The sequence below is a fragment of the Sinorhizobium terangae genome (assembly GCF_009601505.1).
GTDB classification, from domain to species: domain Bacteria; phylum Pseudomonadota; class Alphaproteobacteria; order Rhizobiales; family Rhizobiaceae; genus Sinorhizobium; species Sinorhizobium terangae.
Map to the genome: position 1 here is coordinate 1 of NZ_WITC01000128.1, position 55,815 is coordinate 55,815.

At 61.2% G+C, this 55,815-nt stretch carries 57 protein-coding genes and 5 pseudogenes (1 of these 62 only partly in view); 33 read left to right on the forward strand and 29 right to left on the reverse strand.

Annotation, left to right across the window (positions count from 1 at the left end; all coding sequences use genetic code 11):
* Positions 1–130: 130 nt before the first annotated feature.
* Entirely contained in the window at positions 131–1,018 is an 888-nt protein-coding gene (locus GHK62_RS30990; protein WP_153437046.1) for a tyrosine-type recombinase/integrase, read from the forward strand.
* Between the two features lie 13 nt (positions 1,019–1,031).
* Positions 1,032–2,218, forward strand: a pseudogene (locus GHK62_RS30995) (IS91 family transposase).
* 559 nt (positions 2,219–2,777) lie between these two features.
* Here the strand turns inward: GHK62_RS30995 and GHK62_RS31000 are convergent.
* A complete protein-coding gene (locus GHK62_RS31000; protein WP_153442823.1) occupies positions 2,778–3,374 on the reverse strand; it encodes a TetR/AcrR family transcriptional regulator in 597 nt (198 codons plus the stop codon).
* 184 nt (positions 3,375–3,558) lie between these two features.
* On the opposite strand from GHK62_RS31000, the gene GHK62_RS31005 reads away from it, so the two are divergent.
* On the forward strand, positions 3,559–4,692 hold the full coding sequence (locus GHK62_RS31005) for an alpha-hydroxy acid oxidase (protein WP_153442855.1): 1,134 nt from the start codon (positions 3,559–3,561) through the stop codon (positions 4,690–4,692).
* A 264-nt stretch (positions 4,693–4,956) separates the two neighbouring features.
* On the opposite strand, the gene GHK62_RS31010 is transcribed toward GHK62_RS31005, so the two are convergent.
* Both GHK62_RS31010 and GHK62_RS31015 read right to left on the reverse strand, forming a co-directional pair.
* A complete protein-coding gene (locus tag GHK62_RS31010; protein ID WP_283064939.1) occupies positions 4,957–5,421 on the reverse strand; it encodes a BA14K family protein in 465 nt (154 codons plus the stop codon).
* A gap of 400 nt (positions 5,422–5,821) precedes the next feature.
* On the reverse strand, positions 5,822–6,346 hold the full coding sequence (locus tag GHK62_RS31015) for a BA14K family protein (protein ID WP_153442821.1): 525 nt from the start codon (positions 6,344–6,346) through the stop codon (positions 5,822–5,824).
* A 120-nt stretch (positions 6,347–6,466) separates the two neighbouring features.
* Here GHK62_RS31015 and GHK62_RS35320 point away from each other — a divergent pair.
* Positions 6,467–6,704: pseudogene (locus GHK62_RS35320) on the forward strand (hypothetical protein); the annotation flags it as partial.
* A 221-nt stretch (positions 6,705–6,925) separates the two neighbouring features.
* On the forward strand, positions 6,926–7,282 hold the full coding sequence (locus tag GHK62_RS31020) for a hypothetical protein (RefSeq protein WP_380784563.1): 357 nt from the start codon (positions 6,926–6,928) through the stop codon (positions 7,280–7,282).
* A 168-nt stretch (positions 7,283–7,450) separates the two neighbouring features.
* Here GHK62_RS31020 and GHK62_RS31030 read toward each other — a convergent pair whose 3' ends face one another.
* The gene (locus GHK62_RS31030) at positions 7,451–8,071 is read right to left on the reverse strand and encodes a hypothetical protein (protein ID WP_153442817.1); all 621 of its coding nucleotides are present in this window, start codon (positions 8,069–8,071) and stop codon (positions 7,451–7,453) included.
* Between the two features lie 247 nt (positions 8,072–8,318).
* A complete protein-coding gene (locus GHK62_RS31035) occupies positions 8,319–8,834 on the reverse strand; it encodes a helix-turn-helix domain-containing protein (RefSeq protein ID WP_153442815.1) in 516 nt (171 codons plus the stop codon).
* Positions 8,835–9,618: 784 nt separating this feature from the next.
* Here GHK62_RS31035 and GHK62_RS31040 point away from each other — a divergent pair.
* The 4 genes from GHK62_RS31040 to GHK62_RS31055 all read left to right on the forward strand — a co-directional run bounded on the left by GHK62_RS31040 (position 9,619) and on the right by GHK62_RS31055 (position 12,049).
* On the forward strand, positions 9,619–10,302 hold the full coding sequence (locus GHK62_RS31040) for a LexA family transcriptional regulator (RefSeq protein WP_153442813.1): 684 nt from the start codon (positions 9,619–9,621) through the stop codon (positions 10,300–10,302).
* 357 nt (positions 10,303–10,659) lie between these two features.
* A complete protein-coding gene (locus GHK62_RS31045; protein WP_153442811.1) occupies positions 10,660–10,974 on the forward strand; it encodes a hypothetical protein in 315 nt (104 codons plus the stop codon).
* A gap of 6 nt (positions 10,975–10,980) precedes the next feature.
* Entirely contained in the window at positions 10,981–11,316 is a 336-nt protein-coding gene (locus GHK62_RS31050) for a hypothetical protein (RefSeq protein WP_153442851.1), read from the forward strand.
* Positions 11,317–11,590: 274 nt separating this feature from the next.
* Positions 11,591–12,049: a pyridoxamine 5'-phosphate oxidase family protein gene (locus GHK62_RS31055; RefSeq protein WP_153442809.1), complete on the forward strand. Its 459-nt coding sequence runs from the start codon at positions 11,591–11,593 to the stop codon at positions 12,047–12,049.
* 39 nt (positions 12,050–12,088) lie between these two features.
* On the opposite strand, the gene greA is transcribed toward GHK62_RS31055, so the two are convergent.
* Positions 12,089–12,574: a transcription elongation factor GreA gene (gene greA / locus GHK62_RS31060; RefSeq protein WP_184109006.1), complete on the reverse strand. Its 486-nt coding sequence runs from the start codon at positions 12,572–12,574 to the stop codon at positions 12,089–12,091.
* Between the two features lie 428 nt (positions 12,575–13,002).
* Here greA and ampC point away from each other — a divergent pair, with 428 nt between their 5' ends.
* From ampC to GHK62_RS31075, 3 genes and pseudogenes are all read left to right on the forward strand, one after another.
* Positions 13,003–14,151, forward strand: coding sequence for a class C beta-lactamase (gene ampC, locus GHK62_RS31065; protein ID WP_153442805.1), 1,149 nt, complete (start codon positions 13,003–13,005; stop codon positions 14,149–14,151).
* A 15-nt stretch (positions 14,152–14,166) separates the two neighbouring features.
* Positions 14,167–14,524: pseudogene (locus GHK62_RS31070) on the forward strand (RcgA family putative transporter); the annotation flags it as partial.
* A pseudogene (locus tag GHK62_RS31075) lies at positions 14,525–15,401 on the forward strand (RcgR family putative quorum lactone hydrolase); the annotation flags it as partial.
* Between the two features lie 259 nt (positions 15,402–15,660).
* On the opposite strand, the gene GHK62_RS31080 reads toward GHK62_RS31075, so the two are convergent.
* The 4 genes and pseudogenes from GHK62_RS31080 to GHK62_RS31095 all read right to left on the reverse strand — a co-directional run bounded on the left by GHK62_RS31080 (position 15,661) and on the right by GHK62_RS31095 (position 20,393).
* On the reverse strand, positions 15,661–16,341 hold the full coding sequence (locus GHK62_RS31080) for a hydrolase (RefSeq protein WP_153442803.1): 681 nt from the start codon (positions 16,339–16,341) through the stop codon (positions 15,661–15,663).
* A 300-nt stretch (positions 16,342–16,641) separates the two neighbouring features.
* Positions 16,642–17,690: pseudogene (locus GHK62_RS31085) on the reverse strand (LysR family transcriptional regulator).
* A gap of 430 nt (positions 17,691–18,120) precedes the next feature.
* Positions 18,121–19,236, reverse strand: coding sequence for an acyltransferase family protein (locus GHK62_RS31090; protein ID WP_153442802.1), 1,116 nt, complete (start codon positions 19,234–19,236; stop codon positions 18,121–18,123).
* A gap of 578 nt (positions 19,237–19,814) precedes the next feature.
* Positions 19,815–20,393, reverse strand: a complete 579-nt coding sequence (locus tag GHK62_RS31095; protein ID WP_153442800.1) for a hypothetical protein — start codon at positions 20,391–20,393, stop codon at positions 19,815–19,817.
* A 240-nt stretch (positions 20,394–20,633) separates the two neighbouring features.
* Here GHK62_RS31095 and GHK62_RS31100 point away from each other — a divergent pair, with 240 nt between their 5' ends.
* On the forward strand, positions 20,634–21,932 hold the full coding sequence (locus GHK62_RS31100; RefSeq protein WP_153442797.1) for a DUF445 domain-containing protein: 1,299 nt from the start codon (positions 20,634–20,636) through the stop codon (positions 21,930–21,932).
* A 317-nt stretch (positions 21,933–22,249) separates the two neighbouring features.
* On the forward strand, positions 22,250–22,756 hold the full coding sequence (locus GHK62_RS31105) for a hypothetical protein (RefSeq protein ID WP_153442794.1): 507 nt from the start codon (positions 22,250–22,252) through the stop codon (positions 22,754–22,756).
* Between the two features lie 273 nt (positions 22,757–23,029).
* Here GHK62_RS31105 and GHK62_RS31110 read toward each other — a convergent pair whose 3' ends face one another.
* Together GHK62_RS31110 and GHK62_RS31115 are read right to left on the reverse strand one after the other, a co-directional pair.
* Positions 23,030–26,218, reverse strand: a complete 3,189-nt coding sequence (locus GHK62_RS31110) for a cation-translocating P-type ATPase (RefSeq protein WP_153442791.1) — start codon at positions 26,216–26,218, stop codon at positions 23,030–23,032.
* 163 nt (positions 26,219–26,381) lie between these two features.
* On the reverse strand, positions 26,382–26,660 hold the full coding sequence (locus GHK62_RS31115) for a DUF5132 domain-containing protein (RefSeq protein WP_153442789.1): 279 nt from the start codon (positions 26,658–26,660) through the stop codon (positions 26,382–26,384).
* A gap of 545 nt (positions 26,661–27,205) precedes the next feature.
* On the opposite strand from GHK62_RS31115, the gene GHK62_RS31120 reads away from it, so the two are divergent.
* The 11 genes from GHK62_RS31120 to arsH all read left to right on the forward strand — a co-directional run bounded on the left by GHK62_RS31120 (position 27,206) and on the right by arsH (position 35,170).
* Positions 27,206–27,445 carry a DUF982 domain-containing protein gene (locus GHK62_RS31120; RefSeq protein ID WP_153442787.1) on the forward strand — a complete coding sequence of 80 codons (240 nt, stop codon included), beginning with the start codon at positions 27,206–27,208 and terminating at the stop codon, positions 27,443–27,445.
* A 114-nt stretch (positions 27,446–27,559) separates the two neighbouring features.
* Positions 27,560–28,234, forward strand: a complete 675-nt coding sequence (locus GHK62_RS31125; RefSeq protein ID WP_153442785.1) for a L,D-transpeptidase — start codon at positions 27,560–27,562, stop codon at positions 28,232–28,234.
* 11 nt (positions 28,235–28,245) lie between these two features.
* Complete coding sequence (locus GHK62_RS31130) at positions 28,246–28,803, forward strand: OmpA family protein (protein ID WP_167528411.1); 558 nt, start codon at positions 28,246–28,248, stop codon at positions 28,801–28,803.
* 137 nt (positions 28,804–28,940) lie between these two features.
* On the forward strand, positions 28,941–29,756 hold the full coding sequence (locus GHK62_RS31135) for a chromate resistance protein ChrB domain-containing protein (RefSeq protein WP_153442781.1): 816 nt from the start codon (positions 28,941–28,943) through the stop codon (positions 29,754–29,756).
* On the forward strand, positions 29,756–31,168 hold the full coding sequence (gene chrA / locus GHK62_RS31140; RefSeq protein ID WP_153442779.1) for a chromate efflux transporter: 1,413 nt from the start codon (positions 29,756–29,758) through the stop codon (positions 31,166–31,168). The genes GHK62_RS31135 and chrA overlap by 1 nt, the downstream gene beginning before the upstream one ends.
* A gap of 15 nt (positions 31,169–31,183) precedes the next feature.
* Positions 31,184–32,380 carry an MFS transporter gene (locus tag GHK62_RS31145; protein ID WP_184109008.1) on the forward strand — a complete coding sequence of 399 codons (1,197 nt, stop codon included), beginning with the start codon at positions 31,184–31,186 and terminating at the stop codon, positions 32,378–32,380.
* A gap of 71 nt (positions 32,381–32,451) precedes the next feature.
* On the forward strand, positions 32,452–32,811 hold the full coding sequence (locus tag GHK62_RS31150; RefSeq protein ID WP_153442777.1) for an ArsR/SmtB family transcription factor: 360 nt from the start codon (positions 32,452–32,454) through the stop codon (positions 32,809–32,811).
* A gap of 19 nt (positions 32,812–32,830) precedes the next feature.
* Positions 32,831–33,340, forward strand: coding sequence for an arsenate reductase ArsC (locus GHK62_RS31155; protein WP_153442775.1), 510 nt, complete (start codon positions 32,831–32,833; stop codon positions 33,338–33,340).
* A gap of 3 nt (positions 33,341–33,343) precedes the next feature.
* A complete protein-coding gene (locus tag GHK62_RS31160) occupies positions 33,344–34,042 on the forward strand; it encodes an aquaporin (RefSeq protein WP_153442773.1) in 699 nt (232 codons plus the stop codon).
* On the forward strand, positions 34,039–34,470 hold the full coding sequence (gene arsC, locus GHK62_RS31165; protein WP_167528410.1) for an arsenate reductase (glutaredoxin): 432 nt from the start codon (positions 34,039–34,041) through the stop codon (positions 34,468–34,470). Before GHK62_RS31160 ends, arsC begins: the two co-directional genes overlap by 4 nt.
* The gene (gene arsH, locus GHK62_RS31170; RefSeq protein ID WP_167528409.1) at positions 34,445–35,170 is read left to right on the forward strand and encodes an arsenical resistance protein ArsH; all 726 of its coding nucleotides are present in this window, start codon (positions 34,445–34,447) and stop codon (positions 35,168–35,170) included. Before arsC ends, arsH begins: the two co-directional genes overlap by 26 nt.
* A gap of 74 nt (positions 35,171–35,244) precedes the next feature.
* Here the strand turns inward: arsH and GHK62_RS31175 are convergent, their stop codons facing one another.
* Positions 35,245–36,036: a DUF899 domain-containing protein gene (locus tag GHK62_RS31175; protein ID WP_167528408.1), complete on the reverse strand. Its 792-nt coding sequence runs from the start codon at positions 36,034–36,036 to the stop codon at positions 35,245–35,247.
* 477 nt (positions 36,037–36,513) lie between these two features.
* On the opposite strand from GHK62_RS31175, the gene GHK62_RS31180 reads away from it, so the two are divergent.
* The gene (locus GHK62_RS31180; RefSeq protein ID WP_153442769.1) at positions 36,514–36,732 is read left to right on the forward strand and encodes a hypothetical protein; all 219 of its coding nucleotides are present in this window, start codon (positions 36,514–36,516) and stop codon (positions 36,730–36,732) included.
* Positions 36,733–36,925: 193 nt separating this feature from the next.
* Here the strand turns inward: GHK62_RS31180 and GHK62_RS31185 are convergent, their stop codons facing one another.
* Together GHK62_RS31185 and GHK62_RS31190 are read right to left on the reverse strand one after the other, a co-directional pair.
* Positions 36,926–37,150, reverse strand: a complete 225-nt coding sequence (locus GHK62_RS31185; protein WP_153442767.1) for a hypothetical protein — start codon at positions 37,148–37,150, stop codon at positions 36,926–36,928.
* Positions 37,151–37,684: 534 nt separating this feature from the next.
* Complete coding sequence (locus tag GHK62_RS31190; RefSeq protein WP_153442765.1) at positions 37,685–38,092, reverse strand: DUF1236 domain-containing protein; 408 nt, start codon at positions 38,090–38,092, stop codon at positions 37,685–37,687.
* A gap of 385 nt (positions 38,093–38,477) precedes the next feature.
* Between GHK62_RS31190 and GHK62_RS31195 the strand changes: the two genes are divergently transcribed.
* Positions 38,478–38,729: a hypothetical protein gene (locus tag GHK62_RS31195; RefSeq protein WP_153442763.1), complete on the forward strand. Its 252-nt coding sequence runs from the start codon at positions 38,478–38,480 to the stop codon at positions 38,727–38,729.
* Positions 38,730–38,983: 254 nt separating this feature from the next.
* Here GHK62_RS31195 and GHK62_RS31200 read toward each other — a convergent pair whose 3' ends face one another.
* The 9 genes from GHK62_RS31200 to GHK62_RS31240 all read right to left on the reverse strand — a co-directional run bounded on the left by GHK62_RS31200 (position 38,984) and on the right by GHK62_RS31240 (position 45,194).
* Positions 38,984–39,220, reverse strand: a complete 237-nt coding sequence (locus tag GHK62_RS31200) for a hypothetical protein (RefSeq protein WP_153442761.1) — start codon at positions 39,218–39,220, stop codon at positions 38,984–38,986.
* A 135-nt stretch (positions 39,221–39,355) separates the two neighbouring features.
* Positions 39,356–40,435, reverse strand: coding sequence for a mechanosensitive ion channel family protein (locus GHK62_RS31205; protein ID WP_153442759.1), 1,080 nt, complete (start codon positions 40,433–40,435; stop codon positions 39,356–39,358).
* Between the two features lie 253 nt (positions 40,436–40,688).
* A complete protein-coding gene (locus GHK62_RS31210; protein ID WP_153442757.1) occupies positions 40,689–41,348 on the reverse strand; it encodes a glutathione S-transferase family protein in 660 nt (219 codons plus the stop codon).
* A complete protein-coding gene (locus GHK62_RS31215) occupies positions 41,345–41,824 on the reverse strand; it encodes an SRPBCC family protein (RefSeq protein ID WP_153442755.1) in 480 nt (159 codons plus the stop codon). Before GHK62_RS31215 ends, GHK62_RS31210 begins: the two co-directional genes overlap by 4 nt.
* Complete coding sequence (locus GHK62_RS31220; RefSeq protein WP_153442753.1) at positions 41,824–42,198, reverse strand: ArsR/SmtB family transcription factor; 375 nt, start codon at positions 42,196–42,198, stop codon at positions 41,824–41,826. The genes GHK62_RS31215 and GHK62_RS31220 overlap by 1 nt, the downstream gene beginning before the upstream one ends.
* 64 nt (positions 42,199–42,262) lie before the next feature.
* A complete protein-coding gene (locus GHK62_RS31225; RefSeq protein ID WP_153442751.1) occupies positions 42,263–42,943 on the reverse strand; it encodes a cupin domain-containing protein in 681 nt (226 codons plus the stop codon).
* A gap of 12 nt (positions 42,944–42,955) precedes the next feature.
* A complete protein-coding gene (locus GHK62_RS31230) occupies positions 42,956–43,276 on the reverse strand; it encodes an MDR/zinc-dependent alcohol dehydrogenase-like family protein (protein WP_153442749.1) in 321 nt (106 codons plus the stop codon).
* A 36-nt stretch (positions 43,277–43,312) separates the two neighbouring features.
* Positions 43,313–44,218: a helix-turn-helix domain-containing protein gene (locus GHK62_RS31235; RefSeq protein ID WP_153442747.1), complete on the reverse strand. Its 906-nt coding sequence runs from the start codon at positions 44,216–44,218 to the stop codon at positions 43,313–43,315.
* Between the two features lie 187 nt (positions 44,219–44,405).
* Entirely contained in the window at positions 44,406–45,194 is a 789-nt protein-coding gene (locus tag GHK62_RS31240) for an NIPSNAP family protein (RefSeq protein ID WP_234887117.1), read from the reverse strand.
* Between the two features lie 35 nt (positions 45,195–45,229).
* On the opposite strand from GHK62_RS31240, the gene GHK62_RS31245 reads away from it, so the two are divergent.
* Positions 45,230–45,850, forward strand: a complete 621-nt coding sequence (locus GHK62_RS31245) for a TetR/AcrR family transcriptional regulator (protein ID WP_153442745.1) — start codon at positions 45,230–45,232, stop codon at positions 45,848–45,850.
* A 290-nt stretch (positions 45,851–46,140) separates the two neighbouring features.
* Positions 46,141–46,806 (forward strand): AAA family ATPase, encoded by a 666-nt coding sequence (locus GHK62_RS31250; RefSeq protein WP_234887116.1) that lies wholly within the window; start codon positions 46,141–46,143, stop codon positions 46,804–46,806.
* 146 nt (positions 46,807–46,952) lie between these two features.
* On the opposite strand, the gene arsK is transcribed toward GHK62_RS31250, so the two are convergent.
* Entirely contained in the window at positions 46,953–48,137 is a 1,185-nt protein-coding gene (gene arsK / locus GHK62_RS31255; protein ID WP_153442834.1) for an arsenite efflux MFS transporter ArsK, read from the reverse strand.
* A 1-nt stretch (position 48,138) separates the two neighbouring features.
* On the reverse strand, positions 48,139–48,507 hold the full coding sequence (locus tag GHK62_RS31260; protein WP_153442743.1) for an ArsR/SmtB family transcription factor: 369 nt from the start codon (positions 48,505–48,507) through the stop codon (positions 48,139–48,141).
* 42 nt (positions 48,508–48,549) lie between these two features.
* Between GHK62_RS31260 and GHK62_RS31265 the strand changes: the two genes are divergently transcribed.
* Both GHK62_RS31265 and GHK62_RS31270 read left to right on the forward strand, forming a co-directional pair.
* Positions 48,550–49,074 (forward strand): DUF6428 family protein, encoded by a 525-nt coding sequence (locus GHK62_RS31265; protein WP_153442741.1) that lies wholly within the window; start codon positions 48,550–48,552, stop codon positions 49,072–49,074.
* Between the two features lie 81 nt (positions 49,075–49,155).
* Positions 49,156–50,121, forward strand: a complete 966-nt coding sequence (locus tag GHK62_RS31270; protein WP_153442739.1) for a C45 family autoproteolytic acyltransferase/hydrolase — start codon at positions 49,156–49,158, stop codon at positions 50,119–50,121.
* A 219-nt stretch (positions 50,122–50,340) separates the two neighbouring features.
* Here the strand turns inward: GHK62_RS31270 and GHK62_RS31275 are convergent, their stop codons facing one another.
* Complete coding sequence (locus tag GHK62_RS31275; protein WP_153442738.1) at positions 50,341–51,537, reverse strand: hypothetical protein; 1,197 nt, start codon at positions 51,535–51,537, stop codon at positions 50,341–50,343.
* A 728-nt stretch (positions 51,538–52,265) separates the two neighbouring features.
* A complete protein-coding gene (locus GHK62_RS31280; RefSeq protein WP_153442736.1) occupies positions 52,266–52,481 on the reverse strand; it encodes a hypothetical protein in 216 nt (71 codons plus the stop codon).
* Between the two features lie 261 nt (positions 52,482–52,742).
* On the opposite strand from GHK62_RS31280, the gene GHK62_RS31285 reads away from it, so the two are divergent.
* Entirely contained in the window at positions 52,743–53,849 is a 1,107-nt protein-coding gene (locus GHK62_RS31285; RefSeq protein WP_153442734.1) for a flavodoxin family protein, read from the forward strand.
* Between the two features lie 248 nt (positions 53,850–54,097).
* On the opposite strand, the gene GHK62_RS31290 is transcribed toward GHK62_RS31285, so the two are convergent.
* Positions 54,098–55,081 carry a L,D-transpeptidase family protein gene (locus GHK62_RS31290; protein WP_153442733.1) on the reverse strand — a complete coding sequence of 328 codons (984 nt, stop codon included), beginning with the start codon at positions 55,079–55,081 and terminating at the stop codon, positions 54,098–54,100.
* A 312-nt stretch (positions 55,082–55,393) separates the two neighbouring features.
* On the opposite strand from GHK62_RS31290, the gene GHK62_RS31295 reads away from it, so the two are divergent.
* On the forward strand, positions 55,394–55,815 hold the 5' end (the start) of the coding sequence (locus tag GHK62_RS31295) for an adenylate/guanylate cyclase domain-containing protein (RefSeq protein WP_153442731.1). Its footprint extends 583 nt past the window's final position; 422 of the gene's 1,005 nt are visible here — the first part of the coding sequence; it begins with the start codon at positions 55,394–55,396; its stop codon lies off the right edge, out of view.

Sequence of the window (55,815 nt, forward strand, 5' to 3'; positions counted from 1 at the left end):
GGACTAAGCCGCTCGCGCGGCAATGGCGCTTGTGGCTGGCGGTGCGTTTCCTGATCGACGTCGGTTCTTTGTGTCTCGGGTTCCTGGCCTGACGATTGAGACTTCTCAATCTGATGGACAGGAGGGTCCGATGACAGAGGAGAAGACCACCGCGCTGCGTGAGCGGATGATCGAGGACATGCGCATCCGCGGGATGGGCGACAAGGCGCAGCAAGGCCACATCCGGGCGATCAAGGATTTCGCGGCCTTTCTGGGGCGCTCACCCGACACGGCGACGCCGGAGGAGTTGCGGGCCTACCAGCTACACATGACCAATGCCGGGGTGACGCCCTCGACATTCAATGTCCGGATCATCGCGCTCAGGTTCTTTTTCGGGATCACCTGCGGGCGCGAGGAGATGAAGCGGTACATGCAGTTCCAACGCAAACCGCAGAAGCTGCCGGTCGTCTTGAGCGTCGAGGAGGTCGCCGACCTGCTGGCCGCGGCTCCCGGGCCCGGGCTGAAGTATCGGGCGGCGCTCAGCATCAGCTATGGCGCCGGGCTGCGGGCGTCGGAGGTGTGCCACCTCAAGGTCACTGACATCGACAGCGAGCGCATGCTGATCCACGTCGAAGAAGGCAAGGGCGGCAAGGATCGCAAGGCCATGCTATCGCCGGGCTTGCTGGATCTGCTGCGCGATTACTGGCGGGAGGCGCGTCCGCGGGGATGGTTGTTTCCCGGCAAGCCGAAGATCAATCCGATCTCGCCGCGCCAGCTCAACCGGGCCTTCACCGCGGCCAAGCACATGGCGGGCATCGCCAAGCCCGCAACGCTGCATACCCTGCGCCACAGCTTCGCCACGCATCTGCTGGAGGCGAACACCGACGTGCGGGTGATCCAGGTTCTGCTCGGCCATGCCAAGCTGAGCAGCACCGCCCGCTACACCCACGTCGCCACCAAGTTGATCCGCGACACCATCAGCCCGTTCGAGCGCCTGAAGCAGTTGGAGGATCTCACCCTGAGGCGTCGGCTGGAATGAAGCGCGCGCCGGGGTGCCCCGGCAAAAGCTGGAGATCGCTGACATCTTCCGAGCCTATGGGCCTGCGTGGCGGCGAGCCAATGCCGGGCATGTCAGCCTGACCCAGCTCAAGGTCATGGCGGCGATCGAAGCCTGCCGAACCGAGGCGCTCGGCGGGCATGTGGCGGCTTGCACCAAGTGCGGGCATAACCACATCGCCTATAATTCCTGCAAGAACCGGCACTGTCCGAAGTGCCAGGGCCCCGCGGCGCGCGACTGGATGGCCGCCCGCGCCGAAGACCTGCTGTCGGTCGAGTATTTCCACGTGGTCTTCACCCTGCCGGCCGAGATCGCGCAGATCGCTTACTGGAACAAGAAAGCTGTCTACGACCTGCTGTTTCGGGTATCGGCCGAGACGCTGAGCACTATCGCCGCCGATCCCCGGCAGCTTGGCGCGCACATCGGCATGACCAGCGTGCTACACACCTGGGGATCGGCGCTGATCCATCACCCGCATGTGCACATCATCGTGCCCGGCGGCGGGCTGTCGCCGGATGGCACGCGGTGGATCTCATGCCGCCCCGGGTTCTTCCTGCCGGTGCGGGTTCTGTCGCGACTGTTCCGGCGGTTGTTTATCGCAGGGCTGCGGGCACTGCATTGCGCCGGCGATCTGAGGTTCTACGCTGATCTGACAGCTCTCGCAGAGGCTGACGCGTTCGCCGCCTGGCTGTGCGCAAATCAGAATGGGTCGTCTATGCCAAGCCGCCGTTCGGCGGTCCCGAAGCGGTGCTCGCCTATCTCAGCCGCTATACCCACCGGGTGGCGATCTCCAACAGCCGTCTGATCAGCGCCGATGCCGAGACCGTCACCTTCCGCTGGAAGGACTACCGGATCAAGACCGGCGACCGTCAGAAGGTGATGCGGCTGGCCACCGACGAGTTCATCCGCCGCTTCCTGCTCCATGTGCTGCCCGACGGTTTCCACCGCATCCGCCATTACGGCCTGCTCGCCAGTGCGGGCCGCAAGACCAAGGTCGCAAAGATCCGCGCTCTGCTCGGAGCGGAAACGGCCAAACACAATGATCCGCCAAGCGCTGAGACGATCCCGCTCACTCTGAGACAGCCATGCCCCGAGTGCGGTGGCCCGATGCGCATCATCGAGATCTTCCGACGCGGTCAGAAACCCAGAGCCCGGGCGCCACCGAGAAAGCAGGCCGCATGACAAGGTGCCCGTCACATTGGCCAAAGCCGACCCGAAAACACTCTGCATTCCGGGATCGGATCGCTTTGCGCCCAATAACACTGAGCATCGCAAAAGCGTCGAAATCGGCACCAACGAGACCGCCAGATCTGCTTCCGATCATCGCCTCCCACACCCTCGGGTCGGCGCCTTTGCGTCTGTCGGCAGCGCCGAAGTCCACAACAGACGCCCGCGGCCCCGCGCTTTCCCCATAGGTCCCACCCAGCCTCCGCGGCTTCCTCCTTCCAAGGTTTGTCAACGCGGGCCGCCCAACGCCAGCGGCAAACGTCGCGCTGCGGCCCGCATCGAAAAACCTTCAGGAAAGCAGTCGTTGCAAGTATGCTGTGATAAGCTGCTCAATGTGGAGAAAAGCCTGCCCTGGCGAGACCGCTATAACACCGAATGCCGCAAAATCTCTCGTCCGTCTGTTTTACACCGACTTGTTTCAAAACCTGGCAGCAGCCGAGGAGTGCATCGGCCGCGACTATAACAACGAGCAAGCCGGACATAGGCCGGACGTGCTCCGCGCGCATCCCTCGTTTCACCGGGGCGAGGGACCCAGGCTGATCAGCCGCTTCGCCGCGTCCGCCGCGGCGATGCAGTAGCCACGGTCCCCGTGGATCAGGATCATGACCATCGCCCCTTCGATCAGCAGGAACAGCTCGCGCGCCCGCTCCTTCGGCGACGGCACGTTCGCTTCGGCGAGAAGCGTTTCCAAATGCTGCTCCAACAGGGCCTTGTGCTCACGCGCTATCGAGCGCGCGGGGTGGCCGGACAGATCGGCGAGTTCGATGGCCAGCCGGGTGAAGCCGGAGCCCGCCCAGCGTGGCTTGGAAGACCACTTGACCAAGCCTTCGAACAGCTTGTCGATCAGCGCGTCCGCGCCGCCCGACAGGTCGATGCCGTAATTCTGGAAGTCGGCGAAGCTGCGCTCGTGCTGCGAGGCGAGCACCGCGGTCAGCAGCGCGTCCTTGCTGTCGAAGTGATAGTAGAGCGTGCGCTTGGTGACGCCCGCGGCATCCGCGATCTGATCCATGCCGACGCGGAAAAAACCGCGGCGGCGAAACAGCTTGTAAGCCGCCTGCAGGATTTCGGACCTGGTCTCCTCGGACGCTCTGGGCATGGGGCGCGCCGCCATCGCCGGTAAGTATACTCGCTAGTGAATTTACATCAGCGGGCACGCGGCCTTCAATGATCACCGCAAGCGAATATTCGATGGGAGGACGACGATGGAACGGGTAGTCCCCACAGCGCTCGATGTCCCGACAGGGATCGTAACACCGCCTGACACGGCCGACGCAGCGTCGGTGAAGCCAAAGCTCATGACAAATATGACCTGCATCGAGGACCTGCGCAGGGCGGCGCGTCGCCGGGTGCCGCGCGTCTTCTTCGACTATGCCGAGGCCGGCTCCTATGCGGAGCAGACGCTGCGCGCCAACCGCGCCGACCTCGAGCGCATCACGCTCAGGCAGCGGGTGCTGGTCGACGTCGAGCATCGCGACACGGCAACCACGATCCTCGGCGAGAAGGTGTCGCTGCCGGTGGCCCTTGCGCCGATCGGCCTCGGCGGCATGCAATGGGCCGATGGGGAGATCCTCGCCTGCCGCGCCGCGAAAGCCGCAGGCATTCCCTATACAATGAGCACGATGTCGATATGCTCCATCGAAGACGTTGCCCAAGCGGTCGGCAAGCCGTTCTGGTTCCAACTCTATGTGATGAAGGACCGCGGCTTCGTGCGCGCGCTGGCCGAGCGCGCGCAAGAAGCCCGCTGCAGCGCGCTGGTGCTCACTGTTGACCTGCAGGTGCTGGGGCAGCGCCATGACGATGTCAGAAACGGGCTTTCGGTGCCGCCGGCGCTGAAGCCGCGCACCATCCTGGACATTGCCAGCCGACCGGGTTGGGCTGCTCGCATGCTCACGGCAAAGCGCTGGACTTTCGGCAACCTCGTCGGCCACGTGAAGGGCGAGGACAGCGTCACGGCCGTCGCGGACTGGGTGGCTCATCAGTTCGATCCAGCGCTGAACTGGAGCGATGTCGACTGGATCCGGAGCATCTGGCCGGGCAAGCTGATCCTCAAGGGCATCCTCAACGTCGACGACGCGCGCAGCGCCAGCAAGGCCGGCGCCGACGCCATCGTGGTTTCCAACCATGGCGGCCGGCAACTCGATGGCGCGCCCTCGACCATCTCGATGCTGCCGAGGATCGCCGAAGCGGTAGGCTCGGAGGTGGAGGTGCTGTTCGACGGCGGTGTGCGCTCGGGCCAGGACGTGATGCGAGCGCTGGCCCTTGGCGCCCGGGCCTGCCTGGTCGGTCGCGCCTATGTCTACGGCCTCGGCGCTGGCGGCGAGGCGGGCGTGGCGACAGCCATCGAAATCCTGCGCAACGAGCTATCCGTCACCATGGCACTGACGGGCACGCGGAGCGTCGCGGAGGTTGATGGGAGGGTGCTGAATTAGGGGCTCGAGCGCTGAGACGCCGGCGGGACAGCGCCCCCTCTGGTCTGCCGACCATCTCCCCCTCGAGTGGAGATGGTCGGCTTCGGCGACCACGCCTTCCATGCAGGCGGCGGGCCGCAGTCGGAGCAGCAATGACCGCTAAGGGTCGAAACGAGCCGTGCGTCCGCCGGCCTATTAATGACCGCTTACGGGGCGCTAAGCGGATGTAAATAGTGCCGGCTGCCTCCGGCACGCGAAGCGCCACCGCTGGCTTCCCCTGCCCGCTCAGTTATATGGCGAATTGCAGGCGCGGCGCGGTCCATCGTGGGGCTGGAAGGTATTGTCGGTCGACCGGTAGGAGATGTAGCGCTCGCGGCACCAGCGCATATGGGCATTGGCGTCGTAGCGGATCAGCTGCTGCTGCCGGCGCACGCGTCCCGGGTCGAGTGCTGGCGGCTTCGGCCCGCCGACGGTCGCGCCCGGGCCGATGCCTATGTCGTAAGGCTGGCCGCGATAGCGCGCGGCGGCGCCGGAGTTCGGATAACGGTTGACCTGGAAGTCCCGGTATTCCCGCTCGATGAAAAGCTCGTGGCGGGACATGCCCCGGTAGCCGCTGCCGTAGTTAGTGCCATAGTTTCCCCTGAGCGGCACGCCGATGCAGACGCCGATGCACGGCGTCTGGGCCTTGACCGGCGGCGCGGCCGAAACGGCGGTCAGGAGCGCAAGTGCGATGGTGGCTGCAATCTTCACGGGCTTCACCTTTCCCTTCCTTCATGAAGGAACGTTTCTCACGGCAGAATTGATCCCCCGTCAATATACACCATCTGGCATTGAAAGGCCGCGCGACCCCGCAAGCTCTCTCGCCTACAGCGCCGCGCGTTTTATCGGACGCGCAAAGGGCGCTGTAGCACTTTGAAGCGCTGCATGTTTGTTTCCTTAAATCGGGCACGATTTAGGGAAACATGCAGTAGGCTGGCTACTGAATGCTCCCCCTCAAGACCTGCAGGGCCGCGCGTCCACTCGCTGCTGCCTCGTCGGCCGCGGCATGGGGCGGCTCTCCTGCGCGCCGCCGAATTCAAGGAAATAGCATCCCCCGCGCGTGTGTTTTAACGCGCGGTACCCTCAGCACACGGGTCACCCGTATCCACCGTCAATAGTAAGGCGAGACACACACCTGGCGCGGACCGTAATAGGGCTGGAACGTGTTGTCGTAAGCCCGATAGGACCGGTAGCGCGCATAGCACCAGTTCGTGTGCGCATTGCCACCATAATAGGTCTGGCGGTAATAGCGCGGCGCGTAGTAGCGCGGACGGTAGGTCGGGGCGTAGTAGCCGCCATTGTAGTAGCCGCTATCGTAGTAGCCGCCATTGTAGTAGCCGGGGCCGTAATAACTCGGCTGCGCCAGCGCGCCGCCGAGGAGCGCTCCGACAGCAAGCCCGCCGAGCGCCCAGGCCCAGTCATCGTCGCCGCCGCCATGGTGGTGATGATGGCCGCCGTGATGGCCGCCCCATCCGCCCCTGTGTCCGCCGCGATGACGCCAGTACTGGACCGGCTGCACATCCGGCACCCCGATCTTCGGGGCCGTCGGAGCGGAAATGGTGGGAAACGCCATGGCCGGCGGCACGCTCGTCAGCGCCGTCGCCAGCGACAAGGCAATGATAGATAGCCTCTTCATTGGCTTCACCTTTTCCTCCACAGCGCCGCGCGTCAAACGTGGCGCGCAAACGGCGCTGCGGAACTCTAAGTCTGCTGCATATTTTTGTCCTTAATCGGTTTCGATTCAAGCAATTACGCAAGCAGCAGGAAAGCATTTCGTTCAAATAATGGCCGAATCACGGTACCGCGCGACCCACCGCGAAAAAACTGCGATATCTTGCTCGCGAGACGCCCGCTCGACCGCGACGGCCACTACGGCGTTTTCTTCGCTGCCCGTCACATCGCAACAATCAACTTGACCAACGCAATCCGTCAGTGATGTATCCGAACAGGTGTCCGCCATGTCCCCGGGGCTAAACAACAAGCACGGGGAATGAGGAAATTCGCGGCTACGGCCGAGCGAAAAATCATGCCAACTGAGGAACGCCCTGTCACGCCCGCGCCGACCATCGGGAACGCTCTTGCCGCTACGGCGTTATCGTCTCAACCGCAGCGTTCGTCCTGCATGTTCCCTTAAACCGGGATCGTTTTAGGGGTAAAATGCGGGAGGTGGCCTTTTTGCGTCGGAAGTGACGTTCGGGCGCCGGAGAGAGGGCGCATGCTGCACGGCGTCCGTGCTGTGGCCGGATGCTGGAACGGACACAGGAGCAATGCCATGAGAGTATCTCTGAAAACACTCGTCCTCACATCCGCCCTTGTCGGCGCGGCCGCACCGGCCCTTGCCGACATGTACTATGTGGATCGCGCGCCGACAGGCAGTATCTACTACGCCGATCCGACACCGGACGTCGTTTACGTCGATCCGATGCCCACCGGCAGCATCTATTATCAGCGCTCTTATCGGATTCCGCCGGCGAACCTGGGGGCGGCCCGCGATCGCTACACCAACGAATACCAGGGCAGCCACCAGAACGACTACTACCTGGGCATCACGCCCCCGCCAACAGCGCCGTGAGGCTGTGGGATGTCGTCATTGCTGCATGATTCCTTAAATCGGAATCGATTTAAATCATGCAGCAATTCAAAGCGCTACAGCGACCTTTGCACGTCCGGTTAGACGCGCGGCGCTGTGGCAGGAGGCTGCTCCAGACACTGGAAACTGCCAGTGTCAAGGAAAATATTCCTATAATTGCTCAAACAGAGCACCGCCCTCTCCATATTCACGCAAGCCCTTGTCGAAGAGCAGCGCGTTGAGGCCGCGTTTCAACCATGCGAGTTGCGGCTCCGGCATCAGCCGCAGGCCCTCATAGTCCATGACGCAGACGTTGAAGACAGTGGTTTTCACCTGCCGTCCTTCCGCGCATCCGGAAAGCACGCTGTCGAGCCGCATCATCCGATCGGCGGCCTTCAGCGCGATCCGCGCGCGCTCCTCGGTCGTCTCGCCCGGGTGTCCCGCGACGCGATCGAGCGCCTGGGCCCGCACGCTCGGGTAGGCAATGCCGTTCCGATGATAATAGCGCGCCATCGCCACGGCATAGTCATCGCCCGCCTCGCGCTGCTCGGCGGTGATTCGCCCGTCCAGGAACAGGCGGCCGAGCGTGTAGCCGGCAAAGGCGCTCGTTGTGTCCAGCCCGTGCATGCGCTTGCGCGCCGCCAGTGCCACCGCGATCATCTCCTTTTCGCTCTCCTGTCTTGACCATTCCGGCCGGATCTTGCCGCAGGCAAAGCGCGCGGCATTGACCTTGCGCGGGCGTCCAAGCTGGGCCTTGCGCTTTGCACGCAGTTTGTGGGCTTTGCTCGTCATTTTCGGGGTCCTTTCAAAAGCGGGGTAGGAAAAGTGTGAAGCGGTTTTGCGTCTAGCCCGCGTCAACAAGAAGCGGGGTAGGAAAAGTGGTTCCCGGCATCCGTTCCTCGCCGCGCGATAGGAGAGCACGGTGAGGAAAATGTCCGTCCGTCTCGTCCCAGTCGGGCGCGGAGCACGTGAATCGATTTCTCTGAAATCAAGCGCAACTCCTTGAAACGCTTACGCCGATCGCCAAGCCACGACCGGCTCAGGCCTCCGCGGATCGCCGTTGGACGACGCCGAGTACGGTCACATGGTTGCGGCGGAAGATGCGGCCGATCAGCGGTAGCGAGAGGTCCTTGCGGGCGTCGTAGACGGCGCGCATGCAGGCGTGCCGGGGCTCGACCAGCCGGCGCTCGCGCCGCACGCTGATGATGTCCTCCCAGCTGACCCCCGGGAACCGTTCGAGCACCGCCGCAACGATCTCCTCGACCGGCGGCCGGTCGCCGTCCTCGGCCTCCTCGCCCGCCCGCTGTCCAAGCAGCACCTGCGCCTGGGCGATCAGCCGCGCCCCGGCATCGGCAAGCTCCGTCTCGAGCGCCGCGATCCGCCGCGCCTTCGCCGCGTTGTCGCTCGCAAGCGCTTGGACCCGCCTTTCGAGCTCCGCCGCCGCGGCCGCCGAAACGACCGCGTTTGTCGGCCGGACCAGCCGTTCGCGCACGGCGCCGTAGTGCTTGCTGAGCCGTGCCAGTTGCGACTGTGTTTCTTCCGAAGGGTTCGTCATTCCTCTCTGCTGTTTCCCCTGCCGGCGCGCTCTTTGCCGGCCCTTGTTCTGCGAGCCCAACAATGGCTCAATTCATTTGCCGGCTAAGTTTTTCTCAACCGACATGGTAACTGCACGAAGCGGTCGACGGACACAGCCACCTGCACCGTCTTCGCCATCATTTTTGTCGAGACCGGCGCCGCGATCCGCCATCCATCGATGTTCTCGAATTCCCGCACGGAGCCAGCCGGCGGGAACTCCCTCGGCCGCGGTCGGCGACGTCTGGTTCGGGTGCGAAGCCCTGTCGGTTGAGATCCAGCCGGCAGGGCTTCGCGCTGACCGCCGGGGAGGAGAGCGGCGATCAGTTCTGCGGGGTGCAGGAAAAGTGCGAAGCGGTTTTCCGTCTGCAGCCCGCCCCCCCAAGAAACCTCAGGAGTGCAGGAAAAGTGCGAAGCGGTTTCCGTCTGCACCCCACACTCCCAAGAACCACGGGGCGCGGGCTTTTCCACACCTCAAAGCCGGGGAAGATCGTGCGTGGCGCCCTTCTGCCGACGCCGCTCGGTCCCCCTTCGCGCATCGCAGTAGATGCTCCACAAGACTGATCTAGGGCACCGCCGAAGGCTTGAAAGGCGCGCACCGGACGAAGGTCGGTAAAATCTTACGCTGCCGCCTCTTCATCACCATCCTCCGTTGTTCGCGTTTCCATGTCGGCATGAATGACATTGTTCATGTTGTCATGTCAACATGATTTGTGTTATTCATGTCGATATGTTCCGAACCACGAGCAAGAAACATGTTCCGAGCCATGAGCGACAAAGCTGAAAGATTGCGCGAGGCGCGCCGGAAGGCCGGCTATCGGTTTGCCTCCGATGCCGCGAACGCGCTTGGCGTCATCGCCTCGACCTATCGCGCCCACGAAAACGGTCAGAACGACTTCGAACTCGCCGAAGCCAAGATCTACGGCCGCCGTTTCAATGTCGATCCGTACTGGCTGCTGGAGGGCGACCGCCGGACCGGCAACAGTGCTGCGCCCGTGGAGCCAGTGGGCGTCTACAAGCCGAACGGCACGAGTGTCACCCCGATCGTGGGCCAGGGCAAAAAGATCCCGGTCTTCGGCCAAGCCGTCGGCGGAGTGGATGGTGAATTCCTAATGAATGGCAATGTGTTGTACGAAGTCATGGCGCCGCCGATCCTCTCGGACATTTCCGGCGCTTATGCAGTCTCGGTTTCCGGCGATTCCATGTATCCGCGCTATGAGGACGGTGAGGTCTGCTTTGTCGACCCCAAACGTCCGGTGAGGCGCGGCGACTACGTGATCGCCCAGATCCGGCTCGAAGAAAATGGCGCGCTGCTCGCCTACGTCAAGAAGTTCGTCCGCCACAACACCGCCGAATTGGTGCTCGAGCAGTTCAACCCGCCAAAGGAACTCCGCTTCGACGCCAACACCGTCCACTCGGTCCACTACATCGCACTCGCCGGGAACGCGTGAGGCGCGGGTGGCGGCGCCTCACCCTACCGGCCGTCATCCTCGGGCTTGACCAGAGGATCCGAACACGGACAGCAGATGGCGCCCTGAACATAAGCGGTGACTCGGTTCTGGATCTTCGGGTCAAGCCCGAGGATGACGGAACGGGGAATGCCCGTTGCCCCCATCAAGTCAGTTGAGCTGCGTGGATGCGCCCCGCGCCGCTCTTGATTCCCCATCGAACAAAATTCCATGTCGACAACACCAAAACAACACGATCCGTGTTGACATAGACAAAGTCGCACGCGATGTTGCGGTCAACACAAACAACACGACCGATGCGGCAGCCAGACCCATCGGTGACCGGGAGAGCGCGCCGGCATGTCCATCCTCATGATAAAATCCGGCCTGCACGGCCACATCGACGAACTCTTTGCCGCCGATCTTCGCCGATCGAGCGATGCCGAGAACCAGCAGGCGCTGAAGACCTTTCTGGCGAGTGTTTATTCCAGCCTCGCCTCGCTTGCCTGGCATCTCGGCGCCGATGGCAATGTGTTCCAGCGCGAGGCCCTGCCCGCCTCCGAGCTCACTGACGACGCCTTCTTCGCGCTCAACCACGAGCGCGAATTTACCGTAGGTGGCACCGGCCGCGACCAGCGCCAGGTCGGCACCCACAATCATCGCCAGCAGTTTTAGGTGGTCATGATGCGCGCCGAAACCTACGCCGTCGTCAATCTCGCCGCCTTGAACCTGATCGAGGCGATGAGCGCCGCCTATTATGCGACCGAAGCCGAGGCCGCCGCCCGGCATGCCTTTCGTGTGAGGGAAATGCTGAAGAAGATCGCTACCGCGCTCGAACGGGAGCCCGCCTATGGGACTGTCGAAGCCCTGCATGTTGTGCCAACGTTGGGTGATGCGACGGGGAACGCGCCGAAGCCCGCCGGCATCGCGCCCCCTCAAGCGACAAAGCCCGCCTCCCCTCGCTTGACGCTCGTATCGGGCCGCTCGGCCGCGCCAGCAAGCCCGGCTGAACGGTAGCCGGCATAAGAATAGGGCCAGCGAGGCCCTGCCCCGCACTTTCGCCTTCGCTGCGTCTCCTTGATCGGCATCAAGGTGCGCGCCCCGGCGAGCGACTAAAAGCTTCTTTCATGGATGGTATAGAGAGCGCTCCGGGAAGAGTGCGCGATCCGAAACCAACTGTATGTTTCCTTAAGTCGCAGCCGATTTGAGGATAAGACATGCAACGCGAAGTGCTGCAGCATCCCCTGCGCGTCCGACAAGACGCGCGGCGCTGCCGTTAAGGAGGGGTGTCATGTTCGTCAGGGAAATGACCGAGCAGGAATGTATCGCGCTCGTCGCCTCGGGCCGCCTCGGCCGGCTCGCCTGCTGCCGGGAGGGCAGGCCCTATATCGTTCCGATCCACTATGCGCTCGCCAGCCGATGCCTCTACGGCTTCTCGATGCTCGGACAGAAGATCGAGTGGATGCGCGACAATCCTTGCGTTTGCGTCGAGGTCGACGAGCTTGTGAGCCACAACCAGTGGAAGAGCGTCGTCCTCTCAGGCCGCTACCTGGAACTGCCGGATACCGATCAATGGCGCCATGAGCGCCTGCATGCCTGGTCGCTCCTCGAAAAGCACGTCAACTGGTGGGAGCCGGGCGGCCTGAAGCCCGGCCCGCAGCCGATCGCAGACGCCTCCCCGCATGTTTTCTATTGCATAGACATCGAGGAGATCACCGGCCGCGCGGCGATGGCGGGCGAACCGGTATAAATGCCGTTTAAGCCTCTCTTCCGGGGCCGTTCCTTCGCCTCATGCAGAGATTGCGATGATCTCGAGCTCTTGATCGCCGACGCCGACGACATCGCCGACGGCTTTGCCCATGAGAATCCTTGCGACCGGCGAGACATAGGAAATCGATCCCGCCTTAGGATCGGCTTCGTCCTCTCCCACGATCCGATAGGTCTGCACACGCCCGTCGTCACGGCTGAAGGTGACCGTGCTGCCGAAGGCAACGGTGTCGTTTGATGTCGGGTCGGGCACAAGCTGGGCCGAGCGAACGCGTTCCGCAAAGTAGCGCAGATCGCGCAACGGGTTTGCCGCCTGCCGCCGCCGTTCGTTCACGTCTTCGATCGCGTTCGTCGCATCATAGGCTTCGCGCGCCTGCCGGAGCTGCATTTCGAGCGCCTTCAATCCCGCTTCCGTGACCAGGTTCGGATGGGGTGAAATCGCACGGTCGGGCAGCAGGGTTTCCGCAGCCGTTTCGGCACTTTCTTCCTTGACGAAGGCAACGCTCACGATCGAACTCCGTTTAAAGCAATTCCAGGAATAGTGTATAGCGGTTTTCCATCTGGAATTGCGCAGTCTAGAGGAGCAATTCCCGGAAAAGGGTGTAACGGTTTTCCGTCCGGGAATTGCGTCTTTTCAAGGACGCGATGTCTGACAGCGCCGGCGAAAACAACAGCGTTGTCAGAATCCGGATGCGGCGACCACGGACCCGACCAGTGGCCGATGCGGATGCCTACTATACGATGTTTCCGATCGCCGGCGCGACTGGAATCCCGCCCGGTGCCCAGCGTCCGCTTCCGGCGCCCATGCCGATCTCCACCGTCAACCTCCGCGCGTCCACAATTTGCCAGACACTTCGACATTTCTGTCATGACTTTGCCCTCTAGCAGAGGTTGAGATATCCACCACCCGATTCGTCGCCGACAGAAAGGTCACAAATGACAAGCCTAAAACTGGCAGCTTTCAGCCTGATCGTCTCAACGCTCCCCTTCTCGCCCGCTGCGGCAAACGAAGACGCCTTCCAGTCGAAAGCGAGCGCCGCCTTTGCGGGCGTCATCGAGGAATACAAGATTCCCGGGCTCGTCGTGGGCATGACCAAGAACGGCGAGCATGGCTTCTATGCGACGGGCCTCGCATCAAGTGCCGACAACCGTCCGGTAAACCCCGACACGCTTTTCGAGCTGGGATCGATCAGCAAGGTCTTCAACGTGACGCTGGCGGCGCTCGCCGAACAGCGCGGCCAGCTATCCCTGGATGACAAGGTTTCCCGCCATCTGTGCGCCGACGCCTGCTCGATCGGCAACGACATGATACTCATGGATCTCGCGACCCATCATTCCGGCGGGCTGCCGCTGCAGGTTCCCGATGACATCGCGGACACGAAAGAGCTCGTGAATTGGCTCCAGGACTGGCAGCCGCCACAGCCTGGAACGCGCAGCTATTCCAATATCAGCATCGGCCTTCTTGGCCACATCGCCGCAAGCGCGATGGAAATGGACTATACGCAGGCGGTCGAGACGGTGCTGATCCCCGCATTCGGTCTTGAGAACACCTTTATCGACGTGCCCGCCAAGGCGATGGACAACTACGCCTTCGGCTACGAGCGCAAGACCGACAAGCCGATCCGCGTCACCCCGGGCGTCCTCGACGCGGAAGCCTACGGCATCAAATCGAGCGCGCGCGACATGCTGAAGCTCCTGGATGTGGAACTCGGAAACGCGACCGTTTCCCCGGAGTTGAAAGCGGCTGTTGAGCGCACTCGGGAAGGCCAGTTCAGAACCGCCAAATTCACGCAGGACATGATCTGGGAGCAGTACCCCTGGCCCGTCGATCTCGAGACGATGGTGGCGGGTAACGGCTATGATTTCATCCTTCATCCGCAGAAGGCAGAAAGGATCAAGCCGGCGCTTGCCCCGCAGAAGGATGTCATCATCAACAAGACGGGATCGACGAACGGCTTCGGCGGCTATGTCGTGCTGCTTCCGCGCGAGAACCTCGGTATCGTCGTCCTCGCGAACAGGAACTATCCCAATGAAGCGCGAGTTCGGGCAACCTATGCCCTGATCGAAGCGCTGCTTTCGAACTAGGGCATAGACTCATAAGGATCTGATATCGTGACCTGGATAGCCCACGATATGTCTTCGACCATGTATGAGCGCCACGACGGCGGCAATAGCTTTTAGCTATAGGATGCCAACGCATTACAGCAGCCTCCTAGTCGCCATTTCGACCTGTATCGTTTTTCTGTACGGTTCCATCCGCTTGGGTGTCGGAAAGCGGTTTCGCGTGCCTCTACGGAGGATGTCTGCAGTCGTAGGGTTGCTCTTTGCCAGCTACTTGTTGATCGATGCCTTTGAGGGCTTTTCGATCCTCGTCGGCGTTGGAGTGCTGCTCGCGACGTACGGTCTCTTTGATCCAGAGTTTGGGCGATGGCGAGCAAGCGAGTTAGGAAGCAACCAGGTGTATCATAATTGGCTTGATCGTTGGGACGAGCGGCGGGCGCGGCGCGGTGAGGAAGCGAAGAAAGTAACGGATTTCATTCTCGACGCCGGCAGGGCCATTCCGGGCGAGAAGAGGATAGAAACCATCGACGAGTTTTGTGTCCTTGCGGACCAGGCCCTGTCTGATTCAAGCTTTTACGATGAGCCGAGCGGGAGCACTCAGGGCTTTGAAAGGGACGATGGGTGGCTCAGATTTCCATCGGGCATTTCTACTGACGTCGAAGAGAACAACGTCGTTTGGGCAAAAATCACCGAGAGCGGCTCGCTCGATCAGGCATTGGTGATTTTTCATCACTGGAATGCCAGCGCCCGAAATCGTCAGATTGCCAAGTTTTCTCGCAGCGTGGGATCACGGTTGTCGAGATTGCTATGCCTTATCACTTCGAGCGCAGCCGTCCCGGCTCGCTGTACGCCGATTATATGCTTAGTTCGAATCTCGGCCGAACGATCCAATCTGTAAGGCAGGCCGTATGGGACGGGCGAAAGCTCATCCGCTGGCTGAAGAGCGAAGACTATCGAGAGGTCTCGGTTCTCGGCATGAGCCTTGGCTCATGGGTTGCGGGATTGATCGCTGCGCATGATCCGGGTGTATCGAAGGCCTCATTATTTTTGACGGCGGGTAGTCTCGCAGACATGGTTTGGACGGGGGGCGCGCGACCCGATCGATACGTGACAGCCTTGAGCCCGTAATTGAGCTCACCGATCTCCGAAAGGCATGGAGTCCGCTCAACTTGGAGAATTACGCGCATAATCTGGCACGGCCTGGTCTCGATCTTCACGTTGTGTTGGCTGAGAGAGACAAAGTGGTTTTGCCAGAGCTGTCGGAGAAATTCATGCCGTTTACTGCGAAGGTGACATGATCGTCGCTGGCAAAGAGAGTGACCCTGTTACCGAAAGCCGCAGAAGGCCTCAGGCTGCGGTGTTGGGACGTGACCAGTGCCCACCTTAGATCGCGTAGATCAACGGTCACGTCCTTCTCACTTCGCAATTCAAATCGATGTTTTGGTCCTGCCGGAAGATCGTTGATCACGGCGGCCTCGCATCATTCGTCGCCTTGATAGTGCTGTCAGCTCTCCGATTGAGGTTGGAGAGTGCCTATGCGCGACTGGAGTCGAGCTGCTCGTTCTTCTGTATGACTTCTTGCGCCTTTGCATAGCTTTCGATCAGCAGCTTGTAGGGCGGGAAGATCAGGGTGTACAGCTCGGCCCACTGCTGGGCATCGTCGCGGTGCCAAGTGCTCTGCAGCTCAGACGCGACAGCGGCGGTGTCTGTCGGGACGACACCAGCCTGCACGATGCGAGCCAGCCTGATCTCCTGCGCCATCTTGGAGTAGGTGCCAGAGGCGTCGACAACCGCGAATACTTTATAGCCCTCCTGAACGGCACTGATTGCGGGGAACGCCATGCATACGCTCGTGACCGTGCCTGCGACGATCAGCGTCTTCTTTCCAGTCTTTCGCACAGCCTCAACGAAATCTGGGTTGTCCCAGGCGTTGATCTGACCCGTGCGCGCGACATATTGAGCGTGCGGTGCGGCCTCATGAATCTCGGGAATCAGGGGGCCATTGGGTCCCTGCGGAACAGACGCTGTTGTAATTACCGGTATCTTGCAGAGCGTGGCCATTTTGGCGAGCGCGATAGCGTGATTACGCAATACCGGCATCGGCATATCGGCCACGGTTTGGAAGAGACCACTTTGATGATCGATCAACAGCATCGCGGCGTCCTTGGGGTCGATCACCGGACGAGCCCCATTGAAATTAGCGGGTGCGGTCATGGAGTAATCCTTCCTCTTGGGCTGTGGTGGCGCCTTGGTGTGTTTCTAGAACTGAAGGGGCGCGAGCTAAATTAACGCGAGTTGAAACCGCTTTGCTAGACTAAGACTAGCGCTTACAGAACCCTGTGTCAGGGCAGATCGAAACAATCGGGCCCCCAGCGACGCTATCACAGCAAGCGTCGGGTAGCTGTCGGTGATGTCGGAAGCCTTAAAGGGGCTGCCGGCGTGCAGCGCATCGTAAGGTAGCGCCTTCCCGCAGTACAAGCCAAGGGTATAGCCAGACGCGATACGGCAACCGTTCTAGATGGCGTCGTCGTCTGCCGACACTCGCGAAGCCAGCAATGGCGACTGCTCAGCAACTTCCATCAGCCCCTCCCAAGGAAGCGGCGGGGTGAAGAATTTCACAAGGTAGTCGATAAACATCCGGATCTTTGTAGATACGTGATGTGTTGGCGGATAGATCGCGGCTATCGTATAAGGGGGTTGCACGGTGCCAGGGGGCAGCGCCGGGATAAGCGTTCCTTCGCGCAGCTCCTTGGCTACGAGGAACATCGGCATTGATACGATCCCCACCCCCGCACCGCCATATCTCTCATTGCTTCGCCATTGTTCGTGACGATTCGACTACGCATGGTGACCGATACGGGCTTCCCACCGGCCCTTTCGCTTTCGAAATCCCAGATGCGATTGGCGTGAACGTAGGCGTAATCGATGCAGGTGTGCTCGGTGAGTTCGGCGACACTCTTTGGAAGCCCGTGTGCCTTTGCATAGCTCGGACTACAGCAGACGAGCCGCGTACATTCGCAAAGCTTGCGCGCCTTCAGGCGAGAATCTTTCAGATGCCCTATGCGGATGCCAAGATCGTAACCGCCGTGAACGAGGTCAACGAGACGATCCTCATAATCGATGGCCATCTCCAATTCAGAATGGCGCCGCGCAAATTCTGCAATCAACGGACCGAGATACATGATACCAAACGACATTGGTGCCGTGATGCGGAGCTGCCCTTGCAGGGGCCTCTGCCCTTTTGCTGACAGGCTTTCTGCTGTTTCATTGATCTCGTGCAGCAGCGGGACAATGCGCTCGTGGAAAGCCTCGCCATTTTCTGTCGGTCGAACCTGACGGGTCGACCGCCGAAAAAGCTCGACGCCCAAAGCGTGCTCCAGATCACTGATACGCTTGCTGACGACAGACTTAGATAGATTCATGCGCTCGGCGGCGGCCGTGATGCTGCCAGCCTCCATCACGCGAACAAACGCCAGGATATCGTCGAAACGCCATCGCATCGTTCTACCGTATCGAACAATAACTTCGATGGGAAGCCCCGCGGCCTGCTTGCGCGGCCGCATTATTCATGCCAGGTGACACCACCCTCGAGGTGCGGACCATCAATGGCATTCCCCTCTACAATGCGGACGCTCCACATCAAGAGACGCGAGCTGCCAGCCCTTCTCCGCGACGTACATCTTGAGAGTCGCTGCGGTACCGGCGCCGAGCGAGGCGAACAAGAGGTTGAAGGGCGGCGGGCCTGCACCTGTCCTCCCATGTTTTGGGCTAATACATGTCGCCCAAAAGTGCGCAGCGGTTTTGAGCGACACGCATAAAAGCAGTGACCTAAAGCGTGTCGCATGCGTCCGATGAACGCGACGCGCTTTACAGTGCCCGCGCGTCCAATCGGACGCGCCAAGGCCGCTGTAGCACTTTGATTTGCTGCATGATTTATCCTTAAATCGATTCCGATTTAAGGATAAATCATGCAGCGTTTGCGATCGGTACGCTTCAGCCAACCAACAAGCGTGAATGCTTGCCGAGCAGTACGCGCAACAGGAAGATGATCACTAGGCAGCTGAGCAATCCGAGACAGAAGATGATGGCTCCTCCGCCGATCAAGTTCCAGGTCGAATCCGGTGATGCAACAACAGCGGACGCGATCCGAAGACAGATGCGAAAAACGAAGCCGTGCAGCAGATAAAGTCCGAAAGCACTCAATGCGACCAGATCCAAAGTGCGTGCAACCACCAGGGGAAGGTCCTTGCACCGTCGCCAAAGCCAGATCAGGATGAGAGCGCCAAGAGCGAGCTTTTGGACAAAATGTACGCTCTCCCGCAGCGATGTCGGCCCCCATTTGTCTATGCCATGAGTGTATAGGAACCAGAGTAAAGCCGTCGTGATAGCCGCAACAACGCCGAGCAGCGGCAGATATCGGGCGATCGCGCCCAAACGTCCCTCCACGTCCTCACCCATGTACAGGCCGATGACGTAGGTGCCGGTGAAGAAGATGCACGTGGCGATCGTGACGTCGGTTCCTGTCCGAGAGAAAAAGAGCGGCAAGGTAACGGCCGCAATTAGCATCGGGTATCTCGCGGCAGTGGTAAGCAGCCGATGAAGGATCGGACTGAGCGCGTAGAGCAGTACAACCACCGGGATATACCAATAGGTGTTTTGAGCTTCGCCCCAAAGAACGTTGTAGGAAAGAAACTTTGTGAGCGCGATTAAATCGTGGATGCCCTCAACGCCGTTCCATCTGAAGAATAGTAGCGTCGAGAACAGCATAGACATCACGATATATGGCACGACGACTCTTAGGAATCGCTGCTTGTAAAACAGAAAGGTGGGTCTCTTTGAAAGACGCGTTGAATAAATTATTCCGGATATTATCGCCAAATACATCGTCGTGTCATGAAACAGAATGTCGTTCACGATTAAGAAGCGATTCGACGGAGGAACTTGCTCGTCAAAGCCCCGCAGCATGAAGACACGACATGCATGCAGAACGAGAATCTGAAGAATTGCCACTGCACGAAAATAGTGGATGTAGACGAGATGGCCACTCGTCAAGAGCGTAGCATGCAGTTCAACCGCGGAATCACTGGGTTTTGTGATCAGGTCGACCAACGCCTGGCATCCTGAGTGAGTTGCAGCCGAAACTTCACATTCCCACCAAGATTTGTAAATATATCCAACGGTCTAGTAAGGGTGGCGTAAGTTATTAGCCTCGTACGCGGACAATCGTTCGAGGCTACATTCTTTACATGGCAAGGGCATTCTGGATGCTTTTTTGGGTATTGTAGTTTTTTCTACTGGATGCAGAAAAAAACGGCCCATGCCTTTGGCACAGACCGACAACAGAGGTCATCCTATTTACTATAATAGGAGTTTACGGGAGCCGGCTGCTCCGCGCCACGGACTTTAGTCTTATAAGACGGACGCAAGGGTCTTAGAATCTGCCAGCCCCTAACTGAAATGTGGAAGGACTGTAAGCTGGTCCTATTTGGCCAGCGGTCTCGACAAACCTCCGTTACCTGCCTCAGCCTTTCTCAGATCTCGCCTCCACGAAAGCATGGCGAGAAACGGGTGATGGAAGAACAGGTGACGCCTGTCAGAGGCTCATGAAAGCGCCGTAGCAATTCAAAGTGCTACAGCGACTTTGTGCGGCTGAAAAGACGCAGGTAGCCGACGTTGGGCCGAGTCTGTCACTCGGCGCGCTCGCGCTCTTTCTCGACGGCATGGACTAGGGAGTGAACCACCACGGCATAGAACAACAATCCCGAAGCCGATCCGAGCACGCGCCCCCGCATGAGCTGCAGAAGGCCGATCCCTCCCAGAGCCGAGGACAACATAGGGCTCCCCAGGAGGCGGTGCGCTGCGTAAGAATGCCAGAAGAATTCGCTTGCAGGGCCCAATGTTCGCCTTCGCAAGACCTGCAAAAGACCGAACCCGAGAAGCCCCGCGCCAGCCGCCTTGAGAAGACCGGTGTGACCCACGGGTTTCAGCGCGCGCACGACGGCGCGGTTGCTGAGTGTGCCGGGTCGCTCGGCACGAAGCTCGAAGATACGGCGGGCCGCGGCGTCGTCGCGGAGCGCGTCGATATCACTCGAGTGCCATATGGTGATACTACCTGTCTGATGGTTCGTCTTCAGCTCGGCGATAACGCCGTTGTCGGCGAGATCCCGCGCGACGCCCTGGAAGAATGATGCATCGCCACGCTTGGAAGGAACTTTCAGGCGCACGCGCCCGGGTGACTCATGTTCAAGGAAGGCGATCGGCAGCATGTCGTCCATCTCCCCCAAAGGGTGACCAACACGGATGTATCAGGGTATCGTTAGACACCCACGCCTGACCACGGGCAGCGATCCACGCCCGAACGAACATTATAGCAGCTGTTGCCATGCTTGTTGATTCTGTGGTTGTCGGGTGTTGAAAAGTTTTCTACGGCGCCGCTCGTCCAATCGGACGTGCAAAGGTCGCTGTAGGCTGAGCCCCGGCAGCGCGTCGATCAGAGAGGTTATGCCATGGCACCGGATCGCATTCGATCACTTGATACCCCAACCCCGGCTTCAGGCACCCTACCGCCGCCTCGTTCCGAAGATTTCCTGCGGCGGCGCCTCAAGCGCAATCGCACCCTGGCGACATCGCTTCTTGTCACCATGGGCGCCGTCTTTGTCGGAACACATTTCGTTGCCGACCCCGGCTTCGCCACAAGGCTGCTTCGCGCCACGGCCGAGGCGGGAATTGTCGGCGGGCTTGCCGATTGGTTCGCGGTGACGGCGCTTTTTCGGCACCCGTTGGGCATTCCCATTCCGCACACGGCCATTATCCCGAACAGCAAGGAGCGCATCGGGCAGACCCTTGGCCGTTTCATTGAACGTCACTTCCTGACCCAGGAAGTGTTGCTGCGCAAGCTCAAGAGCGCCAACGCGGCGCAGCGTTTTGCGAGATGGCTGTCGACCCCGGAGACTGCACCGGTCATCGCAAACGCCGTCGTCGCAGCGATGCCCTACCTCGTTCGCTCTCTTGATAGTCACGACCTGCGCGAGTTCGTCCGGCGCACGCTCGGCAGGCAGCTCCGGCAAACAGATATCGCGCCCGTCATGGGCCGCGTGATTCACATGGTTACCGCAAGCGGCGAAGCGGATGTCCTGTTCGAACGCGTCCTGGGCGTCGCCGCCCAGTGGCTCGAAGACAACCGCGACCAGATCTACCTTCTGGTTCAGCAACGCAGTCGCTGGTGGATCCCGAAGACCATAAACCGGAAAATTGCCGACGCGATCATCACCGGCTGTGCCGATCTCCTCAACGACCTCAGGGAGCCGGAGAGCGAGGTGCGATTTAAGTTTCGCGAGGCGCTCGCCCATCTGATCAATGAGCTCATCAATTCCCCGGAGCAGCGCAAGCAGATCAACGCGTCCAAAAATCGTATCCTCGAGCATCCGGATGTTCAGGCCTGGGTCGCCGCCGTTTGGCAAGAGACCTCGCGAGTGATGCTCGAAGACCTGTCGCAGCCAACCTCGAAAGCACGCGCGGCCGTTGAGAAGATCTGCATGCTCATCGGCAAGACGCTTGCGACCGACCAGGCCATGCTGAAACATATGGACGCGTTTCTGGAGGAACTCGCCGTATATCTGGTCTCCTGGCGTCACGAGATCGGCAAGTTTGTGACGGAAGTCGTCAGAAGCTGGGACAGTCCGACGCTCGTGGAGCGCCTGGAACTCGTCGTCGGCAGCGATCTCCAGTACATCCGCATGAACGGCACCATCGTCGGCGCCCTCGCCGGCAGCCTTATCTTTCTCACCTCTCAATTGATCGGGTAGCCGCATTCTTCGTGCGGAGCGGCTACTGCATGGCTGCTCAAATCGGATGCGACAGCAACCTTTGCGCGTCCGATCACAATACGCGACGGCAGCTCAATTGGTATTTCGCCTGGAACGAGGGCAGGAGGAGATGCATTGCCGTACCCAACCAACGAGGCAGAAGCTGGCTGCTGTCGTGTACTGTGGCATCCGATTGAACGCGCGGCGCTAAAGGCCATTCCGACTGTAGTCATACTGTCATGCTCGCGGCCTATATGGACCGCAACGCGGACCCCATGTGGGGCTGGAAATTCCGGAACACGATGAGCAGACGAGCAATGCCGAGCAGAAATTATGCCCAGATCATCCATCGCGCACGGGGGCGAGTGCGCATCAGGATCCCGGCACGACGACATCACGCAGCGTACTTCAACGAACTTCGGGCAAATCTCCTAGCCTGCGAAGGCGTTCTCGCCGTCCAGGTCAACCCACTCACCGCAACGGTTCTGATCGAGCATAACGAACCGTGTGACGTGACCGCCCTGAACCACGGGCTCGATCTCGCAAATGCCCGACCTGAACCCGTCTGCGAGCGCCAGACGCTGCCGCCTGTCGCGCGGATCGATGCACACATTCGCACGCTGTCAGGGGGCGAAATGGATCTCGGCGCGCTGATCGTAAAGGTCGCGCTGGCGTTGATCTCGCGCCAGCCGGGAGGTCTGATGGTCGAACTGGGTGTCAAGGCAGCAACCCGCTCTGCGCTCTGGCTCGCGGGCCCCGCAGCCACGCCTGTCGCACCGGCCGGCCTGGAAATTGCGGAGCAACGCCTTCCCGCCGCGGCGTAGTTGTTTCGATCCACCCCATCAATAACGCCGTCTTGAAGGGAACCCGCGAAAATGCCGCGCGCCTACAGGGCCGCGCGTCCAATCGGACGCGCTAAGGTCGCTGTAACAATTTGAATGGCTGCATGATCCTTAAATCGATTCCGATTTAAGGATCATGCAGTAGCCGGTCGCGGTGCCGCAACCCCCTGCCCTCATTCGTGTTCTCGTCACAGGAAAGAGGGCGAAAAGCATCCCCAAACCAATTGAGCTGCTGTCATGTGATGTGGCGTCTGGTTACTTCGCACCATGCGGACGTAGCCATGACACGTTGGCCGGCGCCTCCAACAGCCTGGGGCGGGACTCATTGGCAGGCGCCATTGGCGCTCGCGTGAAGGTGAGCGGCGCGCTCGCATGGCTCGTGCTGGCGCTGAGAGCCGACTTGCGCACCTCGGCGATTGCAAACGGAAGCGTTCCGCCGGCGAGCATGATGCCTGCATCAAGGATGCCGAGCGGTGCGAGGCCGAGCAGTCTGCGGATGCCGGGCACGAACAAGGCAGCCGACTGCGCCGCCACCGAACCGGCCAGAATGCCCGTGAGTGCCGGGTTGGCGGGGCTGGATCCGCGATCGAAAACACTACGCGTGGACGAGCGGCAGGTGATCGCATGGAGCAGTTGGGCCGTCACCAGAGCGCCGAAGGTCATGGTCCGCACGATCGGCGAAGCAGTCCCATAGCGCATCGCGCCGTAGAGGCCTGCCGCCATGGCGCCTGAGCCGAGCAGCGCCGCCTCGCTGGTGAGCGAGGCGAGATTCTGGACTCCAGGCAGGGCTTTGTCCGCGACCATGGGCCCGTCCTGCATGCCGGCGGCTTCCGGCGGCTCCATCGCGAGACCGAGTCCCGGCAGCACGTCGGAGATGAGATTGATCCACAGGAGTTGCATCGGCGAGAGGACCTCGCCAAGGCCCACGGCCATGCCACACAGCATGACGAGGACCTCGCTGAAATTCGTGCTGAAGAGATAGTGTATCGCCTTGCGGATATTCGTGAAGGTGGTGCGGCCTCTCTCGATTGCCGGAATGAGGCCGCCCAGATCATCCGTGGCGAGATAGACGTCCGCCGTCTCGCGTGCCGCTGCGTACGGGTCCCGACCCAAAGCGATACCGACATCGGCTGCGCGCAGCGCCGGACTGTCGTTGATACCGTCGCCGATCATCGCCACCGTGGCTCCCGATTGCTGCAGGGCACGAATGATCTTGAGCTTCTGTGCGGGGCCGACGCGCGAGAAGGCCTGCGCCCGGCGCGCCGCAACCGCCAATTCGGCCTCCGTCATGCGGTCAACGTCGACGGCGTCGACAATGTCAATGTCTCCCGTCCCGTTCAGGCCGACCTTATGGGCGACGGCTCGGGCCGTCGCCCGCTGATCGCCGGTCAGAATGATCGTCTGGAGTCCGGCCCGATGAAGCTCCGCCATCAGCGATTTCAAACCCGGGCGGACGGGATCGGCCAGGCCGGCGAGGCCAACCCATGTCAGTTCCGCAACCGCCGGTTCGTCTTGCGTTTCGTCGCCAACATCGCGATAGGCAAAACCGAGAACCCGCAGCGCGCGATCCGCCAGTTCGGCGTTGATTCCCTCGATCCGGTCGCGGCGCTCCGGCGTCAGAGGCCTGCGCCCACCGCCGGCCAGTCCCTCCCACCGGCAGCGATCGAGAACTTCGAGAGGGCTTCCTTTCACGGCGAGAAGCAGGCGACCGTTGTTGGCATGCGCGCTCGCCATAAAACGGTAGGTTTCGGTGCGTTGCTGCAGAGACACCTTCGGGAACCCTCGACGCAATGCGGCAACGTCAATTTCACTGTCGATCGCTGCCTGGACGAGCGCCTTCTCGGTAGCCGAACCGTTGAGGATACTGTCGCCTTCGTCTGCCTCGACCTCCGCCTCGCTGCAGAGACAGCCGATCGTGAGCAGCCTTCTCAAGCAGTCGTTTCCGTTTGGGTGCGCCACGGCATCATCATGGCCGTCGAGCCGACTGCCCTCTCCAGCCTGGTAAATCTGGTCTCCGCAGACGGCGACTTCCACGGACATGCGGCCGAAGGTCAGGGTGCCGGTCTTGTCGAAGCAGGCGACCTGCACGGCTGCCATCGGCTCCACAGCTTCGAGCCGGCGCACGAGAATATTGCGTCGTCGCAGGTCCTCGACACCGAGCGCGAGTGTCGTAACAGCGAGCACGGGCAGACCCTCTGGAACCGCGGCCACGACAAGGGACAAGGCCGATCGGGCGGCTTGGTAGAGCGCGATCCCGCGCAACCAGCCGATGCCGACAATGAGTCCGCCCGCATAGAGCGTCAGCCATCCGAGTTGTCGCCCCAGTTCGCCCATTTGCCGCTGCATGGGTGTTTGCGGCGCCAAGGTTGCGCCGACGAGCTGTTGAACTCTTCCGATCTCGGTCCGCGCGCCCGTCGCCACAACAATGGCTGTGCCGCTCCCGCCCGTCACCACCGTGCCGCGGTAGACCATACTGGTCCGCTCCGCGAGCGGAAGCGTCACGGCTACGGGCGCATCGGATTTGCGGACCGGCATGCTCTCGCCGGTCAATCCCGCCTCGCTGACGGTCAGTCCGCGCACGGCGGACAGGCGCGCGTCGGCCGGCACCACCATGCCGCGCTCCAGCATCAGAACATCGCCCGGGACAAGCGTCTCCGCCGCCACCTCGTGCGGATCGCCATCGCGAATTACTCTCGCGGCCTGCGGCGCCGGCAGGTTCAGGCTCTGGATGATCCGCTCGGTTCCGGTCTCGGTCCTGTAGCCAATGGCGGCGTTCACCCCCATCACCGCCAAAATCGCCCCGACCTCGAGCAAGGCTCCGGTGACGAGGGAGACGACCGCCGCACCGGCCAGCAGCGCGACGGGTACGCTATCGAACTGGGCGAGAAAGATGCCGAGGTTGGAGCGCGTTGGAAGCGCTGGTAGAGCGTTGCTTCCCGCAGCCACCAGGCGCTCCCGCGCCTCGTCTTCGGATAATCCACGTGTGCGGGACGTCGCTAGGTCGGTCGCTACCGCTTCCGTGTCCAGATGGTGCCAGCCCTTTTTGTCACGGGAATCGTCGTCGGACGGCCCGATGCCGCTTTGCAGGAGCTCGATGATCCGCCCGATGATCGCCTCGAGTGGCGTGGCTGGATCGTAATGAACGAGCAGATTGCCGGTGAGCGGACTCGCCGCGGCACCGGAAACGCCGCCAATCGCAGGGAGAGTACGCTCGAGAAATCTCTGAACCTGGTTGCTTTCCACGAGCGCATCGATATGAAGACGCGCTCTCCCGGGTGCCGCGGCGTGCACCAGCCGGATGGAGACAGGCGTTGGCGCAACGGCATCGGCAACGGCCACACCTTGCGGCTGATCCTGAAGGTCGCCTTGGCGACCGTGTGCGCCGCCGCTGCTCGACCCGGGCCTTTCGCGCCTGCGTGGCCCACCTGTTGCCATTTGGGGCATACGACCGTCCCTCGCCGGCAGCTTCTCTAGCACCGCGCGTCTTATCGGATGGGCGCTGTAGCAAGTTGAATTGCTGCATGTCGGTGAACCGGCTACGATTCAAGAAACATGCGGCAGGCTGCCGGCGATGTGGTGATTACGTGTCTGTCTCTGCTTTTCGCCGTTACGATGTTGATTTCGCCGCCGGACGTTTAGCGGGCTCCGTCCCACCGTTGGGACTCCCCATTTCGGCACGCGCTTCAGCCACGAGATCTTCGTAGCCTTCGCCGAGTTCAGCCGCAGCAATCCGGCCCTGATCATAGGCAACCAGGCCGGCCTTGATGACGGCCTTGATCATCGGTCTTGCTATGGGAACAACGATCGGCGCGAGCATCAGTGCGCCAACGCCGACGGCAACGCTGGTGAGGACGTTACCTTTCAATGCGTCTTCGAGTAAAGCCATGTCAGGTCTCCCTTTCCGCCCCCTCTAACGCTTCGATGGTAATCGCTGACGAGACAAGCCTCCCTATCGGCAAATCTGCCGAGCCAGCATCAGCCCAAATGATCTTCCCCCCTTCGGAGCAGGACATTCTCCGCGGCAGCCCCCCAAACGCATGCGCCGGCTGCCTGTCATCAAAGTATCACAATTGTTATTGTCATAATAAAGGAAAACCCACCGTACCGCTGTCAATTTCCTGGCTTTTTCCCAGAGCGGGCCCCCTTCGGCTCGCATGCGGGCGAGTCCTCCGAGACCCTCCCTCCGACTGCCGAGTAACTTTCGGAAGGTGAGCGCGACGATGCTCGCCTTCTGGATTGGGGCCTCGCTGCTCCGCCTTCTGCCGGCTGGGCTGGCGTGCTCTGGACCGCGGCCACAGTTGCGAAGGCTACGGTTGCGCCTGCCTTCGAGTAGGAGGCTGCGCTAGTGACTTTATCGTCAGGACACTCCGGTTCGCAGGAACCATTGCCTGCGTGTACGGTTAGGCCCGCATTGACCGCAGAGTTGAGGCAATGAACGAAAACTGGGGAGAAGCCGTCATCGTCCAATTGGGCGAGCGAGTCGAGATCGTCTGGACGCCAGCTCATGCGGTTCGCCTGCTCAATGAGCATTGGACCATCGAACAGGGAGCCGCTTACCTGACCGCGCTCAATCAGTGCACCGATGCAATGTTCGGCATCTATCCGTGGGAGCAGGCCCGCGCATCCTTCATTGCCGCTGTCGAGGAGGCCAAAATCAAGAAGCTGCGCTGACATCATTCGTTCGCCTCGCTTACCCCCCCAAAGCCCCGCAATTTTATGTTGTGGCAAATGAAAAATCTGATTTACTGCCACTTCGCTGCTTGGCTTTTGAGGGGGATATGGCCGATGGAGTGGACGCGCAGGGATATTGTGCTTGGTGGGTTGGCGTCACTTGGGACCGTAACGATCCAGAAACCCACACTCGCAGCGGCGTCTTCCTATTTTTCCGGCACCGCCGTCGACAATGGTGTGACGTACCGAAGCACCAACTTTGCCAAGATCGACAAGAAGTGGCGCCGCCAGGTTGTCAAATATTTCAGCAGTGAGCCGATCGGCACAGTCGTTGTCGATACCAGGCACCATTTTCTCTACCTGATCATGGAGAACAAGACCGCCATCCGCTACGGCGTCGGTGTCGGCCGCGAGGGCTTCAAATGGTATGGCCGCGCCACGATCGATCGGAAGTCGCTCTGGCCACGCTGGACGCCGCCGCCAGAGATGCGTGAGCGCCACCCCGAACTGCCTGAATCGGTCGAGGGAGGCTCGCCGAAGAATCCGCTTGGCCCGCGCGCCATGTACCTGCTTCGCGATGGTGTAGATACCGGCTATCGCTTGCATGGGACGCTGGAGCCGGGCAGCATCGGCAGGGATGCCTCCAGCGGTTGCATCCGCATGTTCAACGAAGATGCAATCGATCTTTATCAGCGCTGCCCCATCGGCACCGCGGTGCAAGTGCTGCCGCACATTGCCGACCAGGCCGAAAGTGCCGCTGAGGTCAGCCAGGCAACTGCGGTCGAATGAGGCCCGGTCGAATGAGGAATATCACGCTGATGTCTGCTTTGACCGGATGCACGAGGCTGCTCGCCGCCGCGGCCATGCTTCTGACGCTCGCCGCCTGCAACACCACCACTGAAATCGCCGCGTTGGAAGAGCCGACCGCGGCGCCGATCACCGGACAGACCAACGATCCGGCGCCCGGTTTCGAAAATGTCGTGGCCGGCAGCGAAGAGGACTTCATCCTGAATGTCGGCCGGCGGACCTACTTCACGAAGGACTCGTCCGCGCTCGATTCCGTCGCCATGGCGACGTTGGACAAGCAAGCCATCTGGCTCAACAGCAACCCGCGTTGGCTGGTCAAGCTGCAGGGATTTGCCGACGATTCCGGGTCCGCGTCAAACATGGAAACGCTGTCGCAGAAACGCGCCGACGCGGTGATGGCCTATCTCGTCTCGAAGGGCGTAGATGCCAACCGCCTGTGGGCCAAGGGTTACGGCAACGACCGCGAGGTTCGTGACTGCACGGACCGCTCCTGCCAGGTTCAGAATCGGCGCGTCGTCTCCAACCTGCGCACCGAGCGCGACGCGCTCTGATCGCGGGATGCTTTGCGGCTATCTTGCTTGACAGCGCCGGCTGAAGAGCGGAAAACACCCCGCATGGGGTTGCGATCACCCCACGAGGCGACAGCCGAAGCATCGCGTCCGATCAACCGCTAGACGGAGGACGCGCCATGCCGTCACTTCTCGAAATTTCATCCGAAAAGCTTGCCCGCCTTATCGGCACCCCGAAATGCCCGGCTCTTATCGATGTGCGCACCGACGAGGATTTCGCAGCCGATCCGCGGCTGGTCCCCGGCTCGGTCCGGCGCGATTACCGCGAATTGCAGCTCTGGATCGATGACCTCTACGGTCAGTCGGTGATTGTCATCTGCCATCGCGGCAAGAAGCTCAGTCACGGCATTGCCGCCTGGCTCCGCCACGCCGGCATTAAAGCCGATGTGCTCGAGGGCGGCTTCGAAGCCTGGGCCGGGTCCGGATACCCGGCGGTTCCCGCCTCCGTCTTGCCCAAGCGCGATGAACAGGGGCGCACCGTCTGGGTGACACGATCGCGGCCGAAGATCGACCGGATTGCCTGCCCTTGGCTCATCCGACGCTTCATCGATCCCAACGCGGTGTTCCTGTTCGTTGCCCCATCGGAAGTCGAGGCGGTCGCGGATCGCTTCCAGGCGACGCCGTTCGACATCGACGCCCCGATCCGCTTGAGCCATCGCGGCGAACTCTGTACGTTCGATGTGATGGTTGAGGAGTTCGGGCTTGCGACGGATCCCCTGCTCCACCTTGCAACGATTGTGCGCGGCGCCGACACGGCGCGCCTGGACCTCTCACCGCAAGCTCCCGGCCTTCTTGCCGCATCGCTCGGCCTGTCGCGTATGTACGCGGACGACAATGAACAACTTGAGGCAGGCCTGCTTCTTTACGACGCGTTTTACCGCTGGTGCCGCGACGCCACCGACGAAACGCACAACTGGCCGAAAAAGGGAGCGTGATGTTGACCGGGATTCTGCGAAACACCAGCCCCGCATCTGAGCACCAGTTGAGCCACGGTATTTCCTTCTCCGAGGCGCTCCGCGTCTGGGCGCGCGTGGCTGCCTTGAGCTTCGGCGGCCCCGCCGGGCAGATTGCGATAATGCATCGCATCATCGTCGAGGAGAAGTGCTGGATCGGCGAAACGCGGTTCCTGCACGCGCTCAATTACTGCACGCTGCTGCCGGGGCCGGAGGCGCAGCAGCTTGCGATCTATATCGGCTGGCTCCTGCACAAGACCAAGGGCGGGCTGGTCGCCGGGACCCTTTTCGTGCTTCCCGGCGCCGTCGCCATCATGGCGTTAAGCTGGATCTACGCCATCTTCGGAAATGTCGGAGCCGTCCAGGCGCTGTTCTTCGGATTGAAGGCCGCGGTTCTGGCAATCGTGCTCGAGGCGGTCATTCGCATCGGCCGGCGGGCGCTCAAGAACAACGTCATGCTGGCGCTCGCCGCCGGGGCATTCATCGCGCTTTTCCTGTTCCGTGCCCCCTTCCCCATGGTCGTGCTGGCCGCGGGCGTCATCGGCTATTTTGGCGGCCGGGCCGGCTGGGCGGCGTTTCTTGCGAGCAATGGCCACGGCAAGGTCGGCGGCAGACAGGTCGCCGACGTCGACAGCGCACTTGGCGAAGAGATTCCGCCCCACGCCCGCCCACCGATGAGCTGGCCGCTCAAGGTCGCCGCGGTCGGACTGCTGCTCTGGGGCGGGCCCGTTTTCGCCCTGTTGGTATTTCTGGGACAGGGCAACGTCTTCACGGACATCTCGATCTTCTTTTCCAAGATGGCCATGGTCACCTTCGGCGGCGCCTACGCCGTTCTCTCCTACGTCGCCCAGCAGGCGGTCGAGCACTATCATTGGCTGAAGCCCGGCGAGATGCTTGACGGTCTCGGCATGGCGGAGACAACGCCCGGCCCGCTGATCATGGTGACGCAGTTCGTTGGGTTCATGGGCGCTTACCGGGAGCCGGGTTCCCTCAATCCTTTGCTTGCCGGCACGTTGGGTGGACTGCTGACGACCTGGGTGACCTTCGTGCCCTGCTTTCTCTGGATTTTCCTTGGCGCACCCTTCATGGAGACGATGCGCAGCAACAAGGCTCTGTCGGCCGCACTGGCCGCGATCACGGCCGCGGTCGTCGGCGTCATCCTCAACCTGGCGGTCTGGTTCGCCTTGCACGTGCTGTTTCGCGAACTCTATGAAGCGCATTGGCTCGGCATGACGATCGACGTTCCGGTCCTGAGTTCCGTCAACGTGGCATCGCTGATCCTGACGCTCGCGGCGATGGTCGCAGTGTTCCGCTTCAACATAGGCATGCTGACGGTCTTGGCCGGCTCTTCCCTCACCGGCCTCTTCTGTGGATTGCTGATGGGGTGGGTTTAGAGCGGAGCTACTCCGGTGCAAGGCATTCATCCGGCCACATATCTTTTCGCAGCGCGGGCTCTGCGCGACTTTGGCGACGGTTTCGTCGCCATCCTGTTGCCAGTCTACCTGCTCGCCCTCGGCTTTTCGTCGCTGCAAGTCGGCGTCATCGCGACAGCATCGCTCTTTGGCTCTGCCCTCCTGACGATCGCCATCGGGTTTCTCGGCGCCCGCCATGATCTGCGCGGTCTGCTTTTGGCAGCCGCCAGCCTGATGGTCGCCAGCGGTGTGGCCATGTCCATGATCAACGATTATGCGCTGCTGCTCGTGGTCGCATTTGCCGGCACGATCAATCCCTCCGCCGGCAGTGTGAGCGTCTTCGTGCCGCTGGAGCATGCGGTGCTCACCCGCGAAGTAGCGAGTGTCGAGCGCACGAGGATGTTCGCTCGCTACAGCCTCGTCGGCGCGCTCGCAAGCGCAGTCGGCGCACTCGCCGCGGCACTGCCCGACCTGATGACGCGCCTGGCGCTGGGGCATCTGGCAGCCATCAAGCTGATGTTCGTTCTCTACGCGGTCGTGGGCATCCTTGGCGGCCTTCTTTATGCACGGATACCGTCTCGCCCCGCGAGCCGCGAATCCGACAAAACCACGGCACTCGGCCCCTCGCGTGCCATCGTCCTGAAGCTTGCAGCCCTGTTCAGCCTCGATGCATTCGCCGGCGGATTCGTGGTCCAGTCGCTGCTCGCCCTCTGGCTGTTCGAGCGGTTCAACCTCTCGCTCTTTGAAGCCGGTGTGTTTTTCTTCTGGACGGGCGTGCTGTCGGCGTTCTCGTTTCCCGTCGCCGCGTGGTTATCGAAGCGGGTCGGGCTCATCAACACCATGGTGTTTACGCACATTCCCTCCAGCATCGCCCTGGCGCTTGCGGCATTCGCGCCGAGCCTCCCATTGGTGCTTGTCCTGCTGCTCATCCGAGCGGCACTGTCGCAGATGGACGTGCCGACACGCTCGTCCTATGTGATGGCAGTCGTAACAGAGGCGGAACGCGCTGCTGCCGCAAGCTTCACCTCGGTGCCGCGCAGTCTTGCCGCAGCCGCCAGCCCAGCGCTTGCGGGCGCTCTCTTTGCTGCGTCCTATCGCGCCTCGCCGCTCCTCATCTGCGCCGGACTGAAGATCACCTACGACCTCCTGTTGCTGCTGCAATTCCGGCACCTCAAGCCGCCCGAGGAATGCTGAACGCGGACCTCACTTTAGTTTAAGGGTGGCAGCGTCATTGACTTGCCATATGCATCCATTATTCTGGATATATGGATGAAAACCAAGCGATCACTGCCCTAGCCGCCCTTGCGCAGCCGACGCGCCTGAGGACGTTTCGCCTGCTGGTCGAACGCGAACCCGAAGGGGTGCCGGCGGGTGAGCTGGCCAGACTGGCCGACGTGCCGCAAAACACCATGTCGGCGCATCTCGCGACGCTTTCGCAGGCGGGGTTGGTTCGCGGTGAGCGGCAAAGCCGCTCGATCATCTACCGCGTCGATCTCGATCGGTTCCGGTCCGTGATGCTCTACCTCCTGCAGGATTGCTGCGGCGGCAACGCCAATCTCTGCGCGCCGTTGATTACCGATCTGACCCCATGCTGCACTCCCAAGGAGGAGGCGCAAACACGATGAGACAAGTTGGGAGAATGACATGAGCGATAGGGTCTACAACGTCCTCTTTCTGTGCACGGGCAACTCGGCCCGCTCCATCATCGCCGAAGCCATTCTGAACAGGCTCGGCATGGGCAGGTTCAAGGCTTACTCGGCGGGGTCGCATCCGAAGGGCGAGGTGCATCCGTTTGCCATGCAGCTCCTCAAGGGACTGAACTACGACACATCCTTTGCCCGATCGAAGGCCTGGGATGAGTTTGCCGTTCCCGGTGCGCCGCAACTGGATTTCGTGTTCACCGTTTGCGACAGGGCCGCCGCCGAGGCCTGTCCGGTCTGGCCCGGTCAGCCGATGACCGCGCACTGGGGCGTGCCTGATCCGGCCGCGGCCGAGGGCAGCGAGACCGAGCGGCACTTTTCCTTCGCCGAGACCTACCGGATGCTGAACAACCGCATCTCGATCTTTGTCAGCCTGCCGATGACGAGCCTCGACAAGCTCGCCCTGCAAAGAAGGCTGGACGAGATCGGTCGCGATATTCCGAAGGCTGGCTGAAGCATGGCATTCGATCTCAAACGCCGCCTTGCCGCGGAAGCCCTTGGCACCGCAATTCTTGTCGCGACCGTCGTCGGCTCCGGGATCATGGCCGACCGTCTCTCCGACGACGTGGCGGTCTCGCTGCTCGGCAACACGATGCCGACGGGCGCGATCCTCGTCGTCCTCATCAGCATTCTCGGCCCCATCTCCGGCGCGCACTTCAATCCGGCCGTGACGATGGTGTTTGCGGCAAGGCGCGAGATCGAGGCGACGGCGGCCGTGCTCTACATCCTCGCCCAGGCCGTGGGCGGCATCGCCGGCACGTTGATCGCCCATGCCATGTTCGACCTTCCCCTGTTCCAGGTGTCGGAAACGGTCCGCACGGGAACAGGCCAGTGGATCGCCGAGGCGGTTGCCACCTTCGGACTCGTCCTCACGATCCTCGCGGGCCTGCGCTTCCGCGCCGACGCCATTCCGTGGCTGGTCGGCCTCTATATCACGGCGGCCTACTGGTTCACGGCGTCGACCTCGTTCGCGAACCCCGCCGTCGCCGTCGCCCGCGCATTCTCGAACACATTTTCGGGCATCCGCCCAACGGACGTGCCGGGCTTCATAGTCGCCGAAGTCGTCGGCGCACTCGTCGCCACAGCCGTCGTCGGATGGATGTTCGCCGAACGAAACACGGCAGTGTCTCCCATAACCGTCAAGGAAGCCGAATGACCATGGACGTCACCATTTATCACAACCCCGCATGCGGGACTTCGCGTAACACACTGGCCCTGATCCGCCACGCCGGCATCGAGCCAAAGGTCATCGACTACTTGAAAACGCCGCCGACCCGCGAGGAACTCGCGAAGATGATCCGCGACGCCGGCTTCTCCGTCCGTGAGGCCATCCGGGAGAAGGGAACGCCCTATGCGGAGCTCGGTCTGGACGATCCGGCACTCTCCGATGAGCAGCTCCTGTCGGCAATGCTGGAGCATCCGATCCTCATCAACCGCCCCTTCGTCGTCACTCCGATGGGCACCCGGCTGGCACGGCCGTCCGAGGCCGTTCTCGACATCCTGCCCGCCGAGGCGTTCAAGGGACCGTTCGTCAAGGAAGATGGAGAGAAGGTTCTTGATGAAGAAGGCCGCCGCATTGTCTGATCTTCCTGCCGCCGATCTGCGCCATCTCCTCAAGCCGGACGTCGACGCGCTCCGGCCGCCATTCTCGACCCATCCGCCGCGCATCCTGATCCTCTATGGATCGCTTCGTCAGGTGTCCTATTCGCGGCTCCTTGCCCAGGAGGCCGGACGGTTGCTGGAGCATTTCGGAGCCGAAGTGCGCTTCTTCGACCCTTCCGGCCTGCCGCTTCCGGACGACGCGCCCGCCAGCCATCCGAAGGTCCAGGAACTGCGCGACCTGTCCGAATGGTCGGAGGGCCAGGTCTGGGTGAGCCCGGAACGCCACGGGGCGATCACCGGAATCATGAAGGCGCAGATCGACTGGATACCGCTTTCGATCGGCTCGATACGGCCGACCCAAGGCAAGACCCTCGCCGTTATGCAGGTGTCTGGCGGCTCGCAGTCGTTCAACGCCGTCAACACGCTTCGCCTGCTCGGCCGCTGGATGCGGATGATCACGATTCCGAACCAGTCGTCCGTCGCCAAGGCGTACGAGGAGTTCGACTCAGACGGACGCATGAAGCCGTCGTCCCACTACGACCGCGTCGTTGACGTCTGCGAGGAGTTGGTCAAGTTCACGCTGCTGACCCGCGATGCCTCCGACTATCTTGTCGACCGCTACAGCGAACGCAAGGAAGATGCCGCCAAGTTGGAAAAGCGCGTCTCGCTCAAGTCCATCTGACGGCGATCCTCATGGGGTCGCAGCTGCCGTAGGCGGCTGGTCGCCTCACCCGACCAGCCGTCGTCGCTACCCGCTCACCTCTTGTCCGTGTCATGCTTCCGCATCGCCGCCTCGCCGGCGTCCGACACCTCGACCCATTTCTTGTCGGGCGCGGCATCCGCGATGTAGCTGTCGTGCCAGTTCCACCACTTGTAGGTCGGGGTCTGGGGGTAGCCCTCAGGCGAGTCCTCCCAGACCTCCTGCCGTCCGAGCGGCGTGATGTCGAGGTAGTTCCAGGTTCCCCCCATCTGCTCGTCGCCGCGATTGTTGATGAAATAGGTGCGGAAGATGCGGTCCCCGTCGCGGTAGAACACGTTGGTGCCGTGCCACTCGTCCACGCCGAAATCGGCGTCGAAGCTGTCGGTGATGGTGAACCACGGCATGTCCCAGCCCATTCGCGCCTTCAGCCGCTTGATCTCCTCCTGCGGTGCGCGCGAAACGAAGACGAGCGTCGTGTCGCGGGCATTGAGGTGCGCGAGATGAGCCACCTGGTCGGCCACCATGGAGCAGCCGCGGCAGGCGTGCTCGGGCCAGCCGAACACGCCCGGCTCGTAGAAGGCGCGGTAAACGATCAGCTGGTGCCGGCCGTCGAAGAGGTCAGCGAGACTGACCTTGCCGTCAGGCCCCTCGAACGCATAGTCTTTCGTGACGGCCATCCACGGCATTCGCCGGCGTTCGGCGGCGAGCGCGTCACGGGCGCGGGTCTGAGCTTTCTCCTTGACCAACAGCTTCTGCCGGGCCGCCTCCCACGCCCCGGGCGACACGACCGGCGGGGTGCGCATGGCAGGGTTTCCGGCTTTGCGTGTATTCTCGGCTGGCGTAATCATTGTTTCTGAACCTCCTGATCCGGAGCGATGCGCCGCGCGTCACGGCGGCTCCTCGCCCGTTGTTGTTCGTAGGTTCAGTCTGACCCGGGATCTCGAGGAGTGCGAGTAACAAGTGTGTCGTCATTCCGATGACGCGGAATTGCAACCGCAACGGGCCGCCGGTCGACGAGAGCGCGATTCTTCACTCCGGAATCGATTTAAGGCAGGCGATCACGATAATTTTAGGTTGAATCGACCCAAAAATCATGAACGTGGTCGATCGTAATGAGGTAGAGTGTAACGGGGGCGAACACCGTGCACACTTCTCCTCATTCCGCTTTAGCGCATCCGACGGGCAGAACGGCGCGTACTGACGCCCTGATTAATATATTTAATAGCCAGCGCCTCGCACCAGAACGCATCATCTGGCCATCTGCGGGAATATTCAGCGCCCTGCTAGCGTCATAGCGCTGTCGTGCCAACGGAGGAAGATGAGCTATGCCGATCAGACCGCACATTCCCCTTCCCGATGTCGACATGCTCAGCGCAGTGTTCGAGGAGTTGCTCGAGGATCATCAGATGCTCCGCGCCAGCACCGTGGCAGAGGGTACACTCACGCGCCTGATCTTCAATTATCACCTCGGCATTCGCGATCCGGCGCTCTTGAAAATGCTTACCGTGCCTTTCCTGCGGCAGCGTCTGTCAGGAACTCAGTGACGGGCGGGGAGATCGCCTTTACCCGACCCCGTCCCAATGCAGGATCGACTACAGCGCCGCGCGTCTTATCAGACGCGCAAAGGACGCTGCAGCACCTTGAATTGCTGCATGCTTTTTTCTTAAATCGGCTACGATTTAAGGAAAAATGCAGTAGCGCCCGCCCCATGCTCTGAATGACCGATGCGCCAAAGGTCTACGGTGTTTTTCCCGCGAGCGCCTTCATTTCCCTGATGAGTCGGTCGCGCTCGACGATGTAGAAAGCCAAGTTCATTTCAAACGTGAACAGCAGCTGGCGAGCGATGCTGGTGTCGCTGCCAAGATGCTTTAATTTGACAATGATTTCCCGCTGGATCAGCACATGACGGGCGCCCTCGGCGATGCGCCTTTCCGCTGCATCCAGGCGTCGATTGACGTACATCTGACCTCACCACGGGATCAGGGACATCTCATCGCTCATTGTCGCACAAGTCGCGAGAAACGTCGCGCTGTTCATTGGGACGAACGAGAAAAGCTACCAAGGAGAAGCGGCGCACCTTTCAAACCGACGGCCCTATTGAGGGCCCGCCGCGCGCCCACAAGCGGGGCCCTACGCTTTCCTTGCCGAAGGCCCCCGCTCTAAATCAATACTGAAATCACTATAGGTTTGTGTCGGTGCATGCCGCCGGCACCCTCCCAAAGAGCGGAAGTATCGTCCTCTTTCGCCCCGCGATCCATGGACTTTGGTCCAGCAGGACAAGGGACAAAGGTCCCATATTCGATTTTTGCATGAACTTGTGGGGAGAACCCGCCGGGAGGGCGGCGGGCTCCTGTTGGTGAAAGATGTTGCCCGATGATCGCGCCACAACTTTCGGTATGTTCATGAAAACGGATGGCTACTGCATAGGCAGTAACTCAAAGTACCACAGCGTCCTTCGCGCATCTGGCAAGAGGCGGGACGCTGTAGGTCAGGCCGTCATCTGACGATCTGGACCACGGTACGCGACCTCGGTTCGACGATCACCCGCTGGTCGTTGACCACGGCCACCGAGTATTCCGGAGCGTCCGGAATAGGAGTCAGCGCGACCGTCTCGGGAAGAGGCTGGCCAACGGCGATCCGTTTGCGAATGACGACCGATGGCGGTGCGGGCATCTGTTGGACCTGGGTAATCACTCTTGGCGGCGGCGGTGCCAGAGCGCCGCCAAGTGCGCCTCCGACAACGGCGCCAACGCCAGCACCGACCGGGCCACCGATAATGGCGCCCGTCGCCGCACCGCCGGCGATACCTGCAGCGGTGCCGCGGTTGCCATTGTTGCTATTCTGAGCGATCGCGGGGCCACCCAGGAGGGCAGCTGCCGCAGCGATGAGTATAAGTTTTCTCATTGTTACCTCCTCTGTTGGATGAAAGGTCAACGAGCGTAACGAGAGAACTGTTCCAGCCGCAGGACTTAAGTCCGAGCGGCAAAGCCAAAGGTCCTAGGACGGTTGCGAGCCCTCCGTCTGAAACATATTGTGACGATAGAGCGCCAACGATACCAATAGTCCCCGACACCGCAGTTGGCGCGAAAAGTGGTCCCAGAGCCTACCGCGATTGTCCCTTCTAAACCGCTCTGGGACCTCCTCTTTCTTAGGCAACAGCGCCGTGCGTCCTATCAGGCGCCCAGCAAACCATCGAAAAGCTGCAGCGCTTGTCACAACCGGCCTGAAATTGGTACTTTCGCTGCGTCCACCCTAAAAGAGCGCCCTCTACCCCACAGGAGCGAGAGAGATGCGCGTCTGCGCGAAGCTCGAAGATGCGGCATTGGGTCCTTTCTGGACGCCACCGTTACCGGTCGACCGGGACAAGCTCAGCCCATCGATCCTGCGTGAACTCGATCAGCGCGGCGACCGTCGAAGCTTCAAGGGTTACGTGCTGCAAATCTATGACGTGCCGGACGGCAAACCGTCCGGTGTATTCGAAATCGCTTTCTGTTCGAAAACCGGGGCGGCATGCGCGATTTACGAGTCCGAAGCAGGATGAGCGCGACGCGAAGGGACGCGTCGTCGTGATGACCGAGCCTCATTGGTTTGCCGCCACCAACCCCCGAGACGCGGCTGGCATGTTCTTCCAGTTGCTTGTGGACTCGACCCCCGCAAGCCTGAGCACGGCGCTCGCAACCACAGCGCCGCGTGTCGTATGAGACGCGCAAAGGACGCTGCAGCACTTTGAATTACTGGGTGTCTGTCCGTAAATCCGCTGCGATTCAAGGAAACAGATACTACGTGCGCCGGCATTCATTCGCGCCGCTTGCGAACAGCCAATCCTATCTCCGCGAGCGTTCCGAGCGCGACAGCGAACATGATCCAGTACAGCCCTTCATCGATCGCTTCGCCCAACGATGAAACCGTCGTGAACCGCGACACGAGATCCGGATCCAGATAACCTGTCGATATGACCAGCCCGAGCACGATCTGCCAGAGCCCGGCCACAAGCGCCACGATTGCTACAAGGCGAGCAGCGTATGAAAACACCGTTCCACCTCCTCCCTGTTGTCGCAGAACACCACGACGCTCAGGATACCATACGGTCAATGGCGTCGTGGCGGTGTGTGGCCGCTTTGGACGAAAGTGCTGTCGCTTCCAAGCCGTTCGCCGGCGTCGGGAAGTTCACCTCAAATTGCTCTTCGGAAATAGCACGCGATCAGGCTTTGCATTCATTCGCGCCAACATTTCCTTGATCAAGCGTGTTTTGGTACGCCCCGCTTCCTTCGGCGGCACGAGGTAACGCACGATGGCCTCGAGCCAGGTGTTTTCACTGACGCGAAAATGAACCACGGGATGCTCCCTCACTTCGAGTTCGTCCACCGGCGTTTTCGATAGCATGTGCTTATAGACCTTCACCTTCTGGCTCATGATATCCCCGATCTGCTCTTCCACTACCTCTCTCATGACTAGCGCCACGAATTCCAAATCGCTTTCATAGGCGAGCTGGAACTTGATTTCGTTCCAGACATAGGGAAACAGCGGCCAGGAGTAGTTGAAGACCGGCGTGTCAAACACGGTGGAGTTCGGAAACTTGATGATGCGTCCACTCGGATGGTCGGTCCAAAGATATTCGCCGCCGAATTCCCATAACGTCGTGTCGAGATAGCTGACATCAACGACATCGCCATGGGCATCGCCGATGCGAATGCGGTCACCAACGCGATAAGGCGCCCTGGCCAGAATATAAATCCACGCGATGAAGCTGGCGATCGGCATTTGCAGCGCAAAGCCGAGAATCAATGAAATCAGGCCGAGCGAAACCACCGCCCCGTACCAGTTCACAAATAAAACTGAAATGGCCACGAAGACGATGGCGATGACGACGACCAATCGAAAAATACGTTTCAGGTTGAAACGCGAAACACGATTGGGAATTCGGCCTATCAGAAAGACCTCGATAACGTTCGCCACGGTCAGCAAAACGAAAATGACAAGGGCGCCCCTGACGTAGTTCCGCACGCGCACCTGCAAAGGTGCGTCAAGCCATTCTATGCGCCAACTGAGCAGCACCTGGATGCCAAAAAGCAGCAAGGCGGCGGCAGCGAAGCCAACCATCCACCAGACGTCTGCCTTACGAAAGCTGAAGCGAGATTTTTCCTCGGGCTTGTTCGCCTTCTGCTGCATGGTCTGTGGATCAGCAGTCTGTTGCGCGGCCCGTTCAAGCCGAGAAAGGTTCTCCTGTTCCTTGTCGCGTCGTTCCATGGGTTCTTCACCCCGATATGGCAACCACCCGGGACAGGGCTCCTCGTTGCTCGACGGCGGCATTCCGGTGATACCTCGCCCTATGGCAAAGCTTGATGGACAGTCCGAGGCAACGCCGTCGTTGTTTCGCAGCCCTATGCCGGATCAACATTCGTCCACACGGCCTAAAACAGCGAGTAACCTATTATATTCTACCATGGTCACTTGCCTCCAGGCATTCCTGCCGACGCGCTTGCGGCGGGCCTTGCGAGAACTAATCTCGATCGGGTGCTCCCAACGGAAAAAAGCTCCGATAAGGGCGTGCCTCGTCGACGACCCGTGCCACCGAGGGGCGGGCGAGAAGCCGTGCCCTGTAGGCGGCGAGCGCTGCATGGTGTTCGGGAATCGGATGAACCCAGTCGGCATAGAAAAGCGCCGGTGCGGCGGCACAATCGGCAATCGTGAACCGACCGCAAGCGGCCCATTCCTTCGCTTGCAGGCGTGGCTCCAGCCAGGCGTAGCACCGGTCGAGCAGGGCACGCGCGTCGATTACGCCGCGCGGGTCGCGCTCACCTTCGCTGCGCAGGGCATTTCCGACAATCCGCTGCATCGGCGCATGGATATAGTCGTCGAACACGTCCGTCATCATGCGCGCCTCGAGCGCTTCGCGCGGATCCTCCGGCACCATCGGCGTCCCACTTCCATGGAACAGGTCGAGATATTCGATCACCGCGTTGCTTTGCGTGACTTCCCTGTCCCTATCGACCAACGCGGGAAATTGTCCCGTCGGCGAGAGTTCGCCCATCCGCGCCTGATTCTCCGGATTGGCGGGATCGACCATCCGGAATTCGAAAGTCACGTTCCGCTCGTAGAGCGCGATCAGCGGTTTCCATACGAACGAGGCAAACGGGTGCCCGTAAAGTGCAATCGTCATTGCGCGTCTCCGCCTAGTTGAAGGGTGGTTTCGATCATGTCGAACTGGATTCCGGTCCCGTGGCATCGATCGGCAGTGCCGTCCTTGCCGTCCAGAAACACGATCTGCTCGGTGTAGGAGACGCGGGTTCCCTCCCCTTGCGCTTCGAGTTCCAGACTCGACAAGGTGACGGAATGGAAGCGTCCGGAGTGATGCAGGTCATAGGCATAGACGAGGCGCCGGGCGGGCTCGATCACATGGAAGCGGGCCTCGAAACGCGTTACCAGGCCGCTTTCGTTGAAGCGGCCTTCGAGTACCTCCAGCCCGCCCACGCGAAAATCCATCGACCGGCGCAGCAATGTCCAACGTTCCGCCGGGCCGGTGAACCACTGTGCCTTGAGGTGCGGATCGGACCATGCGCCGAATACCCGGCTGGGCGGGGCCGCCCACACGCGTTTCAGTGTGAACGTACCGTGAAAGAAAGGCACTTCCGTCATCAATGGTCTCCTCCCGCCGCCGGATCCGAAGGTCCGGCTTCACCCTTGAATTCACTGCTTTCGATGAGTTCGCCGAGCCGATCGAACCGGCTCTCCCAGACCTGGCGGCGCTCGTTCAACCAGCTTTCGACACGCCGGACCGCCTCGCTGGAGATCCGGCATTCGCGCGTGCGACCGCGCTTTTCCGTCACCACGAGCCCGCTCGCCTCGAGCACCTGGACGTGCTGATGGATCGCGGCAAGCGAGGTGTTGTAAGGCTTGGCCAACTCGCTCACCGAGGCCGGCCCCCGTGAGAGGCGATCGAGAATCCCCCGGCGCGTCGCATCTGCGAGCGCGTGAAAGGCCCTGTCGAGTTGCTCAGAACGTTCAACCATACACTTAAGTAACGGTGCGCCTGGCAAAAAGTCAAGCTCTCACTTAAGTGTCTGCGGGCGAGGACTATTCTGGCATCTGGAGCACATCCGGGTGCATCAGAGGCGCGTCCTTCAGCCAGATCCGTGCGCCTTCCGGGCCGATGGTCGCCGTCAGGTCGGCGCCGGCCGGCAAACGGCCCCAACTCTGTGGCTTCAGTGTTTCGCCACCGATGGTCAGCCTGCCCGAGAGGACGAGGAACTCCAACCCGCGCGTGTTTGCGACCGTGACGGTTTCGTCGGCCCGCCAGTCTTCGAGCCGGACTTCCTCCCGGCTATCATCGAACAGGATGGTCGCGGCGCTGGCGCCCGGGCGGGGCGTTGTATGTTGGCCCTCGCCGGGCTGGCGAACGATCTGGGTATGATCCCCGTCACGGTACTGCCAGAGCCGCACGAAGATGGTGCAGCCTTCCTTCGCGGCGGGGATATGCGAGGTGCCGGGCGGATTGCGGAAGTAGCAGCCCGCCGGGTAGTCGCCATGCTCATCCTGGAAGACTCCTTCCAGCACGAGGATCTCTTCGCCGCCGCTGTGTATGTGGCGAGGGAAAGCGCTGCCTTGAGCATAGCGCACGATCGAGGTGGCGCGGGCGACCTCGCCGCCGACGCGGAAGAGCATGCGCCGGTCCACACCGGCCGCGGGACTTGGCACCCAGTCCAGCTTCGCGCCATGGACGATGACTGGTTTCGACAGGTCGTCGTTTATGCGCATGACTGATCTCCTTCATAGACATGACTTCCGGAACCTGGCGTCACCGGACTTCATCTTCTGGCAGGGCTGGCTTCTTGAGCGGCATCGTCTCGATTGGGTGCGCCCGCCGGTCAGGACACTGAAGTCGAGGGCCCTCTCGTTCTCGCAAGGCGTGCCGGTGATCGATCCGAGTACGCTGCGCTCGGCCACGACGAGATGACCGGCCGACACAGGCAACGGGTCCTTGTCCGCATCAAGCAGCACCAGCCTGCCGCACGGCGCAAGTCCCGCCATCAGTGACGATACCGCTTCCGCATTGCCGATGGTAGCGACGATGGCCTTTGCTGGCCACAACAGAACTGCTTCCATTTGATCCTGAAGGGCCCTGGATCATTTCAACACCGAGCGTCGCCAGCGACCCGGCGTCTCTCCGACATGCTGCGAAAAGACGCGGCTGAAATGGCCCTGGTCGGAGAACCCGCATTGCTCGGCGATGTCATGGAGGGACAAGGACGAATATCGAAGATGCCCTTGAGCGAGCGCGATGCGCTGTTGCGCGAGCCACTGAAGCGGCGTTGATCCCGTCGTCACCTTGAAAGCACGCGCGAAATGGCTCCTGGAAAGTCCGCATCCTTTCGCCAGTTCCTCAAGGCTGATGCTGCCGCTCACGTTCGCCATCAGCAAGTCCTTGGCACGGCGCTCCTGCCAGGGCGCGAGACCTCCTCGAGGCAGCCGTCCCTGCCCGTCGTGCACGCCATAGCTCAATGACAGATGTGACATCAACGCCATGCCGATGTGGTCGATAAACACTCGGCTGGCCGCCGCGGGCTCCTTGAATACCGGCAACAGGCACTCGCCGAGGCTGTGGACGACCGTATCGTCGAGGGCGGTGCCCCCGGCGGTCCTGAGCTCGCCGGTCGGCCTGAGCCCGTGCTCCTCCTGAAATTTTTGCAGCGCGTGCCGGGAAATGTAGAAGGAAAGACAGTCGGTACATCCAAACGCCAGCGAAGAGTGCTCCTGGTTGAGATCGCGCAAAAGGGATTGCCCAGTCACACGGGCAGACATCTGAGCGGGTCGCCCATCGATCCAATAGTGCCAGGACGGCAATTGATTTCGTTCGGTGCACACGAGGTAGGCATCGCTGGTTTCGAGCCTTACCGGCGTCCCTCCTTCGGCAAATTCTCCAATCAGCCGCGCGGCGGAAAATTCCGGCGCCTGAAAGGTCCCGAACGTCAAGGTTGCCGGCTGCTCCAGGCCTGTGAACTTGCCCAGGCGAGGTGCATAGTCTTTCGCCATCCGTCCGTCCGCTGCTCTGCATGTTGCGACGAAACCCGGCCATCTGAAAATGATGATGGTCGCCCTGCCCTCGGATCGGCTGGTCCCGGAGGCGCTTGTTTTTAAAGCAAAAATTAAAGCCGTGGCAAGACCGCAGGCGTTCCCGATTTCGTTACTGCGGACGCGGCAGCAGCAGCACTGCGCCAATCTACCAAGTGCAAAGTGATCGCGGCGTCGGCGTCAAGCGTGCCACCTCGATCCTTCGCCAACACTGGCCGTCCATTCGTGGATAGACCTCTTCCGTCCATTTGGCGTTCTGTCCTAAGCGCTCTCGGTAGCGGGCCAGGCCAGCCTCGTCCTTATGGCATTCGAACCAAACAAGCACCGTCTCGCCCTCGCGGACGGGGAGTCGCGGAAAGCCATTCGTGCTCCGCTCAGTGACAAGAACAGCATCAACGCGAGCGCCGGCATCCTGCAAAACCGGAAGCGCCTCCTGGATGAAGAGCGCGGCGAATTCGTCCTCCGTTCCGGGGGCCAGAGAGCAGATAGTCGCGATGACGAGGCCTTCAGCTTCTTGCTGCTCCACCTCCTCTTTTCTCGCCCGGTTGTGGGAGAACGGCATCACGCCGCCAACAGGCTTTAGCAGCAACACGTTATCTGAGTTGAGCATCGTCTCGTTGGCAGCCGGCCCATGTTTCTTCCAGATCGCGCTCGAATAAAAGGATTTGAGCGCCTCCGTTCGGGCCTCCATGTCTGCGAAAGAGCGAACCCACACGAAGGCATCCGGATCGTCAAGATCGCGGAACTCGCCTTCGACGCGCATGCCGAGCGCTTCCTGCGGTTCGATAAATTCGTTGTCAAACAGCCCGATCAAGGCTTCCCTCCCGCCTGGACGGAGTCGGTAGCGGCGGAGTTCGAAGACGGTATGCATGGTAGCCCCACAAAAACAGGTCGATTGTCCTGTCTCAATAAGAGGACGATTGACCTGTTTTGTCAACCTGCTACTCTTGATGGAGTTTGCAAGTGGCTACCATGGCAGGAAACAAGAGAACCAATGACCCCCGCGCGGTGCGTCGCAGGATTGTCGACGCGGCCTATGATGCCTTCGTTGCTCAGGGCTACCTCGCTACGGGCATGCTGGAACTGCGGGAAAAGGCTTCAGTATCTGGTGGGGCCATGGCGCATCATTTTCCGGCAAAGCGCGAACTCGGATTGGCAGTTATCCGCGATCGGGTGGCCGAAGCCGTCCGGCAGACATGGATCGAGCCGCTTCAAACCTGTGCGGACGCGCCAGCGGCCATCGATCTCATCTTCGAAAACATCATCGGCGAACTGACGCTAAAGGGCTCGGTTTCCGGCTGCCCCCTCAATAATATGGCGATGGAGATTTCCCCGCACGATGAAGAGATGCGCGAGGCGCTGAGCGGTGTTTTCGCCGGCTGGCAGGAGGCGCTGTCGGCAAAGTTTCAGGAGGATGTCGAGTCAAAACGGGTTACCGGCATAGATCCTCGCAGCCTGGCGACACTGGTGATCGCCACCTACTCCGGTGCCATGGCGATTGCAAAAGCCAGCCAAGAGGTACGACCGTTGGTCGACTGCCGGCAGGAGCTCGCGGAACTCTTCGCATCGAAGTATCTCTCGGTTGGGTATTGAGCGGCAGCGCGCGCTCGCTACTGCGCCGCATCCACCCAGATCGTCGCCATGGGGATTTTGCACATGATCAACTGTGCTCTGGTCTGCTGGTCGGCGTCGGTTCCAAGATCGTCTTGCGGACCCGCCCGATGGTCGCCCGCATAGTGTGCCAGTTTCCGGAGCGGCGATGATTACCATTGCCCTGCTTTTGCTGATCGAGCAGGTTCAAAAAAATCTGAAGTCCAATCCCCTACCCCCGCCCGATATCGTCTCGGATCGTTTCGATCGCCAGCCATGACGGCACGGTCCGATTGCCCGACGGTGTCGCCGAGTGGCCGCTTGGACCAGGCAGTCGTCAAGGCAAACACGGCGTGGTAGATCAACGCTATACAACCAAGCTTTGTATTCATGCAACTTCATTAAGAGGAGCAGCCATGATCATTGTCTTGAACGGCTACCCTGGCGTGGGGAAGCTGACGATCGGTCAGGAACTCATATCAAAGATCTCGGGCCGGCTGCTGGACATCCATAGTGTTTACAATGTCGCTTTCGCGCTGACGGAATTCAAATCGCCGGATTTCATCGAAACCGTCGAAAAGATCGAAGCGGTCGCGCATAACCTGATTCTGAAACTTCCGGCCGAAATCCCCGTCGTACTAACGACGGTTCTTGCCGGAAGCAGCGATTGGGGCGACGCAGAGTGGCAGCGGATTGTGCGCCTTGGCCGCGAGCGGGCACCGTTCTTCGTCGTGCATCTGCACTGCGATCTTGAAGAGAACATTCGCCGTATCGAGGCAGGCGCGCGGGCCGCGATGCGGAAACCGCGCGATGCTGAAATGGCGAGGAGAAACCACATACAGGGCAAAATCCTCGCAGGTATAGATGAGACGAACTTGCTAAAGCTCGATGTGACGCGTTTGACCCCGTCAGATGCGGCGGCAAAAATTGCAGAGTGGATCCAGAGAGCCGAGGTTTGAGGCTCAACTTGGAAAGCTTACTGCATGTCTCCTTAAATCCTAGCCGATTTAAGGACAAAAACATCAGCAATTCAAAGTGCTACAGCGACCTTTGCGCGTCTGATAAGACGCGCGGCGCTGTAGTCCGCTCTGAGCTCGATCGAGCTTCACGACGTTGCGGTGGCCGTGCGCTTGGCGGACGACGCCACCGCGACGAAGGCGGCCATGCCGACTGCACCAAGGCAGGCGTTGGCCATCAAGGCGACGTCGCTTCCGAAACGCTCCATCAACACGGAGAAAACGAACGGTGCCATTGCGCCCGCAGCCAGCCGTGCGGCGGCCATGCGGTCCGTTATCGCTCCGTAGCAGAGTGGCAGGGAGCCCTGCGCTACGCTGTTGATACCGGACCCAAGGCCAAGGAAGATCGCGAAAGCCACCGCCCCGGGCAGCCAGGTTCCGGACAGGCCGAGGATAAGAACGCCGGCAACGATGAGCGCGGCGGACAGCGTCGCGAGTACAGGCGGCGCCAGGTTTTTGCCGAATGCCATGTTGATCAGCCTGCTCAGGACCTGCGAGGGCCCGAACAGCGAGCCGATCACGACCGCTGCCGTCCCGAAACCGATCGCTCCCAGCATCGGAACCATGTGGGTCAGCATCGCCGAAAGCGTGAACCCCTGCAGGGCAAAAGCCAGTGACACAAGGAGCATGCCGCGCCGCCTGACCTCGACCGGAAGCGCACCGACAACCGCGTGGCCGTCCTTGCCGGTGAATTTGGCCGCTTCGGACCTCCTGCTCCGCATGATCCAATGATGAAGCGGAAGGCAGACGATCAGATTCAACACCGCGTAGGCGATGTAGATTTCCCGCCAGGAGAAATGCTCGTGAAGGCTCGCGGAGATCGGCCAGAAGATTGTCGAGGCGAAGCCCCCGATCGATGTGAGATAGGTGATACTGCGTGACGCCGCCATTGGGCGGCTTTCGACGAGCGCGGCGAAAGCCGCCTGGTATTGCACCATGCCGGATGCAACTTCCAGGAGGACGATGGAGAGTGCAAACACCGCTATCGAGGGGGACCAGGCGCACAGCAGGAGGGCGAGCGCCGAGACGGCCGAGCCAATGGTCATGATCATCGCCGCGCCCAACCGATCCATCAATCCCCCGACGAATGGAGCCGAAAGCCCGCCCGCAAACAGCGAGGCGGAAAAGATGCCGAACACCTGCTCGACGCTCAGGCCGAGGTCGCGTGCCATCCCCGGCGCCAGGATGCTGAAGCTGTAATAGAGCGTGCCGTAGCCGATGATCTGCGTGAGGCCGAGCGCGGCGACGATGGCCGCGGGGATGCCGGGCTTCATGTCAGACATTCTCGCCTTCGGCCGACGCGGAAGACACCGCGCAGCAACCATCGTCGGCGCCGGTCAATGGCGCACGCACGCTGGGGTGCCCGACGCAGCAATCCTCCATCAGGAACTTCAGCAGTTCGGCAAGCGCGTCGTAGCTGGCGCTGTAGACGATCGAGCGGGATTCGCGCCTCTGGGCAATCAGTCCGGCCCGCTCCAGCTCCTTCAGGTGGAAGGAGACGTTCGACGGCGAGACGCCCATCGTCTCCGCGATCGCGCCGGCGGCCATGCCGCCTGGACCCGCCACCACGAGTGTCCTGACGATCCCCAACCGGGTCTCCTGAGACAGTGCCGCGAATGACATCAGGGCTTGACGTTCTTCCATATTTCAAGAATCCTAAAACTATTGAAACGAGGAATAACCGAAATGACACTGATCGACAATAGCCAGCATGCGCAAAGCGACATCACACTCGGATCGCTGCTCGAGCGGCTGAAGGAAACTGCGGCCAAGCCGCTCGTCTTCGAATATGACGGAAAGATCGTCCGCCCCGGATACCACGTCACGGAAGTGAAGGCTGGCCAGTTCTCCGCCCTCGATTGCGGCGCGAACCCCGAGGCATGGACGGAAATCTTCGTCCAGTTATGGGACGTCGACGGCGGCGAACGCACGCACATGCCAGCCGGGAAGTTCTCGGCCATCATCAGGAAAGTCTCCGAACACGTCGCCCTCGACGGATCGGCCAAATTGACGTTCGAGGTCAGTGATGGCGTGAGGCCGATGCAGCTTTACTGCGCCGACGAGCCCGTCGAGCGGGACGAAGCCCTTTTGGTTCGCCTTTCGCCCCGACCCGCGAGCTGCAAACCTCGCGACCGATGGCTCGCCGAGCAGGCCACAGCCTCACAATCGAGCTGCTGCGGCCCCTCGAACACGTCGAGGTGTTGCGCATAGCGGCCGAGGCTGAGGGGTGGCGCGGCAACCGCGCCTCCACGTCCACGTTGCATCCGCGGAATTCCCTCCCTATACTCCGCCATGGAGAAGACCTTCGTATCAGCGCGGGAGGATCGGCCCGGGAAAGACTGGCTTTCCCGCTTCACAGCCGGTCGGGCCGGTGTGGAGAGCTGGTATTTCGGCCGGGCCGTCACGTCACGCCCCGCCGCGCCTACTGTCAGCGAATGTCGCGCAGCGCTTGCGCAGCACATGCCCGAGCTCCTCCCGCACTACGAGCATGTCTGCGCTCTCGTTGGCGACGACGAGCTCGCGCACCGGATGCTCAGCCACTATCGCCCCGCGCCGGAAGGCTACGGCTGCAGCCAGGCGGTCTGGCTCGGAAAAGAAGGCCCGGCGCTCATCCGCAACTTCGACTATCCGCCCGATATCGTTTCGGATCGCTTCGAGCTCACCGCGTGGTCGGGTCTCAAGGTGATCGCGAAGGCGCAGCGCCCCTGGGGAGGCTGCGTCGACGGAATGAACGAGGAAGGGCTGGTCGCGAGCGTAACGCTTGGTGGCGGCCGCCTCCAGGGCCGCGGCTTTTCGATCATTCTCATGGTCCGCTACGTGCTCGAAACCTGCCGTCGCGTCAGTGAGGCCGTAGAGACTCTTTGCCGTATCCCGGTGGCGCTTGCGCAGAACGTGACACTGCTCGATCGATCGGGCACATACGCGACCCTCTTCCTCGGCCCCGGCCAGCGGCCGGTCATCACCCGCCTCAAGGCATGCGCCAACCATCAGCGCTCCGAACGGGCCCCGCCAAATTCGCTGGCGCGGCAGCGCGCGCTCCTGCAGGCGCTGGACGAACCTTCGATGTCGCTCGAAGGCCTGACCGACCGCTTCCTACAGCCGCCGGTCCATGCGCGAAACCCGCGCTTCCCGACCCTCTACACCGCCGTCTACCGGCCCGAGGACGGCCGGGTGGATTATGTCTGGCCCGGAAAGCGCTGGCCCCTGCGGTTCGCGGATTTTGAAGCAGGCGAGTACACCCATCACTATGGAGACTGAAAGGTGAGACATGCACGGCGCCGACGCACCCTGGCTTTGCGCCAACGCCGGACTCACCGTCACTCCCATACCCATCCTCGGGCTTGACCCTCGAGGATGACGGACGACGTCGGCGGCGGAACGCTGAACCATGCCGCCCCACTGCGCCAAGTTTCACCCGCAGCAGATGACACATGGCCCGGTCGGTTGCCGGGCCATGTGGTTTGCAGTTGCCGGGCTTCAGGCCCAGTAGTTATATTCGAGCTGGACGGCGACAGTGGAGCCGTTCGCGACCTGCTGGCTGAACGTACCATTGAACGCGATCGTTCCGTCGGTGAAATCGGCGTCGCTGAGGACCACCGTCTTGGAATACGGGTTCAGCGTTTCTGTTGTGCTGCTGTTCGACTCGGTGCCGACAATGCTGAACGAGCCACTGTCGACCGTGCCCCCGAGGCTCTCTCTTACGCTGTTCAGATCGGCATCCCCGCTCACGGTGACGATGCCATCGAAACCGTCCACATCCACCGTGAAAGAGCCCGAAAACGACCGTTCGGTGATATCGCCGCCGATTTTCTGGAAGGTGAAGGACTCGGTACCGGTGTAGATGTCCGCAGAACCGGCTATTTCGATGGTCAATGCATTGGTGGTCGTGCCGCCCTGGCCATCCTCGATGGTGTAATTGACGACCACCGTGAGCGTCTCGCCGAGCTTCAGATCGATTGCCCCTCCGGGCTGGAGATCCGGGTGCGACGTATCGACCGTTACGATGTTGTCGACGACAGTGATGTAGGCGGGAGGTGTCGTGGACCCCGCATCGCCGTCAACCGAAAAACTCAGGCTGCCGGCGACGACGGAAAGCGTATCGCCATCCGGATCGGAAGCGGTTGCAAGGAGGTCGATCGGAGACGCAGCAACGTCTTCGGTCAGTTCCTTCAGGATCGGTTCGGCACTCGGAGGCTGGTTGTCGCTGGACCAGCCGGCATCGTAGTCGGCCGGCTCCTGCGTATCCGTGTAGAACTCCCGGGTATGATAGATCGTGTCGAGCTTCTTGCCGCTCGCCTGCACCGTCGACCAGGTTTCGGTGTCGATACCGGTGAGGATCGCGGTCAGGTCGATCTCAACGCCGTTGACCAGCATCGTCGGTGCCGGATCCGTGATGCTGGCGCCGTCGACAGGGCCGAGCTTGCTCTGGGCGGCTGCGAAAAGGTCCGAAAGCGTGAAATCCCCGGCGATGACCGCAGCCTTTACGGCAAGCGCGTCATCAACCGAAAGGCCGCCCTGATTGGCCAGGAAGCCGATGTAGTCGGCGACGGTTACATCTTGCAGCGCTTCCGTGAGCGCGTCGGTGTAGCTCGACGAGAGCTGCCCCTGCGCGGACTGGCTGAGACTGGAGTCATACGACCCGTCCGTCATGAAGCTTGTCGTGAAGAAACTCATTCTACTTGCCCCCTAACCCCCGTTGCTGGTGCATCGATCGATGCAACCTGTTTGAATGCGTTGAAAAAATTCAGTTACCTTTCCCATCCCCTTGAGCGCCCCGCGTTCTTTAAGATTTGGGAAATTCGTCGCGACGAAATCGCGTTCTCGAAGAGGGTGGGAAACCGGCCGATGTCGGCCGGTTTCCCCTCGCTGAAGCCGGAGCCCCTCATCGGGCGAAAACTACTCATACGCCTCGCCCTCCCCGACCAGCGCTTCTCAAATGGCTGGCCCGGCAAACATCTTGAAAACTTATTTTGATTCCCCCGAGCCGCGCTCACGCCGAGCATCAGCTACTGCAGTAGAATCCCCTATCCCCTTCTACCTCTTACCATATTCCATAGTTCAGGAAACGAATATTTCTGAGTAGTACTGTAACCCGAAAGAAGTATATTAAGCCGTCTCGCATTTCAGCCATTTGAAGGTCAGACAATCTATATCGAAGTGCTTTCCGCTTGTCGTTAGCCCTGCGTCCGGGAAATTATCACCGCGTACATTCTCGTTCTGTGGCGGCAGGAAATGACGCGCGCTAGTCGGCCGCGCAGCACCAGCAACAGGTTACGTTACATTTACCGGCAGATTTTTGCTCTGCTGTAGCCCAGAACTCCCTCATTCCTGTGCTCCTCACAGCTGCCAGCCACGGCGCGCCCGCGTCGTGAATGGCGAGGTTTCAGCGCTTCGGCCAGGCGCTACCAATTGCCGGGATCTGCGGTGTGATCGACGCTGGCGAACTCGTCCGCCTTTTCCCGCTCCAGCGTCAGACTGGTGGTGATCCTTGTCTCATCCGTGACCGAATAATTGAGCGGCGCCGGCTCTTTGGTCAGCTGTTGATACATGAGCAAGGCGGCCTCCTCGGCCGTGTCTGCCTCGAACTTTTCTGTGACGGTGACTGTGAACTGGTGCATAGCCCTGACCTCGTCTGTGCTGATTTCGACGCCTCGCGCTTAGATATAGAGCCAGAAATGGACGCCCTCCGGTCAAGGCGACACTCTAGCATCAGACGGCGAGAACGTCTCGAAGCGGCCCAACTCGCCCACATCAGCATGACGCCCCTTGGGTACCCCGCCGATCATCGCTCTCACAGACAGCGCCCGAAGTGGGCGGTTGGAACAATCGGCATAGTGCTCGATTACAGCTCACAAGTCTTCCAACGACGCAGGTGTGCGATGTCCAAAAACCCCACAAAGCCGTCGCCGGCAGCCATCGAGCCGCGCAAGGGAACTCCAAGTCCGAGACTCGCGGAGACCGAATTTCGCCGCCGCTTCCTCAGCCGGTTTCAGGATCCGGCATTCGATAGCCTTCGATCCGAACTGGACAAGATCGCTTCGGCGGCATGGGACGCCTATGAGCATCAGCGAAAATCGCCGCGCACCCGCAAGGCTGGTGCTGCGTTCAGCGATGCGGAATACGAGCTGTCCGTGGATTGGCTTGCGGCGCGCGATGCGGTTCATGCCGCGCAAGAGCGTTATATGGACGCCGATGGTCCGGCGCGCATCCTGTTGATTTCCGGGTCGTCCCGTAGCGAACACACCTGTCCCGGCGAAATGTCGAAATCCTACCGACTGATGAAGATCGCGCAGGAGACGATGGACCAGGCGGCTGGGGTGAAGACGACCGTGCTGGAGTTGCATCGTCTCGCTTCGGAATACGGACGAACGATCCACCCCTGCAAGGCATGCTTCTCCACTTCTCCCGCGCTCTGTCACTGGCCGTGCTCCTGCTATCCGAACTATTCGCTCGGGCAGGTCGACGACTGGATGAACGAGATCTATCCGATGTGGGTCGAGGCACACGGCATCCTGATCGTGACGCCGGTGAACTGGTATCACGTCTCCTCGCCGGTAAAACTGATGATGGACCGGTTGGTTTGCGCCGACGGCGGCAACCCCGATCCGACCCTGACGAAGGGCAAGGATGCGAAGCTCGCCAAGGCGATCGAGCTCGAAGGCTGGAACTATCCTCGACATCTGGCCGGGCGACTTTTTTCCGTAATCGTGCATGGCGACGTGGAGGGTGTCGAGAACGTTCGGCGCAGCCTGTCGGATTGGCTTTGCTACATGCACCTCGAACCGGCCGGCCCTTTGGCGGAACTGGATCGCTACATCGGCTACTGGAAACCCTACGCATCGAGCCACGAGGAGCTCGATGCCGACGAGGCTGTGCAGGAAGAGGTCCGCAACGCCGCCCGGACATTGGTCGAAGCGGTCGCGGCCAAGCGGTCGGGAAAGCTGGCTTCGGCCGGAGGAGAGCTTTCGCAACCTCGACAGAAATAAGCGGAGCGGGTTCGCGTCCATTTGGTCGGAGCCTCGGTGCAGGCGACATCACGCTCCAGCCACGACGCCCTACTGCATGTCGCCTTTGATCGTAACCGATTAAAGGACAAGAACATGCAGCAATTCAAAGTGCTACAGCGCCCTTTGCGCGTCTAAAAAGACGCGCGGCGCTGTAGCGCTGTGAACTCGCTTTTCAGGAGAACGCGAAGCCTTGTCATCAAGCGGGCAGGAGGCCCCTTGCCGTGCCGTCAGTCCGTGAACTCGACGACGACCCCCGGCTTGACCATCCCCGCCAGTTCCTCGGCGTCCCAGTTTGCCAGCCGCACGCATCCGTGTGAGCCCACCTTGTCGACGAGCGAGGGTTCCGGCGTGCCGTGAATCCCATAGGTTGGCTTGGTCAGATCGATCCAGACGCTGCCCACCGGGCCGTTGGGACCGCCGGGCAGTGTCAGGCGCTTGGTGTTATCGCCCTGCTTGAAGTTGATTTTCGGGTTGTAGACGTAGACGGGCTGTCGAGCGACCCCTTTCACCTTGTGCGTTCCGGAAGGCGAAGGTGTCTCTTCGCTGCCGATCGTGGCAGGATAGGCGGCAATCAGCGAGCCGTCGTCCGCGAACGCCGCGACCTGGCCCGCTCGCCTGCGCGCCTCGATCCGCTTGACCTTGCCCTTGCCCGACTTCGAGGCGCCGGGCATTGCAACCGACACCCTGTCCCCGACGGCGAACGCCGAGCCCGGATTGAGCGCCTTCAAGAGGTCGATGTCCATGTGGAATCGCTCCGACAGCCTCTCCGCCACGCTCGTATATCCGAGGTGCTTCATCTCGGCCTGCTTGGCGTAGTCTGCGGGAATGCGCTCGACGAGTTCCTCGGCATCCTCCTTGGTAACGACGTAGGGCTCGATGACCGGCTTTTCGTCGGGAAGCCGGCCAATAACTTCGGGGTCCGGCTTTCCATCCACGGGAAGGCGTTGCATGGCTTCGAACCCGGCGATCGCCTTAGTGACATTCTCGCCATAGTAGCCGTCGATCACTCCGGGAGACGAACCCGCGCGGTCCAAAAGAACCTGGAGATGGACGATGGCCGGATCCGGTCGCGGCGAGGCCTTGGACGGTCGTTCGGGCGGGATCGAGGCGAGCGCAGCCTTGTTGATGGCTTCCGGCTTAAGCTCCCCGGCATCGACGGAGCCGCAGAGGCCCAATGTCAGCGATGCTGCTAGAAAAGCTATGTTCTTCATGAAGACCACAAATCCGCAGCGGCCGAACTTGTTCCGCCAGATGGTTGCAGTCCTGGAAGCGGGAACGTCGGGCGGCCCTACCGCATACTCGGCCGCCGGGAGTTCGCGCGTCGTAGCAGCTCCTCACCGTCCCGGCTGCACTCCCCTCTGCCCGGCCGGGCAGAGGGGAGTATCGACACTCGCGTCCCCGATTTCGCCATTGCAAGCTGATCGGATCACGCTCTAAACAGACGTGAGCTCCGCCGGGCAGCTTTCCCGATCAGAGGCGATCGGTCGACGCTGTAGACGGACCCGAAGCAAGGACGAATGGACATGTCCGAAACCCGCCGCAAGCTGACGACGATCTTCTCGGCCGACGTCCAGGATTATTCGCGCCTGATGGGGGCGGACGAGGAAGGCACGCTCGCGACCCTGAAGCGCTACCGCGATGCCATGGCGCGGCTGATCGAGGTGCATGGCGGCCGGGTCGTCAACACCTGGGGCGACGGGCTAATCGCCGAATTCCCGAGCGTGGTCGAGGCGGTGCGCGCCGCGGTCGATGTGCAGAACGAGCTCGCCGGTCTTAACGCCGATCGGCCGAGCGAGACGCAGATGCGCTTTCGCATCGGCATCAATCTCGGCGACGTGATCGCCGAGGGCGACGACCTCTACGGCGACGGCGTCAATATCGCCGCCCGCCTGCAGGCCACGGCATCCGCCGGCGGCATCGTCATCTCCAACACCGTCTACGACCA

Coding starts and splice junctions, on each gene's coding strand:
- GHK62_RS31150 (WP_153442777.1), top strand. CDS start 32,452: ATGGATGAAAACCAAGCGATCACTGCCCTAGCCGCCCTTGCGCAGCCG.
- GHK62_RS31045 (WP_153442811.1), top strand. CDS start 10,660: ATGTCCATCCTCATGATAAAATCCGGCCTGCACGGCCACATCGACGAA.
- GHK62_RS31215 (WP_153442755.1), bottom strand. CDS start 41,824: ATGACGGAAGTGCCTTTCTTTCACGGTACGTTCACACTGAAACGCGTG.
- GHK62_RS31105 (WP_153442794.1), top strand. CDS start 22,250: ATGCCGAGCAGAAATTATGCCCAGATCATCCATCGCGCACGGGGGCGA.
- GHK62_RS31000 (WP_153442823.1), bottom strand. CDS start 3,374: ATGGCGGCGCGCCCCATGCCCAGAGCGTCCGAGGAGACCAGGTCCGAA.
- GHK62_RS31135 (WP_153442781.1), top strand. CDS start 28,941: ATGCCGTCACTTCTCGAAATTTCATCCGAAAAGCTTGCCCGCCTTATC.
- GHK62_RS30990 (WP_153437046.1), top strand. CDS start 131: ATGACAGAGGAGAAGACCACCGCGCTGCGTGAGCGGATGATCGAGGAC.
- GHK62_RS31205 (WP_153442759.1), bottom strand. CDS start 40,435: ATGGAACGACGCGACAAGGAACAGGAGAACCTTTCTCGGCTTGAACGG.
- GHK62_RS31265 (WP_153442741.1), top strand. CDS start 48,550: ATGACACTGATCGACAATAGCCAGCATGCGCAAAGCGACATCACACTC.
- GHK62_RS31055 (WP_153442809.1), top strand. CDS start 11,591: ATGTTCGTCAGGGAAATGACCGAGCAGGAATGTATCGCGCTCGTCGCC.
- GHK62_RS31050 (WP_153442851.1), top strand. CDS start 10,981: ATGATGCGCGCCGAAACCTACGCCGTCGTCAATCTCGCCGCCTTGAAC.
- GHK62_RS31120 (WP_153442787.1), top strand. CDS start 27,206: ATGAACGAAAACTGGGGAGAAGCCGTCATCGTCCAATTGGGCGAGCGA.
- chrA (WP_153442779.1), top strand. CDS start 29,756: ATGTTGACCGGGATTCTGCGAAACACCAGCCCCGCATCTGAGCACCAG.
- GHK62_RS31020 (WP_380784563.1), top strand. CDS start 6,926: ATGCTGCACGGCGTCCGTGCTGTGGCCGGATGCTGGAACGGACACAGG.
- GHK62_RS31030 (WP_153442817.1), bottom strand. CDS start 8,071: ATGACGAGCAAAGCCCACAAACTGCGTGCAAAGCGCAAGGCCCAGCTT.
- GHK62_RS31125 (WP_153442785.1), top strand. CDS start 27,560: ATGGAGTGGACGCGCAGGGATATTGTGCTTGGTGGGTTGGCGTCACTT.
- GHK62_RS31285 (WP_153442734.1), top strand. CDS start 52,743: ATGTCCAAAAACCCCACAAAGCCGTCGCCGGCAGCCATCGAGCCGCGC.
- GHK62_RS31005 (WP_153442855.1), top strand. CDS start 3,559: ATGACAAATATGACCTGCATCGAGGACCTGCGCAGGGCGGCGCGTCGC.
- GHK62_RS31015 (WP_153442821.1), bottom strand. CDS start 6,346: ATGAAGAGGCTATCTATCATTGCCTTGTCGCTGGCGACGGCGCTGACG.
- GHK62_RS31245 (WP_153442745.1), top strand. CDS start 45,230: ATGGCAGGAAACAAGAGAACCAATGACCCCCGCGCGGTGCGTCGCAGG.
- GHK62_RS31130 (WP_167528411.1), top strand. CDS start 28,246: ATGAGGAATATCACGCTGATGTCTGCTTTGACCGGATGCACGAGGCTG.
- GHK62_RS31110 (WP_153442791.1), bottom strand. CDS start 26,218: ATGCCCCAAATGGCAACAGGTGGGCCACGCAGGCGCGAAAGGCCCGGG.
- GHK62_RS31275 (WP_153442738.1), bottom strand. CDS start 51,537: ATGAGTTTCTTCACGACAAGCTTCATGACGGACGGGTCGTATGACTCC.
- GHK62_RS31190 (WP_153442765.1), bottom strand. CDS start 38,092: ATGAGAAAACTTATACTCATCGCTGCGGCAGCTGCCCTCCTGGGTGGC.
- GHK62_RS31280 (WP_153442736.1), bottom strand. CDS start 52,481: ATGCACCAGTTCACAGTCACCGTCACAGAAAAGTTCGAGGCAGACACG.
- GHK62_RS31270 (WP_153442739.1), top strand. CDS start 49,156: ATGGAGAAGACCTTCGTATCAGCGCGGGAGGATCGGCCCGGGAAAGAC.
- GHK62_RS31225 (WP_153442751.1), bottom strand. CDS start 42,943: ATGCGCATAAACGACGACCTGTCGAAACCAGTCATCGTCCATGGCGCG.
- GHK62_RS31210 (WP_153442757.1), bottom strand. CDS start 41,348: ATGACGATTGCACTTTACGGGCACCCGTTTGCCTCGTTCGTATGGAAA.
- arsC (WP_167528410.1), top strand. CDS start 34,039: ATGACCATGGACGTCACCATTTATCACAACCCCGCATGCGGGACTTCG.
- GHK62_RS31160 (WP_153442773.1), top strand. CDS start 33,344: ATGGCATTCGATCTCAAACGCCGCCTTGCCGCGGAAGCCCTTGGCACC.
- GHK62_RS31290 (WP_153442733.1), bottom strand. CDS start 55,081: ATGAAGAACATAGCTTTTCTAGCAGCATCGCTGACATTGGGCCTCTGC.
- GHK62_RS31260 (WP_153442743.1), bottom strand. CDS start 48,507: ATGGAAGAACGTCAAGCCCTGATGTCATTCGCGGCACTGTCTCAGGAG.
- GHK62_RS31175 (WP_167528408.1), bottom strand. CDS start 36,036: ATGATTACGCCAGCCGAGAATACACGCAAAGCCGGAAACCCTGCCATG.
- GHK62_RS31035 (WP_153442815.1), bottom strand. CDS start 8,834: ATGACGAACCCTTCGGAAGAAACACAGTCGCAACTGGCACGGCTCAGC.
- GHK62_RS31195 (WP_153442763.1), top strand. CDS start 38,478: ATGCGCGTCTGCGCGAAGCTCGAAGATGCGGCATTGGGTCCTTTCTGG.
- GHK62_RS31155 (WP_153442775.1), top strand. CDS start 32,831: ATGAGCGATAGGGTCTACAACGTCCTCTTTCTGTGCACGGGCAACTCG.
- GHK62_RS31220 (WP_153442753.1), bottom strand. CDS start 42,198: ATGGTTGAACGTTCTGAGCAACTCGACAGGGCCTTTCACGCGCTCGCA.
- GHK62_RS31235 (WP_153442747.1), bottom strand. CDS start 44,218: ATGGCGAAAGACTATGCACCTCGCCTGGGCAAGTTCACAGGCCTGGAG.
- GHK62_RS31080 (WP_153442803.1), bottom strand. CDS start 16,341: ATGACCGCACCCGCTAATTTCAATGGGGCTCGTCCGGTGATCGACCCC.
- arsK (WP_153442834.1), bottom strand. CDS start 48,137: ATGAAGCCCGGCATCCCCGCGGCCATCGTCGCCGCGCTCGGCCTCACG.
- GHK62_RS31095 (WP_153442800.1), bottom strand. CDS start 20,393: ATGCTGCCGATCGCCTTCCTTGAACATGAGTCACCCGGGCGCGTGCGC.
- GHK62_RS31185 (WP_153442767.1), bottom strand. CDS start 37,150: ATGTACGTCAATCGACGCCTGGATGCAGCGGAAAGGCGCATCGCCGAG.
- arsH (WP_167528409.1), top strand. CDS start 34,445: ATGAAGAAGGCCGCCGCATTGTCTGATCTTCCTGCCGCCGATCTGCGC.
- GHK62_RS31180 (WP_153442769.1), top strand. CDS start 36,514: ATGCCGATCAGACCGCACATTCCCCTTCCCGATGTCGACATGCTCAGC.
- GHK62_RS31115 (WP_153442789.1), bottom strand. CDS start 26,660: ATGGCTTTACTCGAAGACGCATTGAAAGGTAACGTCCTCACCAGCGTT.
- ampC (WP_153442805.1), top strand. CDS start 13,003: ATGACAAGCCTAAAACTGGCAGCTTTCAGCCTGATCGTCTCAACGCTC.
- GHK62_RS31040 (WP_153442813.1), top strand. CDS start 9,619: ATGAGCGACAAAGCTGAAAGATTGCGCGAGGCGCGCCGGAAGGCCGGC.
- GHK62_RS31100 (WP_153442797.1), top strand. CDS start 20,634: ATGGCACCGGATCGCATTCGATCACTTGATACCCCAACCCCGGCTTCA.